Source organism: Nonomuraea sp. NPDC003727 (assembly GCF_053586935.1).
Window position 1 is genome coordinate 329,634 of record NZ_JBSFNE010000001.1, and the last position, 54,558, is coordinate 384,191.

Consider the following 54,558-nt stretch of genomic DNA (forward strand, 5'->3'; position numbering starts at 1 on the left):
CCAAGGACGACCGGCTGCAGGGCTACCGGATCCACATCTCCCCCAAGGGGTCCGCCGCGTTGCACGAGTGCCTGCCGAAGGAGCTGTACGACCGGTTCGTGGCGACGTCGGGCAAGCCCAACACCACGCTGGGCTTCTACGACTCCGATTTCTCCGAGCTGCTGGCCATCGGGGACCCTGACGCGCCCGAGCACTACATCGACAGCTTCAAGTCCGTCAGCCGCATCTCGCTGCGGGAGGTGCTGCTGAGCGGTCTGGAAGGAGTCGTCCAGTACGGCAAGACGTTCACGCGGTACGAGCCGCGCCCGGACGGCAGGGTGCGCGCCTACTTCGACGACGGCACCCACGCCGACGGCGACCTGCTGGTGGGCGCGGAGGGGGTCAACTCGCGGGTCCGCCATCAGCTGCTGCCGCACGCCGAGCGTGTCGACACCGGCGCGCTGTCGGTCTCGGCCAAGGTCCCGCTGGACGACGAGACCCGCAAGCTGCTGCCGAGGCAGCTGTTCGCCGGTTCGGGGTTCCTGTTCGGGCCGCAGGGCAAGGCGGTCTTCCTGGCCGCGCACGAGTTCCGCACCCGCGGCTCGGTGGCCGAGACCCCCGGCGAGGGCCTCCTGCTGGACAACAGCGCCGACTACATCATGTGGAACATCGTCACCACCTGGGACAAGCTGGGCGACCGGGCCGAGCTGGAGCGCATGGACGGCGCCGAACTGCAGCAGGTCGCCTTCCAGGCGCTGCAGGGCTGGAGCCCGCGGCTGCACAAGCTGATCGCCCGCAGCGACCTCGGCAGCATCTCGATCTTCCCGCTGAAGAGCTCCACCCCGGTCAAGCCGTGGCAGACGACCAACGTCACGCTGATCGGCGACGCGATCCACAACATGCCGCCCACCGCGGGCGTCGGCGCCAACACCGCGATCCTCGACGCCAGGCTGCTGTGCGCGAACCTGGTCGACCACGTCAAGGGACGGCGGACGCTGCCGGAGGCGGTGCACGCCTACGAGGTCGAGATGATCGACTACGCCTTCAAGGCGGTCGCGCTGGCCATGCGGAACCTGAAGATGGGCGTCAGCGCCAACCCGGTGCAGCGCTTCCTCACCAAGAGCATGTTCCGCTTCTTCAACGCGGTGCCGCCGCTGAAGAAGCAGATGTCCGCCTCGATGATGAAGTAGCCATGCGGATCGTCTTCATGGCCCTGCTGATCCTGCTGCTGCTGGCCACGCTCGACACCACGCTCACCGGTGTCATCGCCCCCGCCCTGGTCGCCGAGCTCGGCGGGCGGGAGCAGGTCGAACTGGTGGTCGCCGGCTACGCGGCGGCCTCCACGCTCACTCTGCCGCTGTGGGGCAGAGCGGCGGACCTGCTGGGGCACAAGCGGGTGCTGCTGACCGCGCTGGTCCTGTTCGAGATCGGGTCGGCGGCCTGCGCGGCGGCGCAGGACATGACCCAGCTGGTGGCCGCCAGAGCGGTCCAGGGCGTCGGAGCGGGCGGGCTGATGGTCGGCGTCGTCACCGTGATCGCCGCACTGCTCCCGCCCCGCGAACGGGCCCGCTACCAGGGGTATGTCACCGCGGTGACGGCCGCGGCCATGATCGGCGGCCCGCTGGCGGGCGGGCTGCTCACCGACGCGCTGTCCTGGCGCTGGGCCTACCTGGTCAACCTTCCGCTGGGCGCCGTCGCCTTCGTGACGCTGGCCCTCCTGGTACGGCTCCCGCCACCGGCACGGCAGGGCCGGGCCCGGCGCCTGGCCGACTACCTGGCGGTGTTGCCGCCACGCCTGCTGGCCGTGCGGAACTTCGCCCTCGCCGCGATCCTCGCCCCGCTCCAGGGAGCGGTGATGCTCTCCTCGGTCACCTATCTCCCCCTCCATCTGCAGGCCGGTGGCGTCTCCGCGGCCGCCAGCGGCGTCCTGCTGCTGCCGTTGCTGGTCGGGGCGGTCGTCGCATCCTTCCTGTCCGGACGGGTGATCGCCGCCACCGGTCGCTACAAGCCGGTCCTGGTGGCGGGCACAGCTCTGACCGCGGCCGGTACGGCAGGCATGGCGCTGACCGGTGCCGGCTGGGCCGTGATGGCCGTGCAGGGTCTCGGGGCCGGCATGCTCATGCAGCTGGTCACTCTCGTCGCGCAGAACAGCGTGCCGGCCGCGGACGCCGGGGTGGCCGGCGGCGCCGGTCCCTTCCTGCGCCAGCTCGGCGGCGTGGCCGGGGTGACGATGACCGGGGCGCTGTACGAGATGGGCTCCATCCAGACCGCCTTCACCGCGCTGACGGTCGTCGCGGTGGCGGCCGTCGTGGTCGCCGCGCTGATCGTGGAGCTCCCGCTGCGCGTCACGACAGGATGAGGCCGGCCAGCTCGGTCCGGGTGGTGACGCCCAGCTTCGGATACGCCTTGTACAGGTGGTGCCCGACGGTCCGGGGGCTGAGGAACAGCTGGGCGGCGATCTCCTTGTTGCTGGCTCCCGTCGCGGCCAGCCGTACCACCTGGAGCTCCTGTGGCGTGAGCCGCGACAGCAAGGCGGCGTCGGCGCTCCTGGTCAGGGACTCACCGGTGGCGCGCAGCTCCGACGAGGCCCGCTCCAGCCAGGGAAGGGCACCCAGCCGTTCGAATGTGTGCACCGCCTCCCGCAGGACCGTACGGGCCTCCTGCTTGCGCCGCTCGCGCCGCAACCGCTCACCGAGTAGCAGCCGCGTGCGCGCGGCGTCGAAGGGGCGGTCGGCGGCCCGGTGCAGGTCGATCGCCGTGGCGAAGTCCTGCTCGTCGCCGTCCAGCAGTGCCCGGCAGCGGGCCAGCAGGCCCTGCGCCCATGGCTGGCCGGCGGCGGCCGTCCAGCGGGCGAACCGGTCGTGGGCCGCGCGGGCACGCTCCGGCTCCTGCAGCCTGACCAGGACCTCGACCAGGTCGGGTACGGCGGCGGGCTGCTGGCGGGCAGCGCGCGCCAGGTGGTCGGCCGCTTGCTCGTAACGGCCTCGGACCAGCTCCAGCAGGCCCAGCGCCCACTGCGCCCACACCTGGCCCGAAGGCATCGCCGCCGCCCGCTCGGCGAGCGGCCGGCAGTCCTCCTCGACGCCGCGGACCGCGGCGAGCCAGGCCCGCACCCCGCACGCCTGCGCCTCCAGATGCGTCTGGCCGGTCTGTGCCGCCACCTGCTCGGCGTGGTCGGCGTCGGCGGCCGCGTCCAGATGACGGCCGCGCAGGAGCTCGACGCCGGCCAGCGCCAGGTGGGTGTGCGGCAGCCAGGCCACCATGCCGAGCGCGGCGCATTCGGTGGCCAGCGCGCGAGCCATGCTCAGGGCCGTGGCGTGGTCGCCGACGAGCAGGGCGACCGACAGGGCGTTGTTGCGCAGGCCGTGCTCGCCGTGATCGACGTGCCTGGCCCCTTCCACCACCTCGCGCAGCAGCGGCAGGGCCCGCGCCGGATCGTCCTCGAGCAGCGCCGTGATCCCCGTGGCCATGGCCGACGCCGGACGCGCGGGGTCGGTGCCGCTGCCGAGGGACATCAGCAGGTCGGTGGCCCGGCGCGCGAGCTTGACGTCATGGGCGTACCAGGCGTTGCGCACGACCTGGATCAGCAGCGAGGTGGCCCGGCCGGGATGCGCGGCGGCCAGCGGCCTGGCCGCCTCCAGCAGGGTGAGGCTCGCGGCCTCGACGGCGCCGTGCTCGAAGTCGACGTCGGCCCTGAGGTTGGCCAGGTGGGCCAGGACGAGCTCGTCGCCGGTCAGGCGCGCCGCCTGGTCGGTGAGCTGGGCGGCCCGGCGCAGCCGCCCGGCCGAGATGGCCGCCTCGGCGGCTTTGGCCAGCCGTACGGCCCTGGCATCGGCCTCGGGGGTGAGGAGCGCGGCCCGCTCCCACGCCGCCGCGGCCGCGTGCCCGCTGCGCCGCAGGAACGTCTCGGCTGACCGCTCCAGCTCGGCGGCCAGCCGTTCATCCGGTTCGGTCACCGCCGCGGCCAGGTGCCAGATCCGCCGCTCGGGCTCGCTGACCTCCGCCAGCGCCCGGTGGACCGCCCCGCGCCTGGCGAAGCCCGCCGCCTGATAGACCGCCGACCGGACCAGCGGATGGCGGAAGCGCACCCGCGCTCCGGCCACCTCGACGAGCCCGGAGCGTTCGCACTCCTCCAGCGCCCGCTCATCGGCGCCCAGGCGGGCCGCGGCGCGCAGGATCAGCGCCGGGTCGCCCGTGTCTTCGGCCGCGGCCACCAGCAGCAATGTCCCGGCCGGTTCGCTCAGCGCGGTGAGGCGTTGCCCGAAGGCGTCCAGCAGCCGCCGCGTGAGCGGCAGCTCGCCCAGATCGCCGCCGCCGGGGACGCTGCGGGGCAGTTCGATGAGCCCCAGCGGGTTGCCGCCCGCCTCCGCCAGCACGCGCTCGCGCACGTCCACGGCCAGGCCCGGGGCGATCGCGTCCACCAGCTCGGCCGACGCCGACGCGTCCAGCGGGGACACCCGCAGCTCGGGCAGACCGGGGGCGTGGAACTCCTCGCGCGCGGCGAGCAGCAGGGCCACCCGCTCGCTGCGCAGCCGGCGCGCGGCGAACAGCAAGGCGTCGGCCGAGGCCCGGTCCAGCCACTGTGTGTCGTCCACCACGCACAGCAGGGGCCGCTCGGCCGACACCGCCGCCAGCAGGCTCAGCACCGCGACCCCGACCAGGAACCGGTCACCGGCCCGCGCCGCGGTCATGCCCAGCGCGCCGCGCAACGCCGTCGCCTGCACCTCCGGCAGCGCCTCCAGCTGCTCCAGCACGGGCATCAGCAGCAGATGCAGCCCCGCGTACGGCAGCTCCGCCTCCGACTCCACGCCTCCGCCGCGCAACACGGTGAACTCGGCCCCGGCTCGCTCCACGGCGTGGTCGAGCAGCGCGGATTTGCCGACACCCGGGTCACCGCCGAGGACCAGGACGCCGCTGACGCCGTCGGCGGCGTCGCGCAGCAGCCGGTCGAGTGCCTCTTGTTCGCGGGTCCTGCCGTAGAGCATCCCAAGATGCTACTTAGACCGACTTAAGTCATAGCGACCGCTATATGACTGATTACCCTGATCTTGCTGCTCCGTACGGTCGTGACCAGCGACAACACGACAGGAGAGCAACCATGAAGATCGCGTTCGTCCCGGGCGCCGCCGACCTCACACTCCAGGTGGACCCGGCCATGGCCGAGCCGTACAAGCTCAGCTTCGACGGTGTGCTGCCGGAGGTTCGGCCGGTCACCGACGGGGTCGTGGTCGACTTCCCGCGCAGCTTCCACATCGGTGACCGGCGGCATGGCGGCCAGATCGTGCTCAACGCCGCCGGTCCGTGGGCGGTGGAAGTACAGGGCCGGACCTCGCGGGTGGACGCCGACCTGCGCGAGCTCCGGCTGGCCGGGATCGACCTGCAGGGCGGGGTCGAGCACGTGCGCCTCGACCTGCCCCAGCCGCACGGCCGGGTGCCCGTCCGCGTCGCCGGCGGCGCGGCCGACCTCACCATCCGGCGTCCCGCCGGTGTTCCGGTACGGCTGGCCGTGGCCGGCGGCTCGACCCGCCTGACCATCGGCGAGCGGCACTTCGCCACAGCCCAGCCCGCCTACATGTTCACCGACACCGGGTTCGAGGAGAGCGAGGACCGCTACGACATCCTCATCGCCGGGGGAACCGATGCCCTCACCCTCGCGTGAGGCAGGAAGCCGACCAAGCGCCTCCCCTGGCACGGTCATGTTCTGCGGGACCTGCCTGTTCGACCGCTCACACCCAGGTGTTGGCGGCGGTCAGCCGTCGGCGAAGTGCGACAGGACCATCTCGGCCAGCGCGGCGACGTCGGCGTCGGCCATCGGCTCGCCGGTCATGCCCAGCCGGTGGAGCAACGTTCCGACGACGACGTCGATGAAGAACAGGACCCGGTTCTCCGGCTCGCCGAGCGCCTCCTGGAGCGCGAGCCGGTAGGGGTCCTGCAACCGCGCGGACAGGACCTCGCGCAGGGCCGGATCGCTGACGGCGTCGCTGAACACGCCCGCGAACGCGTCGCCCACCCCGGGCTCGCCGATCTTCGCCGCGATCCAGCGGATGGCCGAGGCCATGAGCTCGGCTCGGCCGGCGCCCTCCAGCGGCACCGGGCCGAACGCGTCGAGGAGGCAGTCCACGATCAGCGCGCCCTTCGAGGGCCAGCGACGGTAGATCGTCGTCTTGGCGACGCCGGCCGCGGCGGCGATGCGGTCGACGGTGGCACGCGCGTAGCCGAGCTCGTGGACCGTGCTCAGCGTCGCGGCGAAGACCACGGCGTTGACGCCGGAGCGCGGGCGACCGGGTGGTCTGGCGGATGTGGTCGCTCGGGTCATGCCCACACGATAACCCATTGCGCTACTATCGGTATCGATACTTGTAGTAGCGAAACTGTGGGCCGAGGAGGACACATGAGCGAGGTCACCGGTACGGAGCGACCGCCGCTGGGCATCCGGCTGCTGCACGCCCTGGGGAAGCAGCCGGACTGGCCGGCGATGACGACCGAGGAGCTCGTCGCCTACCGCGACGCTGAGAACCGCAAGCGGGCATCCCGTCTGGCACGGGTGATCACCGGGCTTCCCGACCGCGGCGCCACGATCCAGTGGGAGGAACTGGCGCTGGCCGACCGCCGGCTCCCGGTCCGGGTGTACCGGCCGTCGCCCGGACGCCGCGACGGGCGCGGCGACCTGCCGCTCGTGCTCCACGTGCACGGCGGCGGGTTCGTGGGTACGGCGGTGCAGAGCGACTGGGTGAACAGCCGCCTCGCGACTCGGCTGCCCGCGGTCGTCGTCTCGGTCGAGCACCGCCTCCTGGACCCGGACACTCCGCTGTCGGCGGCCGTCGACGACGGCTGGGACGCGCTCCGGCACGTGGTGCGGCACGCCGCCCAGTGGGGAATCGACCCGGCGCGGACCGCCGTCTTCGGGGAGAGCACCGGCTCGTTGATCAGCGCGCTGGCCGCGCTCCGGGCCAGGGAGTCCGGGCTGCCGCTGCGGGCGCAGGCGCTGGTCAACCCCGCTGTCGACCTGACCTCGACGATGTTCGACCACGCCTCGGTCACCCAGTACGCCGACAGCCCGACCCTCACCCTGCCGCAGATGCGGCTGTTGCACCGCTTCGCCGTTCCGCCGGGAACCGATCCTCGCGCGATGTCGCCGCTGTACGCCGACGACCTGGGCGGGCTGGCCCCGGCACTCGTGGTCGTGCCGACCCTGGACCCGCTGGCCGACCACGGCCGCCGTTACGCCGAACGGCTGCGAGCGGCCGGAACGCCCGCGCGGCTCACCGAATACCCCGGCGCGACGCACGCGTTCCTCAGCATGCCGGGCGCGGTGCCGCAGGCGAAGGCCGCGCGGGCGGAGATCCTCGAGTTCCTCCGGGGCCACCTCGCGGGGTGACGGGTCCCGGCCTGCCGCGTTCCACATCACCGCCGCTCCCCCGCCGCTCCACCGCCGCTCCCCCGCCGCTCCACCGTCGCTCCACCGCCGCGAACCGGGGACACGGGCGCGAACCGGGGACACGGGCGCCGACCGAGGCCAGGGCGCCACGAACCGGGCGATCTCGCGAGGGCGTGATTCCGGCTCGTCCGGTCGCCCGTGCGGCGGGGCTAATCCCGGCGTAGTAGTTCGAGTCGGGCGTTGATCCCGGGGCGGTAGCGGCAGATGCCTTCCCTCGGGGGACGCCCCCCGGCACTGACCGGACGACGATTGCTGGCGTCGGTGCCCGACTCGCCACCCGCTGAGGAGAATCATGTTCCTGCGTATCGCGCTCACCGCGCAGACCGTCGCCCTGCTCCTCCAGGCGGTCACCGCCGGGCTGCTGCTGGCCTCGCCCGGCGGCCGGACGGCGCACGGCGCCACGGCCGTCGTCGTGGCGGTCACCGTGCTGCTCCATCTGGTCGCCGCACTGGTGACGCGGCGGTCGAGCGACATCGTTCCGGCCGTCGGCATGCTCGCGGCGACCCTGGCACAGATGGCGCTGGGCATGGCGCACATGAAGACCCTGCATGTGCCGCTCGGCGTGCTGATGTTCGGCGTGAGCATGTTCCGGCTGAGCCAGACCTGGTCCGTCCGCCGCACGGGGACGGCCTCGGCATGACGATGACCAGACGGCAGGCGCTGCGGCTGCTCGGCGTGGGCGCGGCGCTGAGCGTGCCGGGCTGCTCGCTGCTCGGCCGGACCCCGCTGCCGAGGCTTCTGACGAGCGGCGCGCCGCTGCCCAGGCCGTACACGGTGCCGCTGCCGCTGCCCGCGGTCGCCAAGCCGTACCGGACCGACGCGAGCACCGACTACTACGAGCTCGTGCAGCAGCAGGCCGAGGTGGAGATCCTGCCCGGCCTGCGCACCCCGATCTGGGGGTACGACGGGCAGTTCCCCGGACCGACCATCCGGGCGCGCAGCGGCCGCAGGACCGTGGTGCGCGTCACCAACCGCCTGGGCGCGCCGACCGTCACGCACCTGCACGGGGGCCACACCCCGCCGGAGTCCGACGGCTACCCCACCGACCTGGTCCAGCCGGGCACCCACCGCGACCACGTCTTCCCGCTGGAGCAGCGCGCGGCCACGCTCTGGTACCACGACCACCGCATGGACCACACCGGGCCGCAGGTCTGGCGCGGCTTGGCCGGGTTCTTCCTGGTCGGCGACGACCAGGAAGAGGCGCTGCCGCTGCCGTCGGGCGAGCGGGACGTCCCGCTACTGATCTGCGACCGGTCCTTCGCCGCCGACGGCACCATGCCCTACCCGGCCCGGCCCGACGGGCCCGGAGCCCGGGAGGCGTTCATGGGCGGCGTGCTCGGCGATGTCGTCCTGGTCAACGGCGCGCCCTGGCCACAGCTCGGGGTGGACCGCGCCCGCTACCGGCTGCGGCTGCTCAACGGCTCCAACGCCCGCACCTACGAGCTGGCCCTCTCGCCCGGCGGCAGCCTGGTGCGCATCGGCAGCGACGGCGGCCTGCTGTCCGCGCCACGGCCCGTCGACCGGGTACGGCTCGCGCCGGGCGAGCGCGCGGACGTGATCGTCGACTTCGCCGCCTACCGGGTGGGCGACCAGGTCGAACTGCGCAACCTCGCCGACGAGGGGGCCCAGGCCCGGGTGATGCGCTTCACCGTCGAGCGGAACGCCCGCGACGACTCGGCCATCCCGACGACGCTGTCACGGGTCGAACCGCTCGACCCGGCCAAGGCAACGGTGACCCGCGACTTCGAGTTCACCAGCGGCGACATGCACGGCCACACCGGCTGGCTGATCAACGGCAAGCCCTTCGACGCCCGCCGCGTCGATGCCAGGCCGAAGCTCGGCCAGGTGGAGATCTGGCGGCTGACCAGCGACGTCGCCCACCCGGTGCACCTGCACCTGTCGCCGTTCCAGGTGCTGTCGGCCGGCGGCGAGCGCCCGAGCGGGCCACCGGAATGGAAGGACACCGTCGAGCTGCGGGAGGCGCAGACCGTGGAGATCATCACCCGCTTCACCGGCTACCGGGGCCGGTACGTCATGCACTGCCACAACCTCGAGCACGAGGACATGGCCATGATGAGCACGTTCGAGGTGGTCTGATGCCCGGCGGGCCGCCGCCCGCTACACCATGACCGTCGTGACCAGGAAGGACAGGACCTTGCGGATCGAGGTCCACCTGTTCGCCCGGCTCGCCTCCGACGGGCGGGTCCGTCGCGTCGACTCGATCACCAGGACCGTGACCTGACCCGCGGGAGATCACGCGCTCGCGGCGGCCGGCGGCGGTCGGGGTCGGCCCGGGCTCGGGCCTGGCAGGGGCGGCGGGCCGGCGCGTAAGGTGCCCGAATGATCGGGATACCGGAGGCGTTCGCGCGGAGCACCGTCGAGCGTGAAGGAGAGGCCGGCGCGGCGTGGCTCGCCGAACTGCCCAGCATCGTGGACAGGCTCCTGGAACGCTGGGGGTGCGTGCCTGACGGCCAGGTCCTGCACGGGGGCGTCGGGGTCGTCGTCCCGGTGCGGCGGCGGGACGAGCTGACCGCTGTGCTGAAGGTGTCGTTTCCGCATCCCGGCAACGTCCATGAGCCGGACGCGTTCGCGGCGTGGGGCGGGCGCGGAGCCGTTCTGCTGCACGAGCGCGACGACGAGCGTTTCGCCATGCTGCTGGAGCGGGTCCGGACCTCGACGCTGGCGGAGGTCGACGACGGTGACGAGGTCGTGACGGTCGCCGGGCGGCTCAGTCGCCGGCTGGCCGTCCCCGCGCCGCCTGGCCTGCCCCGGCTGAGGGAGCAGGCCGACGCCTGGGAGGAGCAGCTGGGCAAGGACGCCGAGGAGCTGACGCACACACTGTCGCGTCGCGTGGTGGACACCGCCGTGGCGACCGTCCGCGAGCTGGGCCGGGTCCAGCCGGACGTCCTCATCCACGGCGATCTCCACGCCGGGAACATCCTGCGCGCCGACCGCGAGCCCTGGCTGGCCGTCGACCCCAAGGGGTACGTGGGAGATCCCGCCTACGACGGCGGCACGCTGCTCAAGTCGCGCGCGCTGACGTTCCTCGACGCGGACGACGTGCGCAAGGCTGTCGACCGTACCCTGGACGTCTTCGCCGAGGCCGCCGAGCTCGATCGCGAACGCGTTCGGCGGTGGGCCCAGTTCCATGCCGTCCAGGCCGCGTTCTGGGGCCGCCGGCACGGATTCCGTATCGCCCGCGGTGGATCATGGCTGGACCGGCTCACCGAGTTCGCGGACCGTATGGCGGAGTTGCTCACGGACCGCGCGCCATGAGGGGGCCGAGGGCGGCGCTGCCATGACTCGGCCCCCCGATCAGCAGGAGCCCGTCACCGCTCAGGTCGTTTTCTGCCCGTCGAGCGTCTCGCGCAGGATGTCGGCGTGCCCGGCGTGCTGGGCGGTCTCGGCGATGACGTGCATCAGCACCCCGCGCACGCTGCGCACCGCTCCCGGCTCGTTCCAGGGCGCCTCCGGCAGCGGGTGCGTCGCCGACAGGTCGGGGAGGGCGGCGACGATCTCCGCGCTGCGGGCGGCGACCCGCTCGTAACGCGCGAGGATCCCCGCCAGCGTCTCGCCGGGCAGCATCCGGAAGTCGTTCTGGTGGTCGATCGCCCACTGCGGGACCTCGCGTGCGGTGCCGGACGCGAGGTCGGCCCAGGTGACACCGTCGGGCAGGTCGTAGGGCATCGCCGACGGGCCCTCGGTCGCGAAGCGCATCCAGTTCTCCTCCATGGAGGCGACGTGCTTGATCAGCCCGCCCAGGCACAGCTCGCTGACCGTCGGGCGCCGGCCCAGTTGCTCGTCGCTGAGCCCGCGGACGGTGTTGGTCAGGGCGGCTCGCGCGGTCGCGAGCGCGGCGAGCAGGTCGCCCCGCTCGGCGTCGAGGGTCGAGGGGGGCGTGGTGGTGGCGTTCACGGCGTTCGGACCTTTCGGATGGTTGTCGTTGAGTGGCACGCGACAACAGTCGCAGAGGAAGCGGACAGAGAGTGGCCGCTTCTCGCGGCACCATGGGGTTCATGCCGAAGACTTCAGCGCGGCTGCTGGCGTTGCTCTCGCTGCTCCAGGTGCGCAGGGACTGGCCGGGTGCGCTGCTGGCCGAGCGGCTGGACATCAGCCCGCGCACCGTCCGCCGTGATGTCGACCGCCTGCGCGAGCTGGGCTATCCCATCGTGGCGACCAAGGGCCCCGACGGCGGGTACCGGCTCGACGCCGGCACGGAGCTGCCTCCCCTGCTGTTCGACGACGAGCAGGCCGTCGCCCTGGCCGTCGCGCTCCAGATCGCCACCACCGCCGGCGCCGGCATCGAGGAAGCCGCGGCGCGCGCGCTGAACACCGTCCGGCAGGTCATGCCCGTACGGCTGCGCCGCCGGATCGACACCCTGCGGGTCACCGCCGTCGAACGGCCCGCGGGCCTGCCGTACCGACAGGTCGACAGCAGCGTGCTCGTGGCGCTCAGTGCCGCCGTCCACGCCCGCGAGGTGCTGCGCTTCGACTACCGGCACGGGCCGGACGACACCGGCGACCAGACCCCGCCGCGCCGGGCGCAGCCCCATCACCTCGTCACCTGGGACGGGTGCTGGTACCTCGTCGCCTGGGACCTCGACCGCGAGGACTGGCGCATCTTCCGCGCCGACCGGATCACCCCGCGCACCCCTACCGGACCCCGCTTCACCCCGCGCGAGCTGCCCGGAGGTGATGTGGCGGCCTTCGTGGCCGGCAGGTTCCGGGGCTCCGACGGCTCGGGCGACTGGCCGTGCCGCGGCGAGGTGATCCTCGACCTCCCCGCCGCCGCCGTGTCCCGCTACACCCGCGACGGCGTCGTCGAGGAGCTCGGCCCGGACCGCTGCCGGCTCGTCCTGGGCTCGTGGTCGTGGCCCGGCCTGGCCGCCACCATCGGCAGGTTCGACGCCGACATCGAGGTGGTCGGCCCGGCCGAGCTCAAGGACGCCTTCGCGCACCTGGCCCGCCGCTACGCCAACGCCGCGACCGACGCGACCGACGCGACCGACGCGACCGACGCGACCGACGCGACCGACGGACCGTACCCGAGCCCATGAGCCGAGCGCCCTCGACCACGGTTCGGGACGGCGGGCGGCAGCGGCGGCGCGTCCGGGCCGGCCGGCACGTCCATCGGGCGGCGGGCGTCAGGCGGCCGTCCAGGGCCGGAGCTTCTCGGGGTTCCGAACCGCCCAGAAGCGCTTGATGCGGTCGCCCACGACGTCGAACGCCATCACCACCACGGTGACGCCGTCGTGCTGGGCCACCAGGCCGGGCTGACCGTTGACCGTACGCTCCAGGATCGTCAGGCCGGGTACCAGGTCGGCGATGTCGACCAACGTGCGGGCGATCCGCTCGCTGCCTTCGACCGGGTGGAGAGCGGCGCTGACCAGGCCGCCGCCGTCGGCGATCCCCGTCGCGTCGGGCGCGAGGAGGCCGACGAGAGCGCCGATGTCCTTGGCCTCCCATGCGTGCTTGAAGTCCCTGACGATGCCGGCCTGCCGGGCCGCCGGAGCCGCGGGCGCCTGCGAGACGCGGATGCGGCGGCGGGCCGAGGAGGCCAGCTGGCGGCAGGCCGCCGGCGTACGGCCGACGATCTCGGCCACCTCGGCGAAGGAGTAGCGGAAGACGTCGTGCAGGATGAACGCGACGCGCTCGGCCGGGGTCATCGCCTCGAGCACGACGAGGAAGGCCATGTTGACCGACTCGTCGAGCGTGACCCGGTCGGCGGGGTCGGCCGTGCTGCCGCCCGACCGCCCGTCGATCCACTCCGTACGGTCGGGCAGCGGCTCGGGGATCCATTCGCCCACGTAGCTCTCCCGCCGGGCCCGTGCCGAGCCGAGCAGGTCCAGGCAGACGCGGCTGGCGACCCTCGTCAGCCAGGCGCCGGGGGACTCGATGGCCTCCTGCTGCTGCCGGGACATGGCGTACCAGCGGGCGTAGGTCTCCTGGACGACGTCCTCGGCATCGGCCAGCGAGCCGAGGAGCCGGTAGGCGAGATTGATCAGCTGACGCCGCTCCCTCGTGATCGCACTCAGGCTCGGATCGAGCCCGCCGTCCGCCGGATCGGATGGGGTGGTCATGGTCTCCCCGACTTTCCTTCGTCGCATCTGCCCTCACCAGTACGACGAGACATCACCCCGGAATGTGAGGTCGGCGCGTCGCCTCACATTCCGCGGGGTTGTGTCGTCGTACTGGTGAAACGAACACCATCCCGCAAGCAGGAAAGCGCGGCGGCGGCAGGGCCGGCCTCCCTGTCCCGCGATATCGCCTCACCGGCGCCCACCCGCGGCCATGAGGCCGGCGCCGACGGATCGACCATCTTTCCCCCTGAGGAGCGACCAGGCATGACAACCATGACCAAGCTCGGCGAGCTGACCGGCGATTACGCCCTCGACACCGCCCGCACGCGGCTGGGCTTCGTCGCCCGGCACGCGATGTCCACCAGGGTGCGCGGGCGGTTCGACGAGTTCGAGGGCAGCGCGCGCCTGGACGGCGACGACCCGTCGAAGTCCGGAGTCGCGCTGACGATAGGGGCGAGGAGCATCCAGACCCGCAACCGGCAGCGCGACGATCAGCTGCGCGGCAAGTTCCTCGACGTGGACGGCCACCCGACCATCGCCTTCGTCTCGACCAGGGTGAAGCAGATGGACGGGACCACCTTCCAGGTCACCGGTGACCTGACCATCCGTGGCGTGACCAGGCCGGTCACCGTGGACGTCGAGCTGGCCGGCGCCGAGCACGACCCGCGGGGCGACCTCCGGATCGCCTTCACGGGGAGCGCCACGATCAACCGCAAGGACTGGGAGGTGAACTGGAACGCCGCGACAGGGGTCCTGATCAGCGACAAGGTGACGCTGGAGTTCGACGTCACCGCGATCCGGCGGTCCTCCTGACGAGGCCGGCCCCGTCGACCAGCGTTCCGATCGCGCGGCGAGCGATGCCCCAGCCGGGACGCGTCACCGGGACGGCCCGCTCAGCCAGATCTGGTTGAGCGGGAAGAAGAACGCCAGCAGCGTGAGGTTCAGACAGATCACCACGAAGGAGAGAACCCTGGGCCGCTGAACACCCGTTCGCCGCCAGGCGAGCACCAGGGCGGACGCCACGACGAGCGCCAGCAGCAGGTGCGCGCCGTACCACCAGGCGATCGGCAGCCCTCCCACGATCCTCCCGGCGTACAGGTCGTCGGTCAGGGCGTAGCCGACGACCAGGTTGAGCGCGGCCAGCCCCAGCAGCGCCACCCCGGGCGGCATCTGGCGGAGCGTACGGCTGAGCAGCGCGCGCAGGACGATCCCCACCAGGAAGATCAACGACGCCCACTGGTGGAGGTGCCGCATGAACAGGCCGCCCCGGACGTCGAAACTGAGCCGCAGCGTCGAGGCATAGGCTCCGCTCATCTCGATGCCGAGCAGCGGCGCGAAGGAGCCGTCGTAGATCACCCGCTCGCCGGGGGTGTAGAAGAACGCGAGGAAGGCGCCGGTGAGCAGGACGATCATGAAGCTGTAGACGAGCATCTCGTCCACCAGCGTCTTCTGGAGTCTCATTCGACCTAGTTCACCACTGTGTGGGCGTGATGATCTCATGGGTACGCGCCTCGCGCTTGCGACGCTCGCGGCGCAGCCACTCGGCCGCGCCGTCAGCGCCGCGCGAGCAGGACAGGCGGCCCCGGCGGGAGGCGCCCACGAGGCCCCAGGAGACGCGAGCTCCTGACATCGCTCAGCGGGCGCGAATGCCGTCGAAGACCAGGTCGAGGAGGCGTGCGGCGGTGTCAGGTTCCGTGGCTGCCTCGTCGAGCCAGGCGACGGCCGTCGCCAGGCGGATGAGCTCGGCCCCGGTGAGATCGCCGCGTACCTGGCCGAGCTCTCGCGAGCGTGCGACGAGGTCCGCGGCTACCTGCTCGACGGCCTGGCAGCGCGCGCCCAGCGGGCTGCCGACGTGCTCGGAGGCGCGCGCGAACCGAGCGGCGAGCCCTTGGTGCCGGGTGATGTGCCGCACGAGCGCGGCGACCCATCGCCGGAGGAAGTCCGGTTCGGGGGGGCTGGTGTCCAGCAGGTCGGCGGCCAGGTTCGCCAGCCCGTCCAGACTCTCGCCGACGATCTCCGCGATCAGGGCGTCCTTGTTCGGGAAGTGACGCCACAGCGTGCCAGGCCCGACTCCCGCCCGCCTGGCCACGTCGTTCATCGCCGCCGCGTCCGCCCCCACCTCGTCGAACAGCGCGCTCGCCGCCTCGATCAGCCGCGCCCGGTTACGGCGTGCGTCCGTGCGCACAGCCGCATGCGGCCTGCCCCCCTCAGCGGCTTCGCGACTCATCTCGCACCCTCCCTGGTCGTACCGGAGCGGCACTCCGTATTATCTGGAGCGCCACTCCGAATTCTATGAGGGAGGTCACCCTTGACGTCACCCATGCCCGCGATCGGCACGGTAGGACTGTGGGTTTCCGGAATCGATCTGCGCCCGGCAGCGGAGTCCGCCGCGATCGCGGCGGAGATCGAAACGCTCGGCTACGGCGCGCTATGGCTCAGTGAAGGACTCGTTCGCGACCCGTTCATGGAGGTGTCCACGCTGCTGGCGGCCACCAGGTCATTGGTGGTGGGCACAGGCATCGCGGTGATCTGGGGCCGCCACCCCCGCAACGTCCGGATGCAGACGCGCTCCCTGCTCGACACCCATCCCGGCCGGTTCGTCCTCGGCCTGGGCACCTCGCACGCGCGCCTGGTCGAGGGCGTGCTGGGCCTGCGTTACGAACGCCCCCTGTCGGCGCTGCGCGAGCACCTCGACCGCCTGGACGAGCCGGATCCCATCCTCGATCTGGCTGGGATCGGGGGTGCCACGGCACCCACGGCACCCCGGGTTCTCGCCGCACTGGGCCCCAAAGCCCTCATCCTGGCCAGAGACCGGGCCGCGGGCGCGTTCTCCTATCTCGTGACGCCGGAACACACCGCCGACGCCCGTACCGTGCTCGGGCCCGATCGAACGTTGATCGTCGAACAGGCGGTCGTCGCCGGGTTGCCCGCCGACGAGGCACGGGCGAGGGCGCGCGGCCACATCGCGGCTTACCTCGCCGCCGAGCCGTACCGGGCCAGCTGGCGGCGGCTCGGGTTCGACGACACCGACTTCGCCGACGGTGGCAGCGACCGCCTCGTCGACTCCCTCGTGGCCACCGGCGAAGACATGATCGCCGAGAGGATCGACGCCCACCTGGCGGCGGGCGCCGACCACGTCTGCCTCCAGGCGCTCCCCTCCGACCCGCGCACCGCCCCACTGGACCAGTGGCGGAACCTCGCCCACCTCCTGCCATCTCTCGAACGCGGGCGATCCGGGGCGAGCCATGCCGAACGGCATGCTTGACCGCTTTCATCCCGCCATCAGGCCGGCTTCGGCCAGGAGACCAAGGGTCACTGCGGCCAGTTCGCGATGATCTCGGGCTTGATGGCGTCGACGTGGCACCGGAAGGTCTTGCGCAGGCCCAGGTCGTGGAGGCAGACCCGCACGTCCACCTGGTTGATCTCTCCGTCCGACGTGAGCCGGAAGGAGCTCTTGGCCGAGCAGGTCGAGCGGGGCAGGCTCCATCCGGTGCCACCGCCCACGTAGTGGAAGCGGGCACGAATGGAGGCGCAGTGGCCGCGGTGCGGGTCGCGGTCGTCAAGCTTGCCGTACACGGCGAACGTCTCGGCGCTGAAGTCGGTGATCCAGACATCGGCCTCGGCGTGGCCGGAGTGTCCCGCCGCCGACCTGACGGGGCCCCAGTGGATGGGGGAGGTCGCGGCGGCCTGCGCCGAGGCCGGGACGCCCGCGCCGATCACGAAGGCCAGCAGTCCACCGATGACATGTGTCTTTCTCATGGCCAGGACGGTAGACCACGCCACTTGGAGAGATCTTGCAAGCGGCTGGGGCCCGCCGACCGACGTCCTGAGCGCGATCGCGAGCGCCTCGAAACCGTTCGACCCACGAGCGCGGGCGCTCGGCCCCGGAAACCGCCCTACTTCGCGATCGCCTCGCGTACGGAGGGGACGATCTCCTGGGCCCAGCGGGCCAGCTGGGTGGGGTCCGGGGCGCCGTGGCCGGCGGAGAAGAGCGTGAAGCCCGACGCGCCGTGCTCCAGCACGGCTCCGGTCAGTTCCTCGACCCATTGGGCGACGGAGCCGCCGATCCAGCGGCCGTCGCCGTCGCGGGTGGCGGGCAGCGGCCGGTCGGTGATGCGTCCGGGGAAGTTGAAGACCGTGCGGATCTCGCTCGGATCGCGGCCGGCGGACGCCGCCGCCTCGTCAATGATCGGCCGGGAGGCCCGGTAGCGTTCGCTGAGCCAGTCGGCCGCGTGGCCGGGGATCCAGCCGTCGGCCACGCGGCCGGTGGCGGCCAGGGATTTCGGGCCGACCGATCCGGTCCACACGGGAGGCGCGGCGACGGGAGCGGGCTCGATCTGGTTCACCTGGTAGTGATCGCCCTGGTAGGTGACCGGAGGGCCGCCGCCCGACAGCAGCTTGACCAGGACGATCGCCTCCTCGAAGGCGTCCACGGCGTCGCCGGCCGTCAGCCGCGGCACTCCCATGTCGGCGATGCGATCCCACAGCCCGCCGGCGCCCATGCCGAGCACGATCCGGCCACCGGACAGCGCCGACAGCGACGTCACCGTCCTGGCCAGCATGGCAGGAGGCCGGGTCGGCAGATTGGTGACGTTGGCGAAGCCGGCGATGTGCCGCGTACGCCCGAGGATGAAGCCGAGCGCGGCGTAGGCGTCCAGGCGCCCGCCGATGTAGGGATGGTCCGACAGGGTGAAGATGTCGAGCCCGTCCCGGTCGGCCTGCTGGACGACGCGCAGCAGCTCGGGAATGTCGTCGATGCCCGGATGTGTGCCGAAGCCGAAGACGACGTTGTGTGCGGACAAGGTTCTGCCTTTCGTGCGGATGGAGATGTTCACCAGGCGTACGCTTCCGGCGCGGGTTTGGCGCCGTTCGGCCCGGGTGGCGGGAACAGCTCGTCCAGCCTGGCGAGCGTGGCCTCGTCGAGGGTGATCGCCAGGGCCCTGAGCGAGCCGTTGAGCTGCTCGACCGTGCGCGGCCCGACGATCGGCCCGGTCACGCCGTCCTGCGCCAGCAACCATGCCAGAGCGACGTCGGCGGGGTCCTCACCGAGGCCGGCGCACATCTTCTCGTACGCCTCGATCGTTTCCCTGTGCTTGGCCAGGGTCTGGACCGATCGCCCGGAGTCGCCGCGGGAGGCGCCGCCCTCCTTCCGCTTGCGCAGGACGCCGCCGAGCACTCCGCCGTGCAGAGGCGACCACGGGATCAGGCCGAGCCCGTAGTGCCGCGCCGCGGGCAGTACTTCCAGCTCGGCCCAGCGGTTCAGCAGGTTGTAGATGGACTGCTCGGCGACCAGGCCGAGCAGGTGCCGGGCGCGCGCCTCCTCCTGTGCCCGGGCGAGGTGCCAGCCGGCGAAGTTGGAGGAGCCGAAGTAGAGCACCTTGCCCTGCTGGCGCAGGACGATGAAGGCCTCCCAGATCTCCTCCCACGGCGTGTTCCTATCGATGTGGTGCATCTGGTACATGTCGATGTGGTCGGTGCCCAGCCGCTGGAGCGAGGCCTCGCACGCGCGCTTGATGTGCAGCGCGGACAGGCGGCTGTCGTTGGGCCACTCGCCTGTCGGGAGGTAGAGCTTGGTGGCCAGGACGGTCCTGTCGCGCCTGCCGCCTCCCGTGGCGAACCAGCGGCCGATGATCTCCTCGGTGCGACCTCCGCTGTACACGTCGGCGGTGTCGAAGAAGTTGATGCCGTGCTCATGCGCACGGTCCATGATCGTGTGACTGTCCTGTTCGGAGGTTTCCGTCCCGAAGTTCATCGTGCCCAGGATGAGCCGGGACACGGACAGGCCGCTGCGGCCCAGCTGGGTGTAGTCCATGTCAGGCGGCGCCGAACTGCTCGGTGAAGCGGCCGGTGAACAGATCGGCCCCCTTGTACGCCGAGACGGTCTCGGCCGGGACGACGACCGGCCCGTCGGGGCTGGGCAACTGGCCGACACCCTGGCGCGGGCCGAGGGGCAGCAGGATCATGGGGTGGGGCAGCGGCCGGTAGGTGGCCGCCGGCTGCTCGCCGCGCAGCTGGGCGATGATGTTCTGGGCCACCACCTCGGCGTGCTGCATCGCGTATCCGGCCATCTTGGCCTCGGCGACGTCGGTGATGTCGCCGATCGCGTAGACGCGGTCGTACCCGCGGACGTTGAGGGTCTCGGTGACCGGCACCTGACCCTGCGGCGAACGTGTCGTCAGCTCGCCGTCGGCGAGGTAGTCGCTGTTGACGCGCGCGCCGTGCGCGCGGAACCAGATGTCGGCGGTGATCTCCTCCCCGCCCGTCGTGGCGACGGTGAACGTCGCCGCCTGGCCGGGCTCGGTCGCCGGAGGCGCGGTCAGGCCGGTGCCCAGCCGCAGGTGGACCGCCAGCTCGTCGAGCTGGCGGCGCAGCTCCGCGCGCATCTCCGCGGGGAAGGCGGGCAGCAGTTGCTCGGCCGGGTCGAGGATGGTCACGTGCTTGTGCGGCCAGACCTCCTTGATCTCGCCGGCCAGCTCCAGGCCGACCGGCCCGGCGCCGAGGATCAGCACCCGCTCGGAACCCGCCAGCTCCTTGTGGGTCCGGAGCAGGTCGTCCAGGACCTCGCCGGTGGAGTCTGCGTTGGGCTTGGCCGGATAGGTGTAGCTGGAGCCAGTGGCCAGGACCAGATAGTCGGCCTCGATTCGCCGGCCCGAGGCCAGGGTGACACCGCCGGGGTCCGCCGAGACCGCCCGGTCGCGGACCACCGTGCCGCGCCTGAGCCACTGGTCGTAGGGGAAGAACATGTTGTGCGCCCAGTCGGGCTGGGTCAGCGCGCGCAGCGAGCCGGCCGAGTTGATGAACGCGTCGCGGGGGTCGATGAGGACGACGTCGGCCTCCGCGTCCAGCGCCTTGGCGACCGCGGAACCACCGTAACCTCCACCGATGATCACGACTGTACGGCTCATGATTCACACTCCAACACGAAAAAGGGGTTGAGTTCGTGGCACGAACAATATTAGTTCGTGGCACGAACTGCAACTCCCTCTCTCGTTCAGCGGGTGTGATCCGGTTCCATGAAGACGGTGGGAACCTTGTTGTCCGCCACGATGCGGCCGAGCAGGGCGGCGAGCGTGTCGCGCTCCGCCGGGGCGAACCCCGAGGTCAGCTCCTCGACGCGGCGGCACGTCTCGGTGTAGAACTCATCGGCCAGCTGGGCGCCCCGCCTGGTGAGCGCCACCCTCACCGCACGGGAGTCCTGAGGGTCGGGGTTGCGCTGGACCAGGCCGTTGCGCTCGCTGCGATCCACCAGGCCGGTCAGGCTCGACTTGGCCAGGCCGAGGACCGCGCCCAGCTCGGTCATGCCGTACGGCTGCGCCATCAGGACGCACAACAGCTGGCCCTGCTGCTGTGTGAGGCCGTACTCGCGGGCGGAATCTGCGTACACGGCATTCACCAGGAACGTGGACCGCACCAGTGCGGCCACCGCTCCGATCTGGCCGTCAACATGCTTACTCACCGGCCCAGACTAACAAATTCGCGGAACGAACTACCGTTTCCCGGCACGGCCTCATGAGAACCCCCGCGCGGGAAGCCCGCCTGTCGGCCCGACTCGGCGAAGTCGCGCACGGCGGCTGCGCCGCGTTCGACGATGTACGGGCCGCGCACGCCGGCCCCGCCTGAGACGCCCGCTTATGCGGGTGCGCGCCTCAGCCATGTCCAGTCTCGTCGCGGGCCGATTGACTACAGGCATGACGACGAACAACACCATCCTGGTTCTCGGAGCTACCGGCAAGACGGGCCGCCGCGTGGCGGACCGGCTGAAGGCGGCGGGCCACGACGTGCGCGCCGGCTCCCGCCCCGCCTTCGACTGGGAGGACGCCGGCACCTGGGCGCCGATCGTGCGTGACGTCCACGCCGTCTACATCACCTACTACCCCGACCTGGCCTTCCCCGGCGCCCTCGACCGCGTCCGCGAGTTCACCGCGCTGGCCGTACGGTCCGGCGTGCGCCGCCTGGTGCTGCTGTCCGGCCGTAACGAGGAGCTGGCCCAGCAGGCCGAGCAGGTCGTGCTGGGCTCCGGCGTCGAGGCCACGGTCGTGCGCTGCAGCTGGTTCATGCAGAACTTCAGCGAGGGCTGGCTGCTCGACCCGGTGCTGAGCGGCACGATCGCGCTGCCCGCCGGCGACGTGACCGAGCCCTTCGTGGACGTCGAGGACATCGCCGACGTGGCCACCGCCGCCCTCGTCGAGGACGGGCACGCAGGGAAGGTCTACGAGCTCACGGGCCCGCGCCTGCTCTCCTTCGCCGAGGCCGCCGCGGAGATCTCCGCCGCCGCCGGGCGCGAGGTCGGCTACGCGCCGGTCACCCCGGAGGAGTTCGCCGAGGGGGCACGCGCGGCGGGCGTCCCCGAGGACGAGATCGCCGGCCTCAACGCGCTGTTCGCCGAGGTGCTCGACGGCCGCAACGAGAGCCTCGCCGACGGCGTACGGCAGGCGCTGGGCCGGCCCGCGCGCGACTTCACCGAGTACGCCAAGGAAGCGGCCACCGCCTGGCGCGGCTGACCCGCACCGGCGACCAGCGAACTCGGCCCGCTGGCCAAGCCCCCGGTCCCCCGGCGGGCCAGCCAGGGGCGCGGGCGAAGGTGAGGCCGGAGGCGCGGCGGAGGTGCGGGCGGAGGCGCGGGCACCCGATGCGATGCGGCTCATGCGCCGGCGAGCGCTTGCGTGGGGGCCAAGCGGGCGGCGCGGATCGCCGGGTACAGGCCCGCGACGACGCCGATGAGCAGGGTGGCCGCGAGCCCGCCGCCACTCGCCCACCCGGGGACCACGGCGGGCCATGTCCGCGTGGCCGCGTACCCGGCCGTCACTGCGACGCCGGCCAGCACGCCACCCAGGCCGCCGACCGCGGACAGCAGCAGCGACTCCGCCACGAACTGCAGCCTGATCTGCCCGCGGGTCGCGCCGAGGGAGCGGCGCAGGCCGATCTCGGCGCGGCGTTCGAGCACCGAGATGACCATCGTGTTGGCCACGCCGACACCGCCGACCAGCAGGGCCACGGCGCCCAGGCCGAGCAGCAGGCCGGTGAAGGCGCGGTCGGTGGCCTGGCGGGCCGCCAGCGCGTCCGACGGCCTGGACACCTTGACCTCGTTGGGCGCCCGCGGGTTGGCGGTGGCCGCGAGCACCGCCCTTACCGCTTCGACGGCCGTGTCGGCGGTGCGCGTGTAGACGGTCGTCGGGTGCCCGTCGAAGCCCAGGTAGGAGCGTGCGGCGGGCCAGCCGACCAGCGCCGCCGAGTCCAGTTCGGCGGCCAGCGGGGCGGGATCGAGGATGCCGACGACGGTGAACCATCGGCGGCCGAGGTAGACCTGGACGTCGGCGCCCGCGGCCCCGATCCCCAGCCTGGCGGCCGCGGTCGCGCCCAGCACCACGGCCGGATAGCGGGCCGTCGCAGCGTTGAGCCAGGTGCCGCTGGCGACGGTGGCGGCCACGGTGGCGGGGAGGCCGAGGTGCGCGGCCTGCACCGAGATGCCGCCGCTGCGGGCCGCGGGAATCCTGTCGTTGCGGTAGACGCGCGTCTCGGACAGCTTCCCCGTGGCGGCCACCTGCTCCACGGGCCCGATCCTGGCGATCATGGCGACGGACTCGGCGGGAAGCGTGGCGTCCTTGCCGAACAGGGTGTTGCCGGAAGCCACGGTCAGCAGGTTGGTGCCGAGCGCGGCCAGCGTGCGGTCCAGTTCGGCGCGGCTGGACGACGAGATGCCCACCACGGCGGTCATCGCGGCGATGCCGATCGCGATGCCCAGTGCCGACAGGAACGCCCGCAGCGGCCTGGTGCGCAGGCCGGTGCCGCCGACGCGCAGCACGTCGCCGGGGCGCAGCCGGGCGGGAACGAGCCGTGCCGCCATTCAGACCACCGCCCCGTCGCGCATGGCGATCCGCCGCGGCAGCCCGGCCGCGATGTCCTTGTCGTGCGTGATGACCACGACCGTGGTTCCGGCGGCGTGCAGGTCGTGTAGCAGCGCCATCACGCCCGCGCCCGAGGCCGAGTCGAGGTTGCCGGTGGGCTCGTCGGCGAGCAGCAGGGCGGGCTCGCCGACCACGGCCCTGGCCACGGCGACGCGCTGCCGTTCGCCGCCGGACAGCTCGTTCGGCAGGTGGCCGAGCCGATGGCCGAGGCCCACGCGGGCCAAGGCGGCCTCGGCCCTGCGCCGGCGCTCCTTGACCGGCACCCCGGCGTACAGCAGGCCGTCGGCGACGTTGTCCAGGACCGGCTGCCCGGGGGCGAGGTGGAACTGCTGGAAGACGAACCCGATCCGGCGTGCGCGCAGCGCCGACAGCTGCCGGTCCGACAGCGTGGCCACGTCGTGGCCGTCGATGCGGACGGTGCCCGCCGAGGGCCGGTCCAGGGTGCCGATGAGGTGGAGCATGGTGGATTTGCCGGACCCCGAAGGACCCACGATCGCGACCAGCTCGCCGTACCCGACGGACAGGGTCACGCCGCGCAGTGCCGCGACGCCGCCCGGGTACGCCTTGGTGACGTCGGCGAGCTCGACCACGCCGCTCATGCCGGCATCCCCACCGTCACGCCCTCGCTGATGCCGTCGCCGGTCACCTCGACCCGGCCGGCGGCGAACAGTCCGGTCCGCACCGGCACCGTCCGCGTGGTCCCGCCGGCCACCACCTGCACGCCGTAGCCGCCTTCGGCCAGGGCCAGCAGTGCGGCCACGGGGACGGTCAGCACGCTCTCGCGCTTCGAGGCGGAGAAGGCGACGTCCACGGACGCCCGGTCGAGGGCCGGCAGCTTCCTCCTGTTCTGGATCGTGATGGTGACGTCGATGCGGGTCGTGGGCTCGTCGGACCCGTTGCCGCCGGTGTCGATCACCGTCTCGGTCGTGGCGATCCTGCCGCGGGCCTTCCCGCCGTCCGGCAGCGTGACGTTCACGGTGGCGCCCTTGCCGGCCAGCAGCTGCTCGGACACGTCCAGCTGGACGGTGACCACGCGCGAGGTCCCGGTGTAGGTGAGCACCCCTGCTCCGGGCTGGACGGCGTCGCCCGCGGCGGCCTTGTGGGCGTCGACGCGCACCGCTCCCCGCGCGTAGACGACGCGGCCCAGCTCCACCGTTCCGGTCCGCGGCAGGCCGAGGTCGTCCTGCCACTCCATCACCGCCGCGGCGGTGGCGGCGGAGTAGGTGTCGTCCACGGTGAATCCGCGGTAGCCCAGCGCGTGCAGGTTCTGCTCGAACCGCCTGACGTCCGCGCCCTCGACCCCCGCCGAGAGCGCGCGGTAGGCGGGCAGCCTGCCGTACAGGAGGACGACGGGGGTGTCGTCGAGGCGGTAGACCGCCTGGCCGCGCCTGATTCTCGTGCCGGTGGCGGGCAGGCGGGTCACGGTGCCGGACAGCCTGCTGTTCACGGTCGTCGCGGCGCCGTAGCCCAGCTCGCCGGTCTCGGTCTGGCTGTCGACGAGCGTCTGCCTGGTCACCTTCGCGGTGACCGGCGGCAGGCCGCCGGCGTTCCGGCCGCTTCGGTCGCCGCCCTGAGCCGGCCCGTCGAGCACGAGATCGGTGGCCGCCGGTACGGCGACGGCCAGCGCCGCCGCCGTCACGACCACCACGCCGACGGCCCGCCAGAGCCGGGGACGACCGGCCCTGGTCACCCGTTCGTCCCGAGGTTGGGCGCGTCGGAGGGGCCTCCGGACGGCGGCGCGGGACGCAGTCCGGCGCACTTCTGCTGGGCCGCCTGCACCTTGGGGTCGTCCGGGTCCAGCCCGCTGCCGGGGCCGATCTGGAAGCCGCCGCTCGCGTCCGGGTCGGGGAACCTCTCGACGCCGTTGTCTCGCATGCACTGCGCGAAGGCGCGCTGCTGCTCGACCACCCGCGGGTCGGCCTTGGCCGCCTCGCCGCCGTCGGGCAGGTGCCGCCTGCACTGCTCGGTCGCCGCCTGCGCCTTCTGCGGGTCGACACCCTGCGGGAGCCTGATCTCGACCCGCCCGTTGTCCTGCGGGTCGGGCATGTCGACGCCGTGCTCCCGCATGCACTGGGCGAACGCCAGACCGCCGGTGTCCGACCGGGCCGCCGCGGCGGTCGCGGTCGCGGTGGCGGCCGACGTGCCGGCGGTCGCCACCCGGGCGCCGCTGTCGCCCTGCCCGCATCCGGCCATGCTCAGGGTCAGCAGCAGGCCGAGCACGAATCCTGTCCTGATACGCATCCTTCGTCCTTCCGGTCGGGCGGACCGGGCGATCGCCCGGTCCGCGGGTCAGCGGCCGAGCAGGGCCAGGGCCAGGGCCAGCCCCGGGTCCTTGCCGGCCGAGACGTCCTCGGCGGTGAGCGGGACGTAGTGGTCGGGAGCCACGCCGCTGCCGTCGACGACCTCCCGGTCCGGCCCGAGGTGCCGGCGGCCGGGCAGCAGGAGGAGGCTGTTGTCGTCGAGCAGGTACGGCGCCGCCGCGCCGGAGACGATCCCGCCGGTGCGGGTGCCGACCAGCGTCCCGGCCTCGAGGTCCTTGACGGCGGCGGCGAAATGGTCGCAGGCCGATCCGCAGTCGCGGTCGGTGAGCACGACCAGCGGCAGGTCGAGCAGCGGGACGCTGTCGACGGTGGGGCTGGTCAGGCAGTCCCCGTCGACGTCGCAGTGGTAGGCGGTCACCTTGCCGTGCACCCAGGCGCTGACCAGCCGGGCCGCCTCCTCGGGCGATCCGCCCCGGTTGCCGCGCAGGTCGAGGACCACGCCGCGCGGCGTCGTGCCCTTGCCGACGTCGTCGATCGCCTTGAGGACGGTGTCCGCCGACCGCATGCCGAACCCGGCGAGCTTGACGTAGGCGATGTCACCGCGCACCGCCTTGGCCGTCACCATCCGGCTCGCCTCGGCGTCGGGCGTGAACAGGGCGGGCGTGAGGGTCACCGTCCAGGTGCGGCCGGTGGCCGGGCGGCGCAGCTTAATCCGGACCGGCCGGCTGTCGGGGTAGGCCGGGAAGAGCTGCGCCGTGGCGCCCGTGGACAGGACACCGCCGGCGAACGGCGGCGCGCCGTTGACCGACTCGATCACGTCGCCGGGGCGCAGCCCCTTGCCGGCCGCCGGCCCTCCGGTGACGGTCCTGACGTAGAGCGGAGCCAGTGCCTGGTGCGGCGCGTTCTGGATCAGCCCCATGGAGGGGGAGGTGACGATGCCGAGCCCGTAGCTCGTGCCGGGGCCGGCGTCGGGGTGCACCTGCGTGCGTGCCCAGCGGGCGTGGTTGTCGGCCAGGCGGTCGACCATCGCGTTCATCGTGGCGGCGGCCAGCGACTGCCGTACCGTGTCGTCGGCGGGCAGCGCGCCGGTGACGCGGGAGTAGACGGCGGCGAAGGCGGCCCAGTCCTTGTGCCGGTCGCCCGACAGCGCGGGCATCGTGGCCTCCGGCGCGTCGAGGCCACGCCGCTCCAGCTCGCGGGCGAACCCGGCGAAGGCCGCGGTCAGCAGCAGGCGGTTGTCGAGCTTCTCGCCGCCGTAGTAGTGCGCGAAGACGCAGTGGTAGGCCTGCTCGATGGTGGTGATCGTGGTGGGCCGCGTCGGCGCGGTCCGGCCGGGCGGTCCGTTGACGGCGGTGCACGCGGGCGCGTCCTGGCCGGTTCGCGCGACCTGTGCGGCGCCGGGCGTCACGGTCACCGCTCCCGCGCCGGGCGTCAGGGTCGTGGCTCCCGCGACCGCCAGCGCGACGGCGACGAGCCGCCGCCGGGCCGGTGCGAAGCGCTTCATCGTGGCGATGCTCCTTGGTCAGGTCGAGGGGAAGAAGACGATCTCGGGGTACTTCGCGGACGGGCCGTCCAGGAGAGGGGCGTCGCGCTCGCGCAGGCAGCGGTCGAAGAACGCGGCGACGTAGGCGCGCTGCGCGGCGGTGCACCGGCCTGGCGCGATCGTGCCGACCGGCTCGGTCAGCGCGGCGGGGATGACCTTGGCCGTGGCCAGCTGGTGGATCAGCTGCTTGTCGTCGGTGTAGCTGGCGTGGGTCGAGCCCTTCAGCGACAGGAACCACCGCCGGCCGCGCAGGTGGGACCAGAATCCCGCCATGAGCGCGCCGAGCTCGTCGGGCCCCTTGCCAGCGCTGCTCATGATCATGAAGGGCCGGTCGCCGATCCGGGTGGCGACCTGTCCCGCCAGCTCACCGGCCCGCTCCGGCGGCATGGGCGGCGCGATCGAGACAGTCGGGATGACGTGGCCGTCCAGGTCGAGGCCCGCCCTGATCCTGGCGTCGTGGGCCATGCTCTGGCCGGTGGTCGCGCCGCCCAGGGAATGCCCGAACATGCCGATCCTGTCCAGGTCCAGGCAGCCGGCCAGGCCGGCGGGCAGCGCGCGCTTCGCCGCGTCCGGGTTGCGCCCGGCGGCCAGCGCGGCGAGCGCGTCGAGGACGAAACGGGTGTCGGCCACGCGTACCTTCACCGCGGTCTGCGCGCCGTTCCTGTCGAGGGGCGGCAGGTCGCGCTCGACCCGCCCGCCGGGGAACTCCACGGCCCAGGCGTCGTGGGTGTGGTCGATGGTGACCACCACGTAGCCGCGGCTGGCCAGGTCCTCGACCAGCGTGGTTCCCACCGCGCGAGGCTCGCCGGCGCCGGACGAGTACAGCACGACAGGACAGCGGCGACCGGCCCTGACCTGGACACCCTCGCGAGCGTGGGTGAGCGGGAAGCCGACGCCGTCCAGCGAGATGTCGACCCCGCCCAGGTCGAGCCGTTCGGCGGTCCGCCGCAGGCCCTCGGCCGTCATCGTGCGGTAGCGGGCCAGCGCCCGCGTGGTCATCCACGGGGCCGGCCGATGGCGGCCACCGGCGCCGCAGGCCGCCGGATACCAGACGCTGATCATCAGCTCGCGGGGGCGGGCGGCCTTCCACGGGTCGCGGCGCCCGCGGTCGACCAGGTGCAGCGCGATCGTGCCCACGTCGTGCGGTCCGGTCGGGACGGGAAGTTTCAGTCGCGGCGGGCCGGCCGCCAGCGCGGTGGCCGCCGGCGCCGGGAGCGCCAGGGCCGCGGCGAGCGCCGCGGCCCCACCGAGCAGGCCTCGCCGGCCGACGACCGCGGCCTCGTGCCACAGGTGATCTGACATGGACACCAGGTGTACGGCGGAGCCTGTCACACGGAGATCACACCGGCGGGCCCGGTTCGGCGGCTGCGGTAGAAACCCTGCTGTGACCCCGGTCGAGCAAGGCTTGACCAGCTGCGGTGGCTCATCGAAGGGAACGACCCGTGCGGGTGCTGGTGATCGAGGACGACGTGGAGATGGCCGAGGCGGTCGCCGACGGCCTGCGCCGGGCGCGGATGGCGGTCGACGTCGCCTACGACGGCAGGGGCGGGCTCGAGCGGGCCGAGCAGAACGACTACGACGCGATCGTGCTCGACCGCGATCTGCCGGGCGTGCACGGCGACCAGGTCTGCGCCGCGCTGGTGGCCGCGGGCAACCGGGCCAGGGTCCTCATGCTGACCGCGGCGGGCACCAGCCAGGACCTGGTGGAAGGGCTCGCCATCGGCGCCGACGACTACCTGCCCAAGCCGTTCGACTTCCCCGTGCTCGTCGCCCGCATCGGGGCGCTGGTACGGCGCGCCCAGCCCGCCATCCCGCCGGTCCTGCGCCACAGCGGCCTCATGGTCGACCTCGCGCGGCGCCGCGCCTACGAGGGTGAGCGGACGCTGGAGCTCACGCCCAAGGAGTTCGGGGTCCTGGAGCTGCTGCTGGCCTCCCATGGCCGGACGGTTTCCGCGGAGGAGCTCCTGGAGCGCGTGTGGGACGAGTTCGCCGACCCGTTCACCCGCACCGTCACCGTCACGGTCAGCAGGCTGCGCGCCAAGCTCGCCGACCCCTCGATCATCGAGACGGTGGCCGGGGCCGGCTACCGGCTGCGGAGCGCCTGATGCGCGCCCTGCCGCGCAGGACCGTCCGCATGCGCCTGACGATGCTGTACGGCGGGCTCTTCCTGCTGTCCGGCGCGGCACTGCTGGCGATCACCTACGCCCTGGTCGTGCACGCCACCAGCGGCGTCGTCTTCAGCGGCCAGGGCGGCAGCCTCGTCACCGGCGCACCCGGAGATCTTCTCGATCCTGGACCGCAGGTGCTCGGCGGTGCCGAAGGGCTGACCTACGAACAGGTCCAGGCGCAGGCCGAGGCGATGCGCACCCAGGCGTTGCGGCAGCACGACGCCGAACTCGACCAGCTCCTCACCCAGTCGGGCATCGCGCTCGCCGCCATGACGGTCGTCTCGATCGCGCTCGGCTGGATCGTCGCCGGCCGGGTGTTGCACCCGCTGCGCACCATCACCCGCGCCGCCCGGCAGATCTCCGCCACCAACCTGCACGAACGCCTCTCCCTTGCCGGGCCCGGCGACGAGCTCAAGGAACTCGGCGACACCTTCGACGGGCTGCTGGCCAGGTTGGAAGCCGCCTTCACCGCCCAGCGCAGGTTCATCGCCAACGCCTCCCACGAACTGCGCACGCCGCTGGCCAGGCAGCGGACCCTGGTGCAGCTCGCCCTGTCCGACCCAGAGGCGTCCACCGCGTCGCTGCGGGCCGCCCACGAGCGGGTGCTGACCACCAACCAGCAGCAGGAACGCCTGATCGAGGCGCTGCTCACCCTCGCCCGCGGCGAGGCGGGACTCGACCGGCGGGAGCCGTTCGACCTGGCCGAGATCAGCGAGGACGTGCTCGTGGCCCGCGAGTCCGAGGCGGTACGGCGCGGGCTGCGCCTGACCACGACGCTCGACCCGGCCCCTTCCGCCGGCGACCCGCGCCTGGTCGAACGCCTGGTCATCAACCTCGTCGACAACGCCCTGCGCCACAACGTCGACGGGGGTCACGTGCACGTCGCCACCGGCACCTCGGCGGGGCGGGCCGTCCTGACGGTCACGAACACCGGGCCGGTCGTCGCGGCCGCGGAGGTCGACCGGCTGCTGCAGCCGTTCCAGCGGGCGGGGGCGAGCCGTACCGGCCACGACGGCGGGCTCGGCCTGGGCCTGTCCATCGTGCAGGCCATCGCCACCGCCCACGGCGCGACGCTCGCCGTGCGCCCGTCGCCGGACGGCGGCCTGCGGGTCACCGCCGGCTTCGAACCCGCCGGTGGCACCGGATGACCGGTGCCCCCGAGGGTTCGCGTGGCTACCGGTGGGCGACCAGGACGGCGTGGTGGTCGGTGCCGTCCGGCCCGTCGGGGTCGGCGTGCACCGTGGCGGCCCGCAGGCGTGGCAACTCGTGGATGAGCCGGTGTTCGGCCGCCACCGCCACGGCGTGCGCCTCGACCAGCGACAGCTCGTGGCTCACCACGATGTCGACCTCGGCGCGCAGGGCGTGGCCGACCCAGCGCAGCCGTACCGAACCGGCCCGGACGACGCCGGGGACGGCGGCCAGGATGCGCTCGGCCGCGGCGACCAGCGTGGGATCCACCGCGTCCATCAGCCGGTGGTAGATCTCGCGGGCCGCGTCACGCAACACGAACAGGATGGCCGCGGTGATCAGCAGGCCGACGATCGGGTCGGCGACCGGGAACCCGAGCGCGGCACCGCCTGCGCCGAGGAGCACGGCGAGCGAGGTGAAGCCGTCGGTGCGGGCGTGCAGGCCGTCGGCCACCAGCGCCGCCGAACCGATCTCGCGGCCGACCCTGATGCGATAGCGGGCCACCCACTCGTTGCCGGCGAACCCGACGATCCCGGCGGCGGCCACCAGCCCGAGCGCCTGGACGTCCCGCGGATCGAGCAGCCGTGTGACCGCCTCGTAGCCCGCCAGGCCCGCCGAGGTCGCGATGAGCAGGACGATGACGATGCCCGCCAGGTCCTCGGCCCTGCCGTAGCCGTAGGTGAATCGCCGCGTGGCCGTCCGCCGCCCCACCGAGAACGCGATGGCCAGCGGGATCGCCGTCAGGGCGTCGGCGACGTTGTGCAGCGTGTCGCCGAGCAGCGCCACCGAGCCGGAGAAGGCGACGATGACCGCCTGGACGGCGGCGGTGACCATCAACACGGCGAAGGAGACGGCGACGACGCGTATGCCCCGGCTGCTCGACTCCAGGGCCGGGTCGGTCTTGTCCGCGCTGTCGTGGCTGTGGGGGGTGAAGGCGTGCCCGAGGCCGGACAGCAGCCGCCCGAGCCGCCCCCTGGCACGCCCATGACCGGCGTGCCCGTGCCCGTGCCCATGACCGGCGTGCCCGTGACCGTGGCCGTGGCCGTGCCCGTGGCCGTGCGCCGGCAAAGACCCTGTCTCGTTCTGCTCAGGCATGACCCACCTCACTTGCGCATGACCCGTTTGTCGGCATCATATGTAGTCATGTACGCACGCGACAACGAATCAGGTGCCACACAGTCGCAGGAACAACCCACCAGCGCGCAGGTCGAAGCCGCCGTCGACGCCTTCCGGATGCTCAGCGACGCGACACGCCTGCGACTGATGTGGCTGCTCTCCTCCGGCGACTACGACGTCAGCTCGCTGGCGCAGGCCCTCGGCGTCGCGCGCCCCTCCGTCTCGCAGCACCTGGCCAAGCTGCGCCTGGCCGGCCTCGTCGAGACCCGGCGCGACGGCCGGCGCGTGGTCTACCGGGCCCGTGACGCCCACGTCCGGGCGCTCATCCACGAGGCGCTGTTCCACGCCGACCACGAGGTCTCGGGCATCCCCCGGCACGACTGAGCCCGGCACGACTGAGCCCGGCACGACTGAGCCCGGCACGACTGAGCCCGGACCGGCTGAGCTCGGACCGGGCTTCAGGAGCGGCGGATGAGGCCGCGCTTGACGGCGGCGGCCACCGCGGCGGTGCGCGAGTCGACGCCGAGCTTGGCGTAGATGTGCACCAGGTGCGTCTTGACCGTGGTCTCGCTGAGGAACAGCTGCTTGCTGATCTCCCGGTTGGACAGGCCGGCGGCGACGTGGACGAGCACCTCGAGCTCGCGGGGGCTCAGGGTGACGTCCGGGGTGCGCATCCGGTCCAGCAGCCGGGAGGCGACGCTGGGGGCCAGGGCGCTGCTGCCGGCGGCCGCCGAGCGGATGGCCGCGTGCAGCTCGTGCGGGGGCGCGTCCTTGAGCAGGTAGCCGGTGGCGCCGGCGTCGACGGCGGTCAGGATGTCGGCGTCGGTGTCGAAGGTGGTGAGCACCAGCACGCGCGGGCCCCCCAGGGCGACGATGTGGCGGGTGGCCTCGCTGCCGTGCATGCCGGGCCCGAGCTGCAGGTCCATCAGGACGACGTCCGGTGACAGGCGACCGGCCAGCTCGACGGCCTCCTCCCCGGTGGCGGCCTGGCCGACCAGCTCGAAGTCGTCCTGGTCGGCCAGCATGGCGCGCAGCCCCGAGCGGACCACCGGATGGTCGTCCACCAGCAGGATCCGGATCGCCGCCGTCATGACGCCCTCCCGGCCGGCAGCGGCAGGGCTGCCACGATCGCGGTGCCCTCGCCGGGGACGGACTCCACCGTCAAGGCGCCGCCCAGCGCCCCGACCCGGTCACGCATCGCGCGCAGGCCGAAACCGGTCCCGTGGCCGGCGCCCGCGCCGGGGTGGGCGGACCGGTCCGGATCGAAGCCGCGGCCGTCGTCGACGACGTCGAGCACCACCATGTCGTCGAGGTAGGTGAGCGTGACCGCGGCGTGCCGGGCGCCGGAGTGCCGGCTGACGTTGCCCAGGGCGCCTTGCGCGATGCGCAGCAGCACGGGGTCGTAGTCGGTGGGCAGCGGCAGGGGGCTCCCCGACACCTCGAAGCGCGCCTGGATGCCGGTGCCGGCCAGCGCCGTGTCGCTGACGCGGCGCAGCGCCGCGACGAGCGAGGACTGCTGCAGCGCGGGCGGCGCCAGCGCGCGCACGAAGTTGCGCGCCTCCTCCAGGTTGTCCTGGGCGGCGCGCTCCGCCTCGCCGATGCGCGCCTCGGCCTGCCCGGGATCGTGGGCCAGGTCGCGGCGGGCGGCGCGCAGCAGCAGGATGATGCTGGACATGCCCTGGGCCAGGGTGTCGTGGATCTCCCTGGCCAGGCGTTCCCGCTCGGCCAGGCGGGCGCCTTCGCGTTCGGCCTCGACCAGCTTGTCCTGGGTGCGCACCAGGTCGTCGATCAGCCGGCGGCGCTGCTCGCTCTCGGCGTACAGGGCCTTGTAGACCATGGCCATGAGCGTGGCGACGACCGCGCCGACGACCGGGCCGATCACCTGCGCCGCGGTCAGACCCCTGGTGTGCCAGCCGGTGGCGGCGATGGCGGCGGCGGTCAGCAGGGCCACCCCTGGCAGGGCGATCGGCAGCGGCAGCAGGTGCAGGTAGGCGAAGAACAGCGGAAAGGCCAGCCAGATGTACTGCGGGGCGGCCAGCGCGAGCGCGGCCCAGCCCATGGTGATCAGGGCGAGCCAGATCCGGCCCAGCAGCAGGTGGGTGCGACCGCCGAAGTGCGGCAGCCGCCGCTCGATGACGATGCCCGCCATGTACACCACGCCCAGCAGCGCACCCGCGGCGGCCAGCAGGCCATGACCGTGGCGGAGCAGGCTGGTCAGCGCGATGACCAGCAGGGTCGCGAAGGTGCCGTGGACGGTCCACCGCAGCAGCCGCAACGCGGGCGGAAACGGATGGTTCATCATCTCTCACTCAGCGTAGGCCCGGTGGATCAGCTGCCGCATCGTTCAAAAGGTGTATTCCGGCTGACCGGATGAGGGAGCCCCGCCGGTCCGCGGGCACGATGCGCCACCGCGGCCGGACCGCGCACGCTGGGAGGCGCACCCCCTCACCCACCGCCACCCAGGAGGACGCGCCGTGTTCGTGGCGCTCAGAGACCTACGCTTCGCCAAAGGACGCTTCGCCCTCATGGGTGTCGTCGTCGTGCTCATCACGCTGCTGGTGACCATGCTGTCCGGCCTGACCGCCGGCCTGGCCCGCGAGAACATCTCCGCGGTCGAGAACCTGCCTGCCGACCACATCGTCTTCTCCGGCGGGGACAAACCCGCCTTCGCCGACAGCCGGATCAGCGAGAGCGCCTGGAAGGCGTGGCAGGCCGTCGACCACGTCCAGGCCGAACGCCTCGGCGTGTCCATGGCCCGCCTGACCCGCGGCGACGACAGCGAGGCCGTCGCCGTCTTCGCCGCCCAGCCCGGCGGCCGGCTCGCCCCGGCGTCGCTGCGCGCCGGCACCGTGGTGCTGCCGACGGCCCTGGCCGGCGACAGCGACCTGTCGGCCGGGGACACGGTGCAGCTGTTGGGCCGCGACTTCACCGTCGTCGTCGGCGACGGCACGGCCTCCTACAGCCACACCCCGGTCGCCTGGATCAGCGTCGAGGACTGGACCCCGCTGGCCCGCCAGGGCGAACCCGACACGGCGGCGACCGTCCTGGCCCTGCGCACCGGCGACCAGGCCGACCTGACCGGCCTGACCGCCGCCGACACCCGGCTGGGCACCACCACCGTCCCGCTGGCCGACGCCCCGGCCGCGGTCGGCTCCTACACCTCGGAGAACGGCTCGCTGCAGCTGATGCGCGGCTTCCTGTTCGCGATCTCCGCCCTGGTCATCGGCGCCTTCTTCACCGTGTGGACCATCCAGCGGCGCGGCGACGTCGCCGTGCTCAAGGCGCTGGGCGCCGGCACCGGCTACCTGCTGCGCGACGCGCTCGCCCAGGCCGTCGTCGTGCTGCTGCTGGGCGCCGGCATCGGCGGCGCGCTCGGCGCCGGCTTCGGCGCGCTGGTCGAAGGCACCGTCCCGTTCGTGCTGTCGCCCGCCACCACGATCGTCCCCGTGGTCGTGATGATCGCCCTGGGCGCCGGCGGCGCCGCCCTGGCCATCCACAAGATCACCTCGGTTGACCCGCTGACCGCTCTGGGAGCCTCCCGATGACCCTCAAGCTCACCGACGTCGTCCTGACCTACCCCGACGGCGAGCGCACCCTCACCGCCCTGAACCATGTCGACCTGGCGGTCGCGCCCGGCGAGTTCACCGCTGTCGTCGGCCCGTCCGGGTCGGGCAAGTCCAGCCTGCTGGCCGTCGCCGCGACGCTCATCCGCCCCACCTCCGGCACCGTGTCGGTGGCCGGGACCGACGTCACCGACGCCGGTCAGGCGGCCAGAACCCGGATACGCCGCGACCACATCGGGATCATCTTCCAGCAGTCCAACCTGCTGCCCTCGCTGACCGCGCTCGACCAGCTCCTGGTCATGGCCCACATCGCGGGCACCAGACCCGCCGCCGCGTCCGCGCGCGCCCGCGAGCTCCTGGGCGCCGTCGACCTGGCCGACAAGCACGGCAAGCTGCCCCATCAGCTGTCCGGCGGCGAGCGTCAGCGGGTCAACATCGCCCGCGCCCTGATGAACGAGCCCGAGATCCTGCTGGTGGACGAACCCACCAGCGCCCTCGACCACCGCCGCGGCGAGCTGATCGTCGCCCTGCTGGCCACACTCACCAGGAAGAACAACCTGGCGACCGTGATGGTCACCCACGACACCTCCACCCTCGCGATGGTCGACACCGTCGTGACCATGACCGACGGCATCCTCACCAGCGGCGGGTGGTCGCCGACCGGGTGAGCGTGGTGACCCCCGTGAATGCCACCACGCAGAACAGGACCGCCCGGTCGGGAGCCCGGTCGCCGCTACCGGTCCCGGGCTCAGGTCATGCCTCCAGTACGCCAGAGCGCGTCCGCCCCGTCAGGTCACGAATTCTCGTGACTTGAAGCCCGTGCGAGATCGTGGTAATGCCCTCCGGCGCGAGCCCCGCCAGGTAAAACCGCCCGGCGGCCATGGCAAAGGATCGCGTGTTGGCGGGCCCGATCTCCGCCCCTCCTGGCAAGGTCAACGCGGCCGCCACGCCGATGAACGATGGAGGGGCAGATGCGTCTTGTCGGGGGAGGAGAGCAGTTCGACCGCCTGCTCTCCGCTGCGAGGGCCTACTGGGGCAGGCGTCCTTCCCAGCCCGGGACCTGCGTGGTGGCCGAGGCCATGCACCAGGACATCCGGGTGATCGTCCGCAACCTGATGCTGGCCAACGCGATCTGCGATCTGACCTCCGCACGGCTGGTCGTGCTCACCGGTCTCGACCGGGAGTGGAGCCGGCTGCTGTGCGAGGACTTCGACGTGGCGCGGGTACGCAGGCTGGCGGAGGCGTTCGGCGCGGACGACATCATCGACGTGCACGATCTCACCGAGCGCCGGCTGGCGAGGGAGGGTGACGCTCCCGCGGCCGGGGTCGAGCAGGCCACGCTGGACGCGCTGGAGAAGGCGAGCCTGCTCCGGCTCAACCGGGTGCCACGGCTGCCCCGTACCGAGGACGAGCGGTACCGCGCGCGCCGCGCCCGCGCCAGGGCGCTGTCGGCGGTCTACGAGCGGATCTTCTCCGACCTGTCGCCCACCGCGCTGGTCACCAGCCAGGTCGACTACGACCAGTGGGGGCTGGCGGTCGACACGGCGATGCGGATGGACGTCCCGGTCGTGCACGTGCAGAGCACCGGGTCGCTGAAGGCGTACACGCTCTTCCCCGAAGCGCGCCAGGGGACGGGTACCTTCCGCGAGGAGCTCACCGGCGAGATCGCCCGCTACTTCGACTGGCACGTCTGGCCGTACAGGGACCTCGTCAGGCCGAACGCCGAGCAGGTGGCGTGGCGCGCGAAGACCGGTCCAGGCGGGGGCGGCCCCTTCGAGGTACGCACCGAGACCGAGCGCCGCCAGCTGCGCGAGCACGGCTGCCACCGGCTCGGCCTCGGGCCGGAGCGCCCCCTCGTCACCGTGTTCAACCAGGCCGTGTCGGACGCCGTCGGGTCGAACCGCGAGCTGTTCGACGACCTGGCGGAGTGGCTGGAGGAGACCGCCGCGTACGCCGTGGCCGAGGAGTCGGTGAACTGGCTCTTCCTCGACCACCCCGGCCAGGACCGGTACGACACCACCGGTCACTTCGCCTCCGTCGCCGCACGCTGTTCCGGACGCTCGCACCTGGCCTTCGCGACGAGCCTGGAGCTGTCGAGGAACATGCTGTGGAGCATGACCGACGTGGGCGTCACGGTGCGCGGCGGCGTCTGCGGCGAGTTGCCCGCGTTCGGCGTCCCGGTGATCCAGGCGGGCTGGGCGGAGTGGAGCGGCTGCGGCCTCACGCACGTCGCCGAGACGCGGGACGACTACTGGGCCCTGCTGGGCGAGTCCGTCGCCGATCTGGTCAAGGGCGGCCCGGTCCTGGGCCCTGAGCAGCGGGAGCGGGCCCGGCTGTGGCTGTGGCTGTCCCGTAGCGGGGCCGACGTGTCCTCGCCGGTGCTGCCGCACGCGGAGATGGGCGAGGGCGAGGAGTACCTGCGCGCGCTCACCGTCGGCCTGCAGCACGTGGAGCGTGACGGCGACCCGCTGCACTGCGCGGTGCGCCGCATGTGGGGGCGGCGCGAGCCGCTGCTCAGCCGGTTCGACTTCCGGGATCCAGCAGGGCTCGCCGCGGCCCTCACCGCATCGAGGAGCACATCATGACCATACTCCTGAACGGCTTCGCCACCTGGCTCGACGAGGCGGTCGCCGAGCTGCGGCCACCGGTCGAGGTGTTCGACGGTCAGGCGGCGGCGTTGACGGTGACCGACCAGTTCCACCGGGGCAGGCGGATCGTGGGCCGGTTCGAGCGCTCGGGGCTCATGGGGTTCAAGGTCGCGGCCGGGGGCCGCCGCCTGCGCGTCACGGTGACGCTGGCCCTGGACGCCGTCTCGGTGCCCGGCTGGCACCTGCCGGGGTCCTCGGACCTGGTCAAAGCGCATCAGCTGCCGCCGCGCCTGGTGCAGGTGCGCGCCCAGGGGCAGCTGCGGCAGTGCGTCCTGCTGAAGGGCGGCAAGGGCATCACGAGCGCGCGCGCCGTCTTCGACCTGCTGCCCGACGAGGTGCCCGACGACGGCCTGATCTGCGTGGAGGCCCTGGACATCACCGAAGGGCACGGGCTGTCCCGGGAGGCGCGCGAGGCGGTGGCGGGCCGCGTCATGGGCGGTGGCGCGGCGGGTCTGCGCGTCGACGGCGTCGTGATCGAGGAGGCGCCGGAGGGGAAGGCGGTCCCGCGAAGCGAGCGAGCGGACGGCGCCGGCTGCGAGGCCCTGTCGCTGGTCAGCGGAGGCGGCCTGGCCCACCTGCACCGGCGCGGCAGCCGCTCGCTGCGTTCCGGTTTGTTCGTGGTCAACCCCGTCCCGCCGGGCGTCGCCGGCTCGGGCGGCAGGCTGACCTTCCGGCTGGGCAGCATGGCGGACACCGCCGGCCGGGCCACCACGGCGAGGGACCGCGCGCCGGCGCGCCGGGTCCTCCGCCGGGCGGGCGTCGAGGCGCGGCGGCTGCGCCACCGGACCCGCGAGGCCCTCGGTACGGCGGCGCCGTCCGTGGACCAGATCGTGAGCGTCAGGGACGGGGCTCTGGCCGGTCCCGTCAGGGCCACGACGGCGGGCAACATCCTCGAGCTGGAGCTGCCCGCTCCTGCCGCGCCCCTGCTGGTCTTCCTCTCCGCGAGGCAGGGCGCCGTGCCCGCCCTGCTCTCAGCGAACTGGACCGGCTGAGGTCCGTTCCGCGCCCGCTCCCGCCCGGCGACCGGCTACGCTCCGGCGAATGATCACACCATGGGATCCCGAGGCGGACGGCGTGCTGCGGCTGCCGTCGGGCCGGCTGGTGCGCGGCCGGGGGCTGCGGCGACCGCTCCCCGCCGGGCCGGAGCCGTCCTTCGCGCTCCACCTGCTGGGCCACGAGCCGCCGGCCGTCGCCTGGGAGGCCCGCTGGCTCCGCTGGCCCGACTTCTGGCTGCCGTCCGACCGTACGGCGACCGCCGACGCGCTGCGCGAGGCATGGGCGCGCGCCGAGAGCGAGCGGGTCGAGGTCGCCTGCGGGGGCGGGATGGGGCGCACCGGTACGGCACTGGCCTGCCTCGCCGTGCTGGACGGCGTGCCGAGCGGCGAGGCGGTCGGCTACGTCAGGGCGCACTACGCCCGGCGCGCCGTCGAGACGCCGTGGCAGCGCCGCTTCGTCCGGCGCTTCCGGTAGCGGCTCCGGTTCCCGGCGCACGCGTTGTTTCCCGGCGCACGCGTTGTTTCCCGGCGCACGCGTTCCTCGGACGGCGCGGCGACCGTCGGGGCGCCCAGCCGGAAGCCCGCTGCTCAGCCGGTCAGCTCGTACACGGCGAACCGGCCCTTGGCGAAGCGAAGCGTGGCGAAGGCGGCGAGCTCGGGGGCGACCGGTGTCCTTCGCCAGTGATGGGCCAGCAGCCAGCGCACGCCGTACCGCTCCCTGAGCAGGCGCGCCGCCTCCGCGGTGGGTGCGGTGAAGACGGCGTCGTTGGCCGCCAGCAGCGCGCCGTCCCAGAACGGCTGGGCGGCCATGGACTGCCGGTTGACGTCCTGCAACGCCGCCAGGTTCGTCGCGGTGTAGGACCAGCTCTCGACCAGGACGCGCCGCTCGGCGTACGCCGACATCCAGAAGTGCCTGCTGTCGCACAGCCGCACGGTGACGCGGCAGTGCGCGTTGGTCGCCAGGACGTCGCCGGGGTCGGAGTGGTCGCGCACCCAGCGCGCGGCCGCGATGCCCCCCACCGGGATCTCCCGTTCCGAGGGGCTGCCGCGCGATGTCAGCGCGTTGCGCACCGGCGGCACCGCCGAGGGCGCCGACAGCCCGACGACGACGAACAGCACCGCCGCCCGCCGCCACGGGACGCGCCGCAGCGACACCGCCACGGCGAGCACGATCACGGCCAGCGCGGCGAAGGGCAGGAGGAAGGCCGCGCTGAACCCCGTGTCGCCGAGGACGGCGAGCTGGGGCGGGAAGGCGTGCCCCACCGCCCGGAACAGGAGCACGACGGCCGTCCCCGCGGCGACGGCCGCGCCGGCGAGCACGGGGCGGCGCCGCGGGGGAAGCGCGTCGAGCGCGGCGAGCGCCCCCACGGCGGCGACGATCCACAGGTACGGCCGGGCCGCGGTGAGGAAGTAGAGCTGGCTCATCCCCGGATGCCCCAGGAACAGCACCGCCCCGAGCGAGCCGAGGCCGACCCCGAGGAACAGGGTCAGCCCCCGGTCCTCGGCCGATCCAGGCTTGCGCCGGGGCCCGAACGCCCCCACCCAGAGCGCGGCCCACGCCAGCAGGAAGGTCACCGAGATGACGACGGGCGCGAGCGGGACCTCGTCGATGCGGGCCGTCGTCGTCCACGTCGCGACCATCCGGAAGGTCGTCGAGTACGGCCACAGCCGCATCCCCTGCGACGCCCCGCCGAAGAGGACGAGCTGGGCGAACGCCAGCGTGGCGAGCGTGACAGCGCCGAGCAGGAGGACGCCGCGGTCCACCCGCCGCGACCTCACCCAGTCCACCACGACCAGCAGGCAGATCCCGGCCAGCAGCAGGGGCAGATAGGTCGCCTTCGCCCCTGACAGGGCGACCAGCAGCACGACCACCGGAACGAACGTCGCCTTCCGCCGCCCGTCCCCGCGCAGCAGGCCGACCACCAGCAGCGCGAGAGCGCCGAAGAGGGCCGCGCCGAAGGTCTGCGTGGGGCTCAGCCAGGCCAGCGAAGCGTCCAGCGGACCTGAGGTGAAGGGGCCGGGCAACCAGGCGTAGGGGTTCGGCGGGGCCAGCAGGTAGGTCGCGGCGAGCGCCAGCACGCCGGGCAGCCAGGAGCGGGTGATCAGGTACGCGACGGCAGGGACGAGCACGACGAAGATCGCCAGCATCGGCAGCATGGCGAGGCGGTACAGGATCGTCTGGGCCTCGATGCCGGTCGCCCAGCTCGTGGCGGCCATGTCCGCGTAGACGAACCAGTGGTAGGACAGCGGCTCGCCCATGACGTGGGGCACGGTCGGCGGCATGTGGTGCCGCAGCTCCCCGACGAGCGACAGGTGGAACGGCATGTCCACGTACGGCGTCGCGTTCCCCGGCCACCGCAGGCCGTGGCCGGCGAAGAAGGTGAGCCCGCTGGAGACGGTCAGGAAGCAGAACACCGCGCTGAGCGCCGCGCCGTACCCGAGGGGGATGCGCGGCCGCGCGCCGGGCAGCCAGTGCCGGCGCAGGCGCGGAACCGCGACGAAGGCCACGAGGACCGCCGCCGGGCCGAGGACGGCCAGGCGGGGCTGGCCGGCCGCCCTGGCCGCCATGTAGGTGAAGATCTCCAGCGTGTACCCGAGGGCGGTTCCCGCGGCCAGGTCGACGGCCGTGGGCAGCCGCAGGCGGGTGAGCGCCCGCCAGAGCAGGGTTCCTGGCAGGGTGAGGGCGAGCGCGACATACGCCGCGAAGACCGCGACGTCTTTGGGCGGCGTGCCGTGGACCAGCAGCGTTCCGGCCGCCACCAGGACGGCGACGGCGCCGGGAAGCGCGCCCGCCAACCGCCGCCCCGGCCTCGGCGCGGCCGCTTCGGCGGCTCCCGCGCGCTCGATGATCGCCGTGGTCATCGCGTCACCCTCCTGCGGCGTACCGGGCCTATGCCGTGAATGTCGGGCGCGCCGAGCGGAACACCCAGCGGTCCAGGGCGACGAAGCGGAAGACCGTGATCGCCAGATAGGAGACGACGAGGGTGGCGACCTCCAGGCCCCGCCCGTGTTCGGGCAGGGACTGGACGACTGCCGTGACGACGACCGTGGTCACCAGGTAGTTCAGCGCGAACAGCAACCCGGCACGGAAGTGGGCGCGCAGCCGGGGGCCGCCGTGGCGGCGGAAGGTCCAGCGCCGGTTGGCCTCGGTGTTGAACAGCGTGGCCACGCAGAGCGCGGCCAGGTTGGCCATCGCGGGCGACCAGGCGGTGCGCAGCAGCAGGTACAGGAGCGTGTGCAGCACCGTGCTGACCACTCCGACCAGCGCGAACGACAACAGCTTGGCCAGCAGCGGGTTGCGCGGCTCGGCGATCGTGGCCTGCGGGTGGAGCGGCGCGAGCTCCGAGCGCCTGGGCACCGGCACCCGCGCCGCGCCCGTCGACATCGCCCAGGCCATGCGCCACAGGCCGCGGAGATCGTCATAGGCGGTGCGGCAGACCTTGACCCGGGTGTCGACGTCCTCGTACCAGTCGACGGGTGTCTCGTGGATGCGCAGCCCGTTGTACTCGGCCAGCAGCAGCAGCTCCGTGTCGAAGAACCACTTGTCGTCGGCGATCTTGTCCAGGAGCGGCCGGACCCGGTCGGCCCGGACGGCCTTGAAACCGCACTGCGCGTCGCTGAACCCGGCCCCGAAGCCCATCCTGATGATCATGTTGTAGGCGCGGGAGACGATCTCCCGCTTGACGCTGCGGTGCACCCGGGCCGTACGCGCGAGCCGCGTCCCGATGGCCACCTCGGAGTGGCCGCTGATCAGCGGGGCCACCAGCGGCAGGAACGCGTCCAGGTCGGTGGACAGGTCGACGTCCATGTAGGCGACGATCGCGGCCGGGCTCTCCCGCCAGGTCTGCTTCAGCGCCGCCCCGCGGCCCCTGATGTCCAGCCGCCGCGCGTACACGTTCTCGTAGGTACGGCTGAGCTCCTGCGCGATGGGCCAGGTCCGGTCGGTGCTGCCGTTGTCGGCGATCGTGATGCGCCACGGCAGCGGGAACGACTCCGACAGGAAGGCGTGCAGCGTCTTGACGCACCCGGGGAGCGCCAGTTCCTCGTTCAGCACCGGGATGACGACGTCGACGACCGGCTCAGCCGTGCCGTCCGGTGCGAGCTCGGGCCGGAACGCCGTCTTCGTCCGGGTGGCGACAGGCGCGTTCATCCGCGCCCCTCCCGGTCCGCTCCGCCATCGCCCATCGGCCGCCCGATCTTCACATCGCGCATGAATGCATCCGTTCGTTCGCCGCGCGTGACCATGCCGGCGCGGGTGGTCCCGCAGCCCAGTGACGATCGTCTTGCCCCGGTCGGGACGAACCCCTGCGATTCATGGTTCGAGTACCGTGCTGTTGCCGAGCCTTTACCGCAGGCAGACCTGGCGGGCCGGAAAGGGCCGATCCGGCTTTGCCAACCCTTCGACGGCCGATATGGCGTCTCTGGCCCGCGCCATCCGGGACCGGCCCCACGCCGGACGGCCAGGAGACCAGGCGGCCGGTCCGGCGTCCCCCGTTCACGGACGATCGACTCTCAAATGACAGACCCCGCCGGCCCACGGACGATCGACTCTCAGATGACAGACCCTCGCCGGTCCACGGACGCTCGGCCCCCCTCCGACGGCCGGACCCGCGCCCACCCCCATCCGGGCCGAGACACTTGCCGGTCTACGAGCGGGTGGCCGGGGTAAGGCGGGTGCGCAGGTCGGCGTGGCCTGCTCCGGACAGCCGGGGCAGGGCGGCGGCCCCTCGGCCGGCCAGCAGCAGCAGCAGGATCGCCCTGATATCGCCCTCGACCCGCGCGCCCTGCCCCGCCGACCACGTGCAGTCGGTGGCGACCAGTTGGAGACCCGCCAGCCGGTGTCGCGCCCGGAACGGCCACCCCATGCCCCACACCCGGGTCGCGGCGGCCGCCGTGGGCCGCACCGGCATGGGCCGTTCCCGCCCCAGCGGGAGCGCGATGTCCTGTCCGTGCACGAGAACGTCGATGAGCGGCTCGAAGTGGCTGATGACGGGCGCCTTCCTGCGCGAGCCCACCATGTCCCTGAGCAGCGCGCCGTACCGCTGGACGGGCAGCGCGGCCTGCCGTACGGCGGTGTCGTGGATCATGCGGTTCAGGTCTCCGCGGGCCCGCAGCAGCTCGTAGGCCGCGCGTCCCGGGCCGGTGTGGGGAGAGCGTCAGGTGGGCCGCCACGTCGCGCACCCGCCGGCCCTCGCACAGGGACGGGGTCTCCCACTCCCGCTCGGACAGCTCGTCGAGGAGGTCCGCGAGGCCGGACCGCTCGTGGTCGATGGCGTGCCGCGGAATGGACGCGGCACCTCGGCAGTCGCGACGCCGCCCACCTCCGCCGCGCGCTGACCCGCCTGCGCGAGATCACCGATCCGTACCAGTGATCTTCGCGTAGACGTACATGTCCCTGCGCGCGCCGCCCACCTCCATCCAACTGCGCAGCAGACCCTCCCGCTCGAACCCGGCCCGCTCGGCGGCCTTCCACGAACCCGCGTTCCACGGCTCGACGTGCAGCTCCAGCCGCGGGATGCGCAGCTCGTCCAGCCCCCAGGCCGAGATCGCCAGCAGGGCGGCGGACGCGACGCCCTGCCCGCGGGCCGACCCGGCCACCCAGTACCCCACCGACGCCCGGCCGTTGGCGCCCGGCCACAGGCCGATCTGGCCCACCGCGCGGCCGGAGCGGGCGTCCGCGATCGCGAAGGAGTAGCCGGCCCCGGTCTCGGCCCTGTCCCACTGCCGCCGGACGAAGGCGGCGCCCTCCGCCTCGCTGTAGACCGGCGGCACGCTGGTGATCAGCGGGATGTACGGGTCCCGCGCCGCCTCCCGCACGGCCTCGACGTCACCCAGCTCCCAGCGGCGCAGCACGAACCGCCCGCCGGCGTCCAGCACGGGTACGACGAGAGGATCGTTCCCGCTTGACGCGGTCCGCTTCGCGGGCGGGCGTGCGGGCGAGGGTGTGCCGATGTGGTCCATGGCGTCCAGTTCTCCAGAGGTTGCGGCGTTCCGCCGTCCTTCGAGAAGATCATGCCTCTGTCACCCCCCGGAAGGACGCGTATGAGACGCCTGACGCTGGCGGCCGCGATCTCGGTGGCCGGACTGTTAGCCCCCGCGACCGCCCACGCGGCGGACGAGGTGCAAGGCGTGGACGTGAGCAACTGGACCGGCGACGTCGACTGGGCCAAGGTACGCGACGGCGGCGGCCGGTTCGCGTTCGTGCAGGCCACCGAGGGCGCCGACTACCGCAACCCGCGCTTCGCCGCGCAGCACGGCGGAGCCGCGGCGGCGGGGCTGCTCAGGGGCGCCTACCACTTCGCCCAGCCGCACGAGACGGACGGGGCCGCCCAGGCGGACTTCTTCGTCGACAACGGCGGCGCGTGGACCTCCGACGGCCTGACCCTGCCCGGCGTGCTCGACGTCGAGGACAACCCCTACAAGGACAAGAACGGCAAGAACTCCTGCTACGACCTGTCCCCCGAGGACATGGTCACCTGGATCGGCGACTTCACCAGGCGTTACCGCGAGCGCACGAGGCGCCATGCGGCCATCTACACCACCACCAGCTGGTGGAAGACCTGCACGGGCGACACCAAGAAGTTCGCGAAGAATCCGCTGTGGCTGGCCCGCTGGGGCACCGAACCCGGCGAACTCCCCTCAGGATGGAAGAAGCACACCTTCTGGCAGTCGGCCGACAAAGGCCCCCTGGTCGGCGGCCAGAACTCGTTCAACGGCTCGGAGTCGCAGCTCAAGGCGCTGGCCAACCCGCCCGCCGAGGTGACGGTGACCGGGGCGGCCAGAAGCAGGAAGCTCTACACGATCACGCTGAAGAACACCGGTGTCCACCCTGTCACCGACGTCAGGCTCGAGGGCCGCACGTTCGGCGGGCAGAAGGTGGTCAAGGCGGGTCCCGGTTGCTCGTTCAGCGGTACGGCGGTGCGATGCCTCATCCCCAAGGTCAATCCAGGACACTCGTTGCGGATCACCATCGCGACCAAGCCCTCGAAGGCCACGGGCAGAGTCGGCGTCGACGTGACGGTGGGCTCGGTCGAGCTCTCGCTCTCGGCGCGTTAGCCGTCCTCCTCCTGGCGGTGCCGGCGTCGATGCCGCTCCGCCAGCTCGCCATGCCGTCCATCGTCCGCCTGGCCTACCAGTACCAGGGGATTCCCTACTCCTGGGGCGGCGGGCACAAGGAGGATCCGGGGCCGTCGACTGGAACGTGCCAGGGGTACACCGGCAAGATCAAGCCGTGTCCCGCGACCCGGACGCGGGGGCTGGACTGCTCGGGGCTGACCCGGGTGGTCTACGCCCGCGCGTACGGGGCGGACGTGCTGGGGCCCGGCAACACCGACGAGCACCTGCGCAGGATGCGCCGCGTCGACCAGCCGGAGCCGGGCGATCTGGTGTTCTTCGGCAGGCCGAGGACCAAGCACGTGGGGATCTATCTCGGCGGCGGCCGGATGATGAACGCTCCGGAGACGGGGGCCGTCGTGCGCGTGGACCGCGTCGACCGGCGCAAGAACCTCGTCGGCTACTACCGCTTCTGAGACCCGCGTCACGGTTTTTGCGACTCGCGTGGCACATGAACTGTTTTGGTATGGCTGTAACCCGTGACGACTTCCGAAAAATGAGAGACCTGAGGTCTACTCTGTGCCGCTATGAACAGGCGCTGGGTGGGCCCGAGAGGGCTGGAGATCGTTCCCGCGGAGCGCGCGGGACAGCAGGTCCTCCGCGTCCGGAGATACGGCCGGCTCGTGGCCGACTGCCTTTCGGTCGAAGCCGTCGCGATGCACGTGGACCTGGCGGACCTGTGCGAGGTGGTCGAGCTCGCGGGCCGCACCAGTTCGCATCATCGCTAGGGGCCGTGTATGGTTACACCTGTCCGACAGCGCCGCAAGGCCCGGCGGACAGGCCCCTATAGCTCAGTCGGCAGAGCGTCTCCATGGTAAGGAGAAGGTCAACGGTTCGATTCCGTTTGGGGGCTCCCAGCTCGAACGCCCGCCCTTCCTTGAGGTCGGGCGTTTCTTGTATGGATTTCAGGTGCGGGGGGTTCCTGAGGCATACTGGGAAGCACCTCGCTCGACCCGGTGAAGTCGTGGCATGTTCGTGACTACTCCGAGGGTCGGGTATCCTTCACTGGCCGGGAGTTTCGACCGGCAGCAAGGCGGAGTAGCTCAGTCAGGCAGAGCAAACGGCTCATAATCGTTGTGTCGCCGGTTCAAGTCCGGCCTCCGCTACTACCCGAACCCGAGTGCATCGCTCGGGCACGGGTGTGTCCCAGTCCCAAACGTAGAAAGGCACTCCCACGTGGCTGCCACCGACGTTAGGCCGAAGATCACGCTGGCCTGCCAGGAGTGCAAGCACCGCAACTACATCACGCGGAAGAACCGGCGCAACGACCCGGATCGGCTTGAGCTGAAGAAGTACTGCCCCAACTGCCGCACCCACCAGGCGCACCGCGAGACCCGCTAGGTCCGCGCCCGTGGGCGCCACACACGGCGTCCCACCGCGAGACCGGCCGAGGTCCGCGCCGGTGGCTGCAAGTCCAGCCACCGAGCCAGGTGTACGGCACGGCAGACGGCGACCGGGCTGCCGCTCGGCGCTCCTGACGCATTCAGCACAAACGGCGTCCTCCACGGGGGGCGCCGTTTGTCGTTCCCTGGACCCCGCCCCTCCCTGGACCCCGCACCCTTCACCGGCTCGTCCCAGGTCCCGCGTCTCCCTGGATCCCGCCCCCCGGCTTCCCTTCAGGTCCCGCACCTCCATGGATTCGCACTCCTACCCGGGTCCTGCACCTTCCTGGACTCCGCGCCCTCCCGGATCCCACACGCTCCTGGACCCCGCACCCTCCTGGACCCGCGCCCTCCGGGACACACCCTTCCTTGGGTCGTGCGCCTTCCTTGGGGCGTGCACCCTTCCTTGGGTCGTGCACCCTTCCTTGGGTCGCGGACCAGCGACAGCCGAATGTTGTTCTGTTACCGTCGGCTCAACAGCCCAGAACGCACCTAAGGAGCACGGGCACTGATGGCCTTGAACCGTGATTTCGTGGGTCGGACCTACACGTCCACCACCTCGTACGAGGTCAGCCGGGTGAAGATCAAGGAGTTCGCCGCGGCTATCGGTGACAGCAACCCCATCTACCGGGACCGGGAGGCCGCGCAGGCCGCCGGGCATCCCGACGTGGTCGCCCCGCCGACCTTCCCCATCGTGTTCAGCCTGCAGAGCGGCGGCGACGCGCTCGGCGACCCCGACCTGGGCCTCAACCTGGCCATGGTCGTCCACGGGGAGCAGCGTTTCGAGTACACCCGCCCGATCTACCCCGGCGACGAGCTCGTCACCACCTCGACGATCACCGAGATCCGCAGCGCGGGCCGTAACGAACTGCTGACGATCAGGAGCGACGTCACGACGGTGGCAGGGGAGCCGGTCTGCACCACCTACAACACGATCGTCGAGCGCGGAGGGGCGGGCTGAGATGGCGGCCACGGTGAAGTACGACGAGGTCGAGGTCGGCCAGGAGCTTCCGGCCGCCGACTACCAGGTGCGCCGCGTCAACCTCGTGATGTACGCGGGCGCGTCCGGCGACTTCAACCCGATCCACTGGAACGAGCGCTTCGCCAAGACGGTCGGCCTGCCCGACGTCATCGCCCACGGCATGTTCACCATGGCGCAGGGCGGCCGCTTCCTCACCGACTGGGCCGGCGATCCGGCCGCGGTCGTCGACTACGGCGTGCGTTTCTCCTCGATGGTGGTCGTCCCGGACGACGACACCGGCGCGACGATCACTGTCAGCGGGGTCGTCGAGGAGAAGCTGGAGGACAAGCGGGTGGTCATCGGGCTGACCGCCATGGCTGGTGACGCGCGGGTGCTGTCCAAGGCCCGGGCGGTCGTCCAACTCGTCTGACGTGCGCTTCACCCGCCCGACCGGCCCCGGCCCGGCGCACTCGACGAGCAAGACGGGCCGGACGAGCGCAGCCGGATGTGCGGGCGGGCGGCGAGTGGGGTCGGGTGCGGCTCGCCGGTCGGGCGGTGGCTCAGGAGGGTCGCAGCACCCGGGTGGCGCCCGCGATCAGCGCCGTGGCCAGGATCCAGCCGGACGTGATCAGTGCGTACGCCAGCCCCTGCGTCCACCCCATCGGGTCGAACAGCTCGCGCTGCCCGAAAGTGGGCAACGGCAGCAGCAGATCGAAGGTGTAGGCGAAGGAGTCGAACCCCGGGCTCTCGGCCGGTTTCAGCGCCTTGGGCGGCTCCATGCCGAACACCACGGTCCCCACCGCCAGCAGGAGCGCGAACCACAGCGCCGCCAGCCAGGGGCGGTAGCCGTACCCGACGGTGGCGTCGAGCAGCCGGCCCCACAGCCGCCCGCCGGCGCCGAACGTGCGGCGGCGGGCCCGCTGCTTGGCGAGCAGGGTACGGCGGGCGAGGGTGTCGTTGCCGTCGCGCAGGTACCAGGCGGCCAGCTGCTCGTAGGGCTGCGGCAGGAACCCGCGCGGGTCGCGCGAGACCCACTCGACCCGACGTCCCACCCCGCCGCCGCGCAGGGTGTCGTAGACCAGGCCGTTCAGCCGCAGCTCGGCGGGCCACGTGGCGGGGTCGTCATGCAGCGTGCCGATGCGGGAGTGGGCGAGGCTGACCACGCCCTCGACGGGTTCGGCGTACTTCAGGTAGACCTCGCGCGCCTCGATGTGGCTGGCGTGCAGCGCGTAGGGGGTGTCGGGGCTGCGCAGGACGCCGCTGATCGACAGGTTGCCGTTGATGCGGGCCCCGCGCAGCCTCAGGCAGCCCAGGGCGGTGAACCCCTTCCCGCACTGCAGGACGTCCTCGACGACCATGCTGTCGCCGGTCAGCGCGTCGGCGCCGGGATTGCGGAGCGTCGCGCCGTTCAGGAAGAGCCCGCCGTTCAGCCGCGCGCCGACCAGCCTGAGCCCGCCGGAGATCTCGGCGTTCTCCAGGTAGTAGCCGGCGTCGACGGTCAGCGCGCCCGTGTACACGCCGCCGTCGATCTTGGTCCCGCCCATCCACAGGCCGTTCTCGAACGTGGCGCGGGCCAGCCGTACCGTGCCGGTGACGTGCGCCCCCGACAGGCTGAGGTGCCCGGCGACGCGCAGGCCGCCGCCGTTGAAGCCGGGCATGTGGCAGTCGGTGAAGCGCATGGTCCTGGTGACGCTGCCGCCGAAGTCGGGCGCCTCGTCGAGGTAACAGCCGCTGAGCGAGAGCTCGTGGTCCACGGTGCCGCCGCGCAGCTCCAGGCGTCCGGTGATCCTCGCGCCGCGCAGCCGTACGGCGGGCACCGTGCCCACCCCCGGCTCGCGCGCGCCGAGCAGCAGCGCCACGATCACCTGTGCCCTGACCGTGCGCTCGGGGCCCCACGTCGCGCCGTCGGCGGGCGCGTTCTCCCCTGCGGTACGGCCGATGCCGACCGGATTGTCCCCCAGCTGAACCTGCGTGCCCGAGTGGAACGCCCGCCACAACCTGCGTTCCGCCTGGGTCATGCGCAGGCGTAATCCGTTCTGAACGACCATGGCCTGATTGTTACGCAACCTTTCGCCGACCAGCCGCATCTACCTTGTGACGAAAGGAAGAAGGATGAACCGTACCCGCGGGTTCGCACTGCTCGCCGTGGCCACCGCCGCCTCGGTACTCATGGTCACGCCCGCCCAGGCGGCGGCGAAGAGCGAGGTCAGGTACGGGTGGGTCGCCGCCTGTGCCAAGAAGGACTACACCGTCCCGTGCGGCCCGTGGCATCTGGCGCTGGGCAACGGCAAGGACGTCCAGCTCAAGGACGCGGTCGTGCATCCCACCGTGGCGGGCGGGAAGATCGACAAGGAGGCGAGCGCGCCGGTCGCGATCAGCGGCGACGGCCGGCTCGTCGGCTACTTCCGCGCCGCCGACCGCAGGCTCGTCATCCGTGACCTGGCGTCCGGCTCGGTCAAGGCGCTGCCCGGCACGGCGGCGCTGGCGCCCAAGAGCACCGGCATGCTGGGCGTGGACCCCACCTTCTCCCCCGACGGCCGCCGCCTCGTCATCGACTACTACGACGACCCCGGCAAGCTGCCCTCGCTCCTGGTCGACCTCAAGACGAACGCGATCCACAAGATCCCCGGCAGCGAGACCGTCCAGGGGTTCAGCCCCGACGGCTCGCACCTGCTCACCACCCGCGGCACCGACGACAACACCACGGAGCTGGCCGTCTACGACGAGTCGGGCACCGAGGTGCAGAGCAGGGTCGTGCCGCAGGTCGTGGCGAACAACGCGCCGATCGGGCTGGCCGACGACGGCGTCACGGTCGGATTGGTGATCGTCAGCCCGCAGACGAACGGCAAGACGCGGCTGCGCACCTACGACCTGTCCGCGGACGCGGTCTCCGACGCCGTCACCCTCCGCCTGCCCGCGGGCGAGTCGCCGAGCCGGCTGGTCTGGAACACCTCGGGCGACGTCACGCTCTGGACCGTCACGTCGGACGCCGAGGGCAACACCTCCAAGGCGATCAAGCGCGCGCTCAACCCGGAGACGGGGGCGACCTCCGTTCGCGACTCGTTCCGCATCAAGTCCGGCGTCTGGACGTGGTGGTTGCCCGGCGACTGACCCCAGTTATCGTGCCTTATGGGGAAAATCTACGAGAAGCTGACAGACCGGCTGCGTGAGTTCATCTCCGCGCAGCCGGTCTACTTCGTGGCCACCGCCCCCGAGTCCGGCGGCCACGTCAACGTCTCACCCAAGGGCTACGCCGACACCTTCGCCATCCTCGACGACCTGACCGTCGCCTACCTCGACCTCGACGGCTCCGGTGTCGAGACCATCGCCCACCTGCGCGAGAACGGCCGCGTCACGGTCATGTTCTGCGCCTTCCAGGGGCCGCCCAAGATTGTCCGCCTGTACGGCACCGGCCGCGTCGTCACCCACACCGACCCGGAGTTCCCCGGCCTGCTCACACGCTTCGGACCGCATCCGGGCGTGCGGTCGATCATCGTGATCAGCTGCGACCGCATCTCCGACTCGTGCGGCTACGCCGTACCCTTCATGGCCTTCGAGGACGACCGCGCACTGCTCGACCAGTGGTCGGAACGCAAGGACGTGCAGCAGAAGCGCGCCTACCGCGCCAAGAACAACAGGGAGAGCATCGACGGGCTGCCCGCCCTGAATCCCGCGGAAACCGACCCCGTCACCACTCGCTCCTGACCTTCTTCGGCCCCTGGCCGGCGGCCGGCCACGCGCTGGGGCGCTTCCACCCGCCTCCCCCGGCCAGACTCCATCCCGCGCCCCCGCCTCTCGCTGTCCACCCGCTCCTGTACGCCTCCCCCCATCTCCCGCCTGACGGGCAGAACGCTGTTCGACGTGGCCGATAAGGTCATCCCTGAACTGATCCGGTCGTTAGGGTGGCTGCCATGCTCGTCCCCCTCCTGGCCGCAGGCTCCCTCATCCTCGGCGGCACATCCGCCGCCCCGGAAGCCGCGGCCTGGAGGGTCCGGGAGCCTGCGGTGTCCGGATCGCCGGCGACGCCGAGCCTGGCACCTGCGCGAGCTCAGCGGGCGGCCGTCCGCTATGCCGGGCTCGCCTCCTGTCCCGGCGCGAACGGCAAGCGGCACGTCTGCAGCCCCTGGCGGCTGTGGTTGCGCGGCGGCAAGACGCTCGACCTGCCCGACGCGCAGGTCCGCTCCCTCGACGCCAGAGGACGCGAACAGGCCCTCCGGGCTCCCATCTCCGTCGACCCCTACGGCCGGCATGTCGCCTATTTCGCCACCACCAACCATCGCCTGGTGGTCAGGAACGTCCCGTCAGGCAAGCGCACCCCCGTCCCCGGCCAGGCCGGCCGCCTGCCGTACGGCCTGCGCATGTCGGACGTCACCCTTCGGCTCGGCCCGCATGGTCGCTTCCTGGTCGTCGACCCCGTCCTCAGCAGCACCCAGCGCCCTCCCACCGTCATCGAGGTGGCCACCGGAAAGACGTGGCCCCTTCCCCCACCCGCCCGCGTCCAGGGATTCAGCCCCGACGGGCGACTGCTGCGGCTGGTGCTCGACATGAAGGAGACCGCCGTCTACCGTCCGGGCGCTGCCGTTCCGTCGGCGGGCGTTCCGTTGAAGGGATGGGGCGCCCTGGCTCCCGGCGGCGCGACGCTCGCCGCAGCCGCCCGCGAGGGCTCACGCGTTTCGGTACGGTTCCACGACCCGGTACGGCACGACGGCCCCGCCGGCACGACGGAGCCGCGAACGCCGGTGCGAGTGAAGGTTCCCGCCGCGGAGCAGCCCCGGATGCTGACCTGGGACTCCTCGACGCGGCTCACCCTGCTGACCTTCGCCGAGCCACGCACCTACGTCGCGCGGTCGATCGACCTGCGGGACGCGTCGGCACGCCTGGTGGACCGCTTCACGCTCAGCCGGGACACCTGGGACGTCCACCTGGCCGGCGACTGACCCACGAGGCCGCCGCACGCCGAGGTTCAGCGGCGGTAGCCCGCCATCCGCTCCAGCCGGGCGACCCGCTCGGCCGTGGACGGGTGAGTGGAGAACATCCGCCCCAGCCCGCTCCCGCTGAACGGGTTGGCGATCATCATGTGCGACGCCGACGTCAACCGGCTGTTCTCCGGCAGCGGCAACCGCCTGACCCCCATCTCGATCTTGCGCAGGGCCGACGCCAGCGCGAGCGGGTCGCCGGTCAGCCGCGCCCCCGACTCGTCGGCGTGGAACTCTCGCGTCCGCGCGACCGCCATGTGCACCATGCCCGCCGCCACGGGCCCGAGCAGCATCATGAGCAGCGCCCCGAGGAAGCCCGGCCCCTCGTCGTCGTCCGACCCGCCGAAGAACACCGCCACGTAGCTCAGCCAGGTGATCATCGTGGCCAGCGCTCCGGCCACGGACGAGATCAGGATGTCCCGGTTGTAGACGTGTGACAGCTCGTGCCCGATCACCCCGCGCAACTCGCGCTCGTCGAGCAACTGTGTCAACCCGTAGGTCACGCACACCACCGCGTTACGCGGATTGCGTCCGGTCGCGAAGGCGTTGGGCTGGACCGTCGGCGAGATGTACAGCCGCGGCATCGGCTGCCTGGCCTCGGTGGACAGCTCGCGCACGATCCGGTACAGGGTCGGCTGCTCGACCTCGCTCAACGGTCTGGCCCGCATGGCCGACAGGGCGATCCGGTCCGAGAAGAAGTAGGCGACCCCACTACCGGCCAGCGCGAGCAAAACCGCCAGCTGGACGCCTGTGCCGCCGCCCAGCCATGCCCCCACCGCGATCATCGACGCGGAGAGCAGCCCCAGCAGGAGGGCCGTACGCAGACCGTTGTGATGCAAGGGTTCCCCCCTTCCGAGGTGTGGGCTCACCTGTACCAACGTCGATGCCCACGCCGAGCGTTCCCGACCGCCGCGACCTGTGGGAATGGAGTGGTTACAGTGCGGCTACATCGAGGACCAGCTGGGGCGCGACGGAGAACAGCACCGCCACCGCGAACGTCACGCCGATCGCCACCCACACGGCCGCCGGCTGACCCGTACGGCGCTGGGCGTCGCCGGTCGGCTCGGCCGCGGGGGCGAACAGACGCGCGGTCCACACGATGTAGTAGTAGAGGCCGATGACCGTGTTGACGGCCATGACCACGGCCAGCCAGCCGAGACCGCCGTTGACGATCTCACGGAAGACGACGACCTTGGCGAACAGGCCCGCGAGGCCAGGGGGCAGGCCGGCCAGGCAGATCAG

55 protein-coding genes and 2 tRNA genes (2 of these 57 running past the window's edge) are annotated in these 54,558 nt (G+C 72.4%); 30 read left to right on the forward strand and 27 right to left on the reverse strand.

Features of this window, described 5'->3' with window-relative positions; all coding sequences use genetic code 11:
• A protein-coding gene (locus tag ACWDLG_RS01710) for an FAD-dependent oxidoreductase (protein ID WP_449914839.1) crosses the window boundary here: on the forward strand, positions 1-1,169 show its 3' portion. 106 nt of this gene lie to the left of the window's left edge; only the last 1,169 of its 1,275 coding nucleotides appear in the window; its start codon lies off the left edge, out of view; it ends in the stop codon at positions 1,167-1,169.
• Between the two features lie 2 nt (positions 1,170-1,171).
• Entirely contained in the window at positions 1,172-2,338 is a 1,167-nt protein-coding gene (locus ACWDLG_RS01715) for an MFS transporter (protein WP_449914842.1), read from the forward strand.
• Here ACWDLG_RS01715 and ACWDLG_RS01720 read toward each other — a convergent pair.
• Positions 2,325-4,964 carry an ATP-binding protein gene (locus tag ACWDLG_RS01720; protein WP_449914845.1) on the reverse strand — a complete coding sequence of 880 codons (2,640 nt, stop codon included), beginning with the start codon at positions 4,962-4,964 and terminating at the stop codon, positions 2,325-2,327. The genes ACWDLG_RS01715 and ACWDLG_RS01720 overlap by 14 nt on opposite strands.
• A 113-nt stretch (positions 4,965-5,077) precedes the next feature.
• Here ACWDLG_RS01720 and ACWDLG_RS01725 point away from each other — a divergent pair, with 113 nt between their 5' ends.
• Positions 5,078-5,638: a hypothetical protein gene (locus ACWDLG_RS01725; RefSeq protein ID WP_449914847.1), complete on the forward strand. Its 561-nt coding sequence runs from the start codon at positions 5,078-5,080 to the stop codon at positions 5,636-5,638.
• A 90-nt stretch (positions 5,639-5,728) separates the two neighbouring features.
• On the opposite strand, the gene ACWDLG_RS01730 is transcribed toward ACWDLG_RS01725, so the two are convergent.
• The gene (locus ACWDLG_RS01730; protein ID WP_449914849.1) at positions 5,729-6,295 is read right to left on the reverse strand and encodes a TetR/AcrR family transcriptional regulator; all 567 of its coding nucleotides are present in this window, start codon (positions 6,293-6,295) and stop codon (positions 5,729-5,731) included.
• A 75-nt stretch (positions 6,296-6,370) separates the two neighbouring features.
• Here ACWDLG_RS01730 and ACWDLG_RS01735 point away from each other — a divergent pair, with 75 nt between their 5' ends.
• From ACWDLG_RS01735 to ACWDLG_RS01750, 4 genes are all read left to right on the forward strand, one after another.
• Positions 6,371-7,357, forward strand: a complete 987-nt coding sequence (locus tag ACWDLG_RS01735) for an alpha/beta hydrolase (protein WP_449914851.1) — start codon at positions 6,371-6,373, stop codon at positions 7,355-7,357.
• Positions 7,358-7,709: 352 nt separating this feature from the next.
• Positions 7,710-8,057 (forward strand): hypothetical protein, encoded by a 348-nt coding sequence (locus ACWDLG_RS01740; RefSeq protein WP_354907540.1) that lies wholly within the window; start codon positions 7,710-7,712, stop codon positions 8,055-8,057.
• Positions 8,054-9,514 (forward strand): multicopper oxidase family protein, encoded by a 1,461-nt coding sequence (locus tag ACWDLG_RS01745; RefSeq protein ID WP_449914854.1) that lies wholly within the window; start codon positions 8,054-8,056, stop codon positions 9,512-9,514. The genes ACWDLG_RS01740 and ACWDLG_RS01745 overlap by 4 nt, the downstream gene beginning before the upstream one ends.
• A gap of 243 nt (positions 9,515-9,757) precedes the next feature.
• Complete coding sequence (locus ACWDLG_RS01750; protein WP_449914856.1) at positions 9,758-10,693, forward strand: aminoglycoside phosphotransferase family protein; 936 nt, start codon at positions 9,758-9,760, stop codon at positions 10,691-10,693.
• 60 nt (positions 10,694-10,753) lie between these two features.
• On the opposite strand, the gene ACWDLG_RS01755 is transcribed toward ACWDLG_RS01750, so the two are convergent.
• Entirely contained in the window at positions 10,754-11,332 is a 579-nt protein-coding gene (locus tag ACWDLG_RS01755; RefSeq protein WP_449914859.1) for a DinB family protein, read from the reverse strand.
• 101 nt (positions 11,333-11,433) lie between these two features.
• On the opposite strand from ACWDLG_RS01755, the gene ACWDLG_RS01760 reads away from it, so the two are divergent.
• The gene (locus tag ACWDLG_RS01760) at positions 11,434-12,474 is read left to right on the forward strand and encodes a helix-turn-helix transcriptional regulator (protein ID WP_449914860.1); all 1,041 of its coding nucleotides are present in this window, start codon (positions 11,434-11,436) and stop codon (positions 12,472-12,474) included.
• An 87-nt stretch (positions 12,475-12,561) separates the two neighbouring features.
• Here ACWDLG_RS01760 and sigJ read toward each other — a convergent pair whose 3' ends face one another.
• A complete protein-coding gene (sigJ, locus tag ACWDLG_RS01765; protein WP_449914862.1) occupies positions 12,562-13,497 on the reverse strand; it encodes an RNA polymerase sigma factor SigJ in 936 nt (311 codons plus the stop codon).
• Between the two features lie 264 nt (positions 13,498-13,761).
• Here sigJ and ACWDLG_RS01770 point away from each other — a divergent pair, with 264 nt between their 5' ends.
• Positions 13,762-14,310 (forward strand): YceI family protein, encoded by a 549-nt coding sequence (locus ACWDLG_RS01770; protein ID WP_449914863.1) that lies wholly within the window; start codon positions 13,762-13,764, stop codon positions 14,308-14,310.
• A gap of 63 nt (positions 14,311-14,373) precedes the next feature.
• Here the strand turns inward: ACWDLG_RS01770 and ACWDLG_RS01775 are convergent, their stop codons facing one another.
• Positions 14,374-14,958 (reverse strand): hypothetical protein, encoded by a 585-nt coding sequence (locus ACWDLG_RS01775; protein WP_449914865.1) that lies wholly within the window; start codon positions 14,956-14,958, stop codon positions 14,374-14,376.
• A gap of 172 nt (positions 14,959-15,130) precedes the next feature.
• On the reverse strand, positions 15,131-15,682 hold the full coding sequence (locus ACWDLG_RS01780) for a TetR/AcrR family transcriptional regulator (RefSeq protein ID WP_449914867.1): 552 nt from the start codon (positions 15,680-15,682) through the stop codon (positions 15,131-15,133).
• 123 nt (positions 15,683-15,805) lie between these two features.
• Between ACWDLG_RS01780 and ACWDLG_RS01785 the strand changes: the two genes are divergently transcribed.
• Positions 15,806-16,762 (forward strand): TIGR03620 family F420-dependent LLM class oxidoreductase, encoded by a 957-nt coding sequence (locus ACWDLG_RS01785; RefSeq protein ID WP_449914870.1) that lies wholly within the window; start codon positions 15,806-15,808, stop codon positions 16,760-16,762.
• 47 nt (positions 16,763-16,809) lie between these two features.
• On the opposite strand, the gene ACWDLG_RS01790 is transcribed toward ACWDLG_RS01785, so the two are convergent.
• The 5 genes from ACWDLG_RS01790 to ACWDLG_RS01810 all read right to left on the reverse strand — a co-directional run bounded on the left by ACWDLG_RS01790 (position 16,810) and on the right by ACWDLG_RS01810 (position 20,953).
• The gene (locus tag ACWDLG_RS01790; protein ID WP_449914873.1) at positions 16,810-17,256 is read right to left on the reverse strand and encodes a hypothetical protein; all 447 of its coding nucleotides are present in this window, start codon (positions 17,254-17,256) and stop codon (positions 16,810-16,812) included.
• 137 nt (positions 17,257-17,393) lie between these two features.
• Positions 17,394-18,299, reverse strand: a complete 906-nt coding sequence (locus ACWDLG_RS01795) for an LLM class flavin-dependent oxidoreductase (RefSeq protein WP_449914875.1) — start codon at positions 18,297-18,299, stop codon at positions 17,394-17,396.
• Between the two features lie 29 nt (positions 18,300-18,328).
• A complete protein-coding gene (locus ACWDLG_RS01800; protein ID WP_449914877.1) occupies positions 18,329-19,309 on the reverse strand; it encodes an aldo/keto reductase in 981 nt (326 codons plus the stop codon).
• A gap of 1 nt (position 19,310) precedes the next feature.
• A complete protein-coding gene (locus ACWDLG_RS01805) occupies positions 19,311-20,402 on the reverse strand; it encodes an NAD(P)/FAD-dependent oxidoreductase (RefSeq protein ID WP_449914878.1) in 1,092 nt (363 codons plus the stop codon).
• 86 nt (positions 20,403-20,488) lie between these two features.
• Positions 20,489-20,953, reverse strand: a complete 465-nt coding sequence (locus ACWDLG_RS01810; RefSeq protein WP_449914880.1) for a MarR family winged helix-turn-helix transcriptional regulator — start codon at positions 20,951-20,953, stop codon at positions 20,489-20,491.
• A 232-nt stretch (positions 20,954-21,185) separates the two neighbouring features.
• Here ACWDLG_RS01810 and ACWDLG_RS01815 point away from each other — a divergent pair, with 232 nt between their 5' ends.
• On the forward strand, positions 21,186-21,998 hold the full coding sequence (locus ACWDLG_RS01815; protein ID WP_449914883.1) for an NmrA family transcriptional regulator: 813 nt from the start codon (positions 21,186-21,188) through the stop codon (positions 21,996-21,998).
• A 140-nt stretch (positions 21,999-22,138) separates the two neighbouring features.
• Here ACWDLG_RS01815 and ACWDLG_RS01820 read toward each other — a convergent pair whose 3' ends face one another.
• The 6 genes from ACWDLG_RS01820 to ACWDLG_RS01845 are packed head-to-tail and all read right to left on the reverse strand — an operon-like array spanning position 22,139 to position 28,508.
• Positions 22,139-23,341 (reverse strand): ABC transporter permease, encoded by a 1,203-nt coding sequence (locus tag ACWDLG_RS01820; RefSeq protein ID WP_449914886.1) that lies wholly within the window; start codon positions 23,339-23,341, stop codon positions 22,139-22,141.
• A complete protein-coding gene (locus ACWDLG_RS01825; RefSeq protein WP_449914889.1) occupies positions 23,342-24,001 on the reverse strand; it encodes an ABC transporter ATP-binding protein in 660 nt (219 codons plus the stop codon).
• The gene (locus tag ACWDLG_RS01830) at positions 23,998-25,092 is read right to left on the reverse strand and encodes an efflux RND transporter periplasmic adaptor subunit (protein WP_449914891.1); all 1,095 of its coding nucleotides are present in this window, start codon (positions 25,090-25,092) and stop codon (positions 23,998-24,000) included. Before ACWDLG_RS01830 ends, ACWDLG_RS01825 begins: the two co-directional genes overlap by 4 nt.
• Positions 25,089-25,643 carry a hypothetical protein gene (locus ACWDLG_RS01835; protein ID WP_449914894.1) on the reverse strand — a complete coding sequence of 185 codons (555 nt, stop codon included), beginning with the start codon at positions 25,641-25,643 and terminating at the stop codon, positions 25,089-25,091. Before ACWDLG_RS01835 ends, ACWDLG_RS01830 begins: the two co-directional genes overlap by 4 nt.
• Positions 25,644-25,691: 48 nt before the next feature.
• Positions 25,692-27,167 carry a S41 family peptidase gene (locus ACWDLG_RS01840; RefSeq protein WP_449914897.1) on the reverse strand — a complete coding sequence of 492 codons (1,476 nt, stop codon included), beginning with the start codon at positions 27,165-27,167 and terminating at the stop codon, positions 25,692-25,694.
• An 18-nt stretch (positions 27,168-27,185) separates the two neighbouring features.
• On the reverse strand, positions 27,186-28,508 hold the full coding sequence (locus ACWDLG_RS01845) for an alpha/beta hydrolase family protein (RefSeq protein WP_449914900.1): 1,323 nt from the start codon (positions 28,506-28,508) through the stop codon (positions 27,186-27,188).
• A gap of 140 nt (positions 28,509-28,648) precedes the next feature.
• Here ACWDLG_RS01845 and ACWDLG_RS01850 point away from each other — a divergent pair, with 140 nt between their 5' ends.
• Together ACWDLG_RS01850 and ACWDLG_RS01855 are read left to right on the forward strand one after the other, a co-directional pair.
• Entirely contained in the window at positions 28,649-29,311 is a 663-nt protein-coding gene (locus ACWDLG_RS01850) for a response regulator transcription factor (protein ID WP_449914903.1), read from the forward strand.
• Positions 29,311-30,522 (forward strand): sensor histidine kinase, encoded by a 1,212-nt coding sequence (locus ACWDLG_RS01855; RefSeq protein ID WP_449914906.1) that lies wholly within the window; start codon positions 29,311-29,313, stop codon positions 30,520-30,522. The genes ACWDLG_RS01850 and ACWDLG_RS01855 overlap by 1 nt, the downstream gene beginning before the upstream one ends.
• A gap of 25 nt (positions 30,523-30,547) precedes the next feature.
• Here ACWDLG_RS01855 and ACWDLG_RS01860 read toward each other — a convergent pair whose 3' ends face one another.
• A complete protein-coding gene (locus ACWDLG_RS01860; protein WP_449914909.1) occupies positions 30,548-31,657 on the reverse strand; it encodes a cation diffusion facilitator family transporter in 1,110 nt (369 codons plus the stop codon).
• 48 nt (positions 31,658-31,705) lie between these two features.
• Here ACWDLG_RS01860 and ACWDLG_RS01865 point away from each other — a divergent pair, with 48 nt between their 5' ends.
• Positions 31,706-32,062, forward strand: a complete 357-nt coding sequence (locus ACWDLG_RS01865) for an ArsR/SmtB family transcription factor (RefSeq protein WP_449914912.1) — start codon at positions 31,706-31,708, stop codon at positions 32,060-32,062.
• 74 nt (positions 32,063-32,136) lie between these two features.
• Here ACWDLG_RS01865 and ACWDLG_RS01870 read toward each other — a convergent pair whose 3' ends face one another.
• Together ACWDLG_RS01870 and ACWDLG_RS01875 are read right to left on the reverse strand one after the other, a co-directional pair.
• The gene (locus tag ACWDLG_RS01870) at positions 32,137-32,769 is read right to left on the reverse strand and encodes a response regulator transcription factor (RefSeq protein WP_354907582.1); all 633 of its coding nucleotides are present in this window, start codon (positions 32,767-32,769) and stop codon (positions 32,137-32,139) included.
• Positions 32,766-33,980 carry a sensor histidine kinase gene (locus tag ACWDLG_RS01875; RefSeq protein WP_449914915.1) on the reverse strand — a complete coding sequence of 405 codons (1,215 nt, stop codon included), beginning with the start codon at positions 33,978-33,980 and terminating at the stop codon, positions 32,766-32,768. Before ACWDLG_RS01875 ends, ACWDLG_RS01870 begins: the two co-directional genes overlap by 4 nt.
• 223 nt (positions 33,981-34,203) lie before the next feature.
• Here ACWDLG_RS01875 and ACWDLG_RS01880 point away from each other — a divergent pair, with 223 nt between their 5' ends.
• The 5 genes from ACWDLG_RS01880 (at position 34,204) to ACWDLG_RS01900 (ending at position 39,359) form a co-directional block, all read left to right on the forward strand.
• Positions 34,204-35,223: an FtsX-like permease family protein gene (locus ACWDLG_RS01880; protein WP_449914918.1), complete on the forward strand. Its 1,020-nt coding sequence runs from the start codon at positions 34,204-34,206 to the stop codon at positions 35,221-35,223.
• Entirely contained in the window at positions 35,220-35,909 is a 690-nt protein-coding gene (locus tag ACWDLG_RS01885) for an ABC transporter ATP-binding protein (protein ID WP_449914921.1), read from the forward strand. Before ACWDLG_RS01880 ends, ACWDLG_RS01885 begins: the two co-directional genes overlap by 4 nt.
• Before the next feature lie 303 nt (positions 35,910-36,212).
• On the forward strand, positions 36,213-37,826 hold the full coding sequence (locus ACWDLG_RS01890) for a hypothetical protein (protein ID WP_449914924.1): 1,614 nt from the start codon (positions 36,213-36,215) through the stop codon (positions 37,824-37,826).
• On the forward strand, positions 37,823-38,881 hold the full coding sequence (locus ACWDLG_RS01895; RefSeq protein WP_449914926.1) for a hypothetical protein: 1,059 nt from the start codon (positions 37,823-37,825) through the stop codon (positions 38,879-38,881). Before ACWDLG_RS01890 ends, ACWDLG_RS01895 begins: the two co-directional genes overlap by 4 nt.
• 49 nt (positions 38,882-38,930) lie before the next feature.
• The gene (locus ACWDLG_RS01900; RefSeq protein ID WP_449914929.1) at positions 38,931-39,359 is read left to right on the forward strand and encodes a protein-tyrosine phosphatase family protein; all 429 of its coding nucleotides are present in this window, start codon (positions 38,931-38,933) and stop codon (positions 39,357-39,359) included.
• 113 nt (positions 39,360-39,472) lie between these two features.
• Here ACWDLG_RS01900 and ACWDLG_RS01905 read toward each other — a convergent pair whose 3' ends face one another.
• From ACWDLG_RS01905 to ACWDLG_RS01920, 4 genes are all read right to left on the reverse strand, one after another.
• The gene (locus ACWDLG_RS01905) at positions 39,473-41,746 is read right to left on the reverse strand and encodes a hypothetical protein (RefSeq protein ID WP_449914932.1); all 2,274 of its coding nucleotides are present in this window, start codon (positions 41,744-41,746) and stop codon (positions 39,473-39,475) included.
• Positions 41,747-41,774: 28 nt separating this feature from the next.
• On the reverse strand, positions 41,775-43,034 hold the full coding sequence (locus ACWDLG_RS01910) for a glycosyltransferase (RefSeq protein ID WP_449914935.1): 1,260 nt from the start codon (positions 43,032-43,034) through the stop codon (positions 41,775-41,777).
• Positions 43,035-43,530: 496 nt separating this feature from the next.
• Positions 43,531-43,971 (reverse strand): hypothetical protein, encoded by a 441-nt coding sequence (locus ACWDLG_RS01915; RefSeq protein ID WP_449914938.1) that lies wholly within the window; start codon positions 43,969-43,971, stop codon positions 43,531-43,533.
• Positions 43,972-44,236: 265 nt separating this feature from the next.
• Positions 44,237-44,761 (reverse strand): GNAT family N-acetyltransferase, encoded by a 525-nt coding sequence (locus ACWDLG_RS01920; protein ID WP_449914941.1) that lies wholly within the window; start codon positions 44,759-44,761, stop codon positions 44,237-44,239.
• A gap of 165 nt (positions 44,762-44,926) precedes the next feature.
• Between ACWDLG_RS01920 and ACWDLG_RS01925 the strand changes: the two genes are divergently transcribed.
• From ACWDLG_RS01925 to ACWDLG_RS01960, 8 genes are all read left to right on the forward strand, one after another.
• On the forward strand, positions 44,927-45,940 hold the full coding sequence (locus tag ACWDLG_RS01925; protein ID WP_449914944.1) for a GH25 family lysozyme: 1,014 nt from the start codon (positions 44,927-44,929) through the stop codon (positions 45,938-45,940).
• A gap of 29 nt (positions 45,941-45,969) precedes the next feature.
• Positions 45,970-46,413: a C40 family peptidase gene (locus ACWDLG_RS01930; protein ID WP_449914946.1), complete on the forward strand. Its 444-nt coding sequence runs from the start codon at positions 45,970-45,972 to the stop codon at positions 46,411-46,413.
• A 111-nt stretch (positions 46,414-46,524) separates the two neighbouring features.
• Positions 46,525-46,725, forward strand: a complete 201-nt coding sequence (locus ACWDLG_RS01935; protein ID WP_449914948.1) for a transposase — start codon at positions 46,525-46,527, stop codon at positions 46,723-46,725.
• Positions 46,726-46,777: 52 nt separating this feature from the next.
• A tRNA-Thr gene (locus ACWDLG_RS01940) sits at positions 46,778-46,850 on the forward strand.
• A 179-nt stretch (positions 46,851-47,029) separates the two neighbouring features.
• Positions 47,030-47,103: transfer RNA gene (locus ACWDLG_RS01945), tRNA-Met, on the forward strand.
• Positions 47,104-47,173: 70 nt separating this feature from the next.
• On the forward strand, positions 47,174-47,338 hold the full coding sequence (rpmG, locus tag ACWDLG_RS01950) for a 50S ribosomal protein L33 (RefSeq protein WP_181616146.1): 165 nt from the start codon (positions 47,174-47,176) through the stop codon (positions 47,336-47,338).
• Positions 47,339-47,890: 552 nt separating this feature from the next.
• Positions 47,891-48,340, forward strand: coding sequence for a MaoC family dehydratase N-terminal domain-containing protein (locus tag ACWDLG_RS01955; protein WP_354907604.1), 450 nt, complete (start codon positions 47,891-47,893; stop codon positions 48,338-48,340).
• Between the two features lies 1 nt (position 48,341).
• Complete coding sequence (locus ACWDLG_RS01960; protein WP_354907605.1) at positions 48,342-48,770, forward strand: MaoC family dehydratase; 429 nt, start codon at positions 48,342-48,344, stop codon at positions 48,768-48,770.
• A 130-nt stretch (positions 48,771-48,900) separates the two neighbouring features.
• On the opposite strand, the gene ACWDLG_RS01965 is transcribed toward ACWDLG_RS01960, so the two are convergent.
• Complete coding sequence (locus tag ACWDLG_RS01965; protein ID WP_449914956.1) at positions 48,901-50,388, reverse strand: hypothetical protein; 1,488 nt, start codon at positions 50,386-50,388, stop codon at positions 48,901-48,903.
• A 64-nt stretch (positions 50,389-50,452) separates the two neighbouring features.
• On the opposite strand from ACWDLG_RS01965, the gene ACWDLG_RS01970 reads away from it, so the two are divergent.
• From ACWDLG_RS01970 to ACWDLG_RS01980, 3 genes are all read left to right on the forward strand, one after another.
• Positions 50,453-51,451, forward strand: coding sequence for a TolB family protein (locus ACWDLG_RS01970; RefSeq protein ID WP_449914959.1), 999 nt, complete (start codon positions 50,453-50,455; stop codon positions 51,449-51,451).
• A gap of 18 nt (positions 51,452-51,469) precedes the next feature.
• A complete protein-coding gene (locus ACWDLG_RS01975; protein ID WP_449914962.1) occupies positions 51,470-52,045 on the forward strand; it encodes a pyridoxamine 5'-phosphate oxidase family protein in 576 nt (191 codons plus the stop codon).
• A gap of 206 nt (positions 52,046-52,251) precedes the next feature.
• Positions 52,252-53,277 (forward strand): hypothetical protein, encoded by a 1,026-nt coding sequence (locus ACWDLG_RS01980; RefSeq protein ID WP_449914965.1) that lies wholly within the window; start codon positions 52,252-52,254, stop codon positions 53,275-53,277.
• A 26-nt stretch (positions 53,278-53,303) separates the two neighbouring features.
• Here ACWDLG_RS01980 and htpX read toward each other — a convergent pair whose 3' ends face one another.
• Both htpX and ACWDLG_RS01990 read right to left on the reverse strand, forming a co-directional pair.
• The gene (gene htpX / locus ACWDLG_RS01985) at positions 53,304-54,155 is read right to left on the reverse strand and encodes a zinc metalloprotease HtpX (RefSeq protein WP_354907611.1); all 852 of its coding nucleotides are present in this window, start codon (positions 54,153-54,155) and stop codon (positions 53,304-53,306) included.
• Between the two features lie 94 nt (positions 54,156-54,249).
• Positions 54,250-54,558: the final stretch of an NADH-quinone oxidoreductase subunit N gene (locus tag ACWDLG_RS01990; RefSeq protein WP_449914969.1), read on the reverse strand. 1,434 nt of this gene lie beyond the right edge of the window; only the last 309 of its 1,743 coding nucleotides appear in the window; the start codon falls outside the window, past its right edge; it ends in the stop codon at positions 54,250-54,252.

Bases quoted from the DNA above. Each gene is read 5' to 3' on its own strand.
- ACWDLG_RS01960 (WP_354907605.1), top strand. From the start codon at position 48,342: ATGGCGGCCACGGTGAAGTACGACGAGGTCGAGGTCGGCCAGGAGCTT.
- ACWDLG_RS01720 (WP_449914845.1), bottom strand. From the start codon at position 4,964: ATGCTCTACGGCAGGACCCGCGAACAAGAGGCACTCGACCGGCTGCTG.
- ACWDLG_RS01860 (WP_449914909.1), bottom strand. From the start codon at position 31,657: ATGCCTGAGCAGAACGAGACAGGGTCTTTGCCGGCGCACGGCCACGGG.
- ACWDLG_RS01800 (WP_449914877.1), bottom strand. From the start codon at position 19,309: ATGGACTACACCCAGCTGGGCCGCAGCGGCCTGTCCGTGTCCCGGCTC.
- ACWDLG_RS01895 (WP_449914926.1), top strand. From the start codon at position 37,823: ATGACCATACTCCTGAACGGCTTCGCCACCTGGCTCGACGAGGCGGTC.
- ACWDLG_RS01970 (WP_449914959.1), top strand. From the start codon at position 50,453: ATGAACCGTACCCGCGGGTTCGCACTGCTCGCCGTGGCCACCGCCGCC.
- ACWDLG_RS01845 (WP_449914900.1), bottom strand. From the start codon at position 28,508: ATGTCAGATCACCTGTGGCACGAGGCCGCGGTCGTCGGCCGGCGAGGC.
- ACWDLG_RS01915 (WP_449914938.1), bottom strand. From the start codon at position 43,971: ATGATCCACGACACCGCCGTACGGCAGGCCGCGCTGCCCGTCCAGCGG.
- ACWDLG_RS01910 (WP_449914935.1), bottom strand. From the start codon at position 43,034: ATGAACGCGCCTGTCGCCACCCGGACGAAGACGGCGTTCCGGCCCGAG.
- ACWDLG_RS01820 (WP_449914886.1), bottom strand. From the start codon at position 23,341: ATGGCGGCACGGCTCGTTCCCGCCCGGCTGCGCCCCGGCGACGTGCTG.
- ACWDLG_RS01885 (WP_449914921.1), top strand. From the start codon at position 35,220: ATGACCCTCAAGCTCACCGACGTCGTCCTGACCTACCCCGACGGCGAG.
- ACWDLG_RS01905 (WP_449914932.1), bottom strand. From the start codon at position 41,746: ATGACCACGGCGATCATCGAGCGCGCGGGAGCCGCCGAAGCGGCCGCG.
- ACWDLG_RS01980 (WP_449914965.1), top strand. From the start codon at position 52,252: ATGCTCGTCCCCCTCCTGGCCGCAGGCTCCCTCATCCTCGGCGGCACA.
- ACWDLG_RS01825 (WP_449914889.1), bottom strand. From the start codon at position 24,001: ATGAGCGGCGTGGTCGAGCTCGCCGACGTCACCAAGGCGTACCCGGGC.
- ACWDLG_RS01740 (WP_354907540.1), top strand. From the start codon at position 7,710: ATGTTCCTGCGTATCGCGCTCACCGCGCAGACCGTCGCCCTGCTCCTC.
- ACWDLG_RS01790 (WP_449914873.1), bottom strand. From the start codon at position 17,256: ATGAGAAAGACACATGTCATCGGTGGACTGCTGGCCTTCGTGATCGGC.
- ACWDLG_RS01975 (WP_449914962.1), top strand. From the start codon at position 51,470: ATGGGGAAAATCTACGAGAAGCTGACAGACCGGCTGCGTGAGTTCATC.
- ACWDLG_RS01930 (WP_449914946.1), top strand. From the start codon at position 45,970: ATGCCGCTCCGCCAGCTCGCCATGCCGTCCATCGTCCGCCTGGCCTAC.
- ACWDLG_RS01750 (WP_449914856.1), top strand. From the start codon at position 9,758: ATGATCGGGATACCGGAGGCGTTCGCGCGGAGCACCGTCGAGCGTGAA.
- ACWDLG_RS01775 (WP_449914865.1), bottom strand. From the start codon at position 14,958: ATGAGACTCCAGAAGACGCTGGTGGACGAGATGCTCGTCTACAGCTTC.
- ACWDLG_RS01865 (WP_449914912.1), top strand. From the start codon at position 31,706: ATGTACGCACGCGACAACGAATCAGGTGCCACACAGTCGCAGGAACAA.
- ACWDLG_RS01935 (WP_449914948.1), top strand. From the start codon at position 46,525: ATGAACAGGCGCTGGGTGGGCCCGAGAGGGCTGGAGATCGTTCCCGCG.
- ACWDLG_RS01870 (WP_354907582.1), bottom strand. From the start codon at position 32,769: ATGACGGCGGCGATCCGGATCCTGCTGGTGGACGACCATCCGGTGGTC.
- ACWDLG_RS01735 (WP_449914851.1), top strand. From the start codon at position 6,371: ATGAGCGAGGTCACCGGTACGGAGCGACCGCCGCTGGGCATCCGGCTG.
- ACWDLG_RS01725 (WP_449914847.1), top strand. From the start codon at position 5,078: ATGAAGATCGCGTTCGTCCCGGGCGCCGCCGACCTCACACTCCAGGTG.
- ACWDLG_RS01965 (WP_449914956.1), bottom strand. From the start codon at position 50,388: ATGGTCGTTCAGAACGGATTACGCCTGCGCATGACCCAGGCGGAACGC.
- ACWDLG_RS01875 (WP_449914915.1), bottom strand. From the start codon at position 33,980: ATGATGAACCATCCGTTTCCGCCCGCGTTGCGGCTGCTGCGGTGGACC.
- ACWDLG_RS01855 (WP_449914906.1), top strand. From the start codon at position 29,311: ATGCGCGCCCTGCCGCGCAGGACCGTCCGCATGCGCCTGACGATGCTG.
- ACWDLG_RS01840 (WP_449914897.1), bottom strand. From the start codon at position 27,167: ATGAAGCGCTTCGCACCGGCCCGGCGGCGGCTCGTCGCCGTCGCGCTG.
- ACWDLG_RS01805 (WP_449914878.1), bottom strand. From the start codon at position 20,402: ATGAGCCGTACAGTCGTGATCATCGGTGGAGGTTACGGTGGTTCCGCG.
- ACWDLG_RS01880 (WP_449914918.1), top strand. From the start codon at position 34,204: ATGGGTGTCGTCGTCGTGCTCATCACGCTGCTGGTGACCATGCTGTCC.
- sigJ (WP_449914862.1), bottom strand. From the start codon at position 13,497: ATGACCACCCCATCCGATCCGGCGGACGGCGGGCTCGATCCGAGCCTG.
- ACWDLG_RS01890 (WP_449914924.1), top strand. From the start codon at position 36,213: ATGCGTCTTGTCGGGGGAGGAGAGCAGTTCGACCGCCTGCTCTCCGCT.
- ACWDLG_RS01745 (WP_449914854.1), top strand. From the start codon at position 8,054: ATGACGATGACCAGACGGCAGGCGCTGCGGCTGCTCGGCGTGGGCGCG.
- ACWDLG_RS01955 (WP_354907604.1), top strand. From the start codon at position 47,891: ATGGCCTTGAACCGTGATTTCGTGGGTCGGACCTACACGTCCACCACC.
- ACWDLG_RS01770 (WP_449914863.1), top strand. From the start codon at position 13,762: ATGACAACCATGACCAAGCTCGGCGAGCTGACCGGCGATTACGCCCTC.
- ACWDLG_RS01730 (WP_449914849.1), bottom strand. From the start codon at position 6,295: ATGACCCGAGCGACCACATCCGCCAGACCACCCGGTCGCCCGCGCTCC.
- ACWDLG_RS01925 (WP_449914944.1), top strand. From the start codon at position 44,927: ATGAGACGCCTGACGCTGGCGGCCGCGATCTCGGTGGCCGGACTGTTA.
- ACWDLG_RS01815 (WP_449914883.1), top strand. From the start codon at position 21,186: ATGACGACGAACAACACCATCCTGGTTCTCGGAGCTACCGGCAAGACG.
- ACWDLG_RS01760 (WP_449914860.1), top strand. From the start codon at position 11,434: ATGCCGAAGACTTCAGCGCGGCTGCTGGCGTTGCTCTCGCTGCTCCAG.
- ACWDLG_RS01900 (WP_449914929.1), top strand. From the start codon at position 38,931: ATGATCACACCATGGGATCCCGAGGCGGACGGCGTGCTGCGGCTGCCG.
- ACWDLG_RS01715 (WP_449914842.1), top strand. From the start codon at position 1,172: ATGCGGATCGTCTTCATGGCCCTGCTGATCCTGCTGCTGCTGGCCACG.
- ACWDLG_RS01835 (WP_449914894.1), bottom strand. From the start codon at position 25,643: ATGCGTATCAGGACAGGATTCGTGCTCGGCCTGCTGCTGACCCTGAGC.